The organism is Psychrobacter sp. SHUES1, assembly GCF_001652315.1.
GTDB lineage: Bacteria > Pseudomonadota > Gammaproteobacteria > Pseudomonadales > Moraxellaceae > Psychrobacter > Psychrobacter faecalis.
This window is the reverse complement of sequence record NZ_LXWA01000030.1, coordinates 1-49,402: the sequence shown is the minus strand read 5'-3', so window position 1 is coordinate 49,402 and position 49,402 is coordinate 1. Positions and strand designations below refer to the sequence as shown.

The window sequence follows — 49,402 nt, the reverse complement described above, 5'->3', positions numbered from 1 at the left end:
TGCTGTTCATCAGTCGGATATAGCCTGATTTTATGGGCTTTTAGGATCTGCTTTGGCATGAGATATTTATTGTTAGTTGGTTGCATAATTATTATACAACAGGTTGTAGGAGTAGTTACTAACAACGCATTCATCTCCCCACCTTAGAGGTGGGAGAATTCTGCGCTAAGATGTTAAAAGCGACGGTTAGGACAAATTCATTAAATAGTAAAAATGGCAGTGGCAAATCATAATACGAGTTAAAAATGGCAGAAAACCAATAATCATAACCATAAGTTTTAGCAGAAGGAATCACTCGTAACATTAGGTAAATTCACTTACCAACTGGCAATTTTAGGTCAGTTTAGCGTATAATCCTAGGTAAATTTGTATTTGTATGATAAAACCTAATCGTCTGCTACCTATTGACGATTGCAATCAGCATAAGGTAAATATGAGCTTTGTATTGGCAGTCAAATTAATGCTGAGCTTATCAAGTAATTGAGTTTACCCTGTAATCATAGGTCATTAACCAGCACTTAGATAGCTTTCACAAAGACAGCTTTCGCAAAGTATGAACAAATCACTGATGCCTCATTTATATTCACTCAAATGAACAGCGCTGCTTAAATTGCAACAACCCTATGATTTCTGATACGACAAATTTTAAGATTTTAATAAATCGTATGGTAGAACTGTCTTTTATCTACTGTCCTCCTCGTTGAGGATACTGTTAGATTTGAGAGTTTTACGATACACCTTGGTAGCCAGTCGTCACTTTGGTCATTCGAATAAGACATTAACGTGTTGTTAAGGAGTCTAAGGTCAGCGTTAATACTCTTACTTGTAGTTATGATGATGTGTCATGTCTAGAGTACTTTTTCACGCCCTTTTTTGGGTTTGCTAAAGCACTTTATTAATGACGCTGTTAGTCATGCTGCCGATATACCAAACAGGACGTCTGGTATCGTTTTAGACTATGGACTAAGTTTTCGCTTATGATTACCATCAAAAAAGGTTTGGATTTACCCATCACTGGTGAACCCTCCCGCGAGATATCTGAGCACAGACCCGCCTATGTAGCACTTGTTGGCTATGATTATGTGGGCATGAAGCCCACGATGAATGTCAAAGAAGGCGACATCGTAGCTAAAGGTCAGCCCGTTTTTGAAGACAAAAAACGGGTCGGCGTTATCTATACTGCTCCTGCTGCTGGTAAGGTCATCGCCGTCAATCGCGGTGAGCGTCGTGTTTTTGAAAGTCTTGTGATTGCGGTCGACCCAAACGGTGAAGAAGTAGAATTTCAGCGCTACGACTCCCAGCAACTTGCTGACCTAGATTCTGAAGTCGTTGAAACCCAACTGCTTGCCTCTGGCGAATGGACCGCATTTCGTACGCGTCCTTATAGCCGCTCTCCTGATATCGGTGCCCGTCCGCACGCTATCTTTGTCACCGCTATGGATACCAATCCACTAGCGTTCGACCCGATGTTGCTGATTAATGAGCAGCTTCAAGCGTTCAATGACGGACTTGCTGTATTATCAACCCTCAGCCCCAAGACCTTTGTCTGCCATCACGGCGATGCCCAGTTGACGCCAGTTGCCAAAACGGCGGTTAATAATGTCACTGAGTATCATAGCTTTGCTGGCAAACATCCTGCTGGTCTGGCTGGCACGCACATCCACTTTTTGCATCCTATCATGCGCGGCGTGACCGTGTGGACGATTGGTTACCAAGACGTGATTGCCATTGGTAAGCTGTTTACTACTGGTCGTTTATATACGCGCCGTATGCTTAGCCTCGCTGGCCCTGCGGTTAAAAACCCGCATTTGGTGGTCACCGAGCGCGGTGCAGATATCGCAGCATTGACCAAAGGTGAGCTTACAGCTGGCGAGAACCGTATCATCTCGGGTTCTGTGCTTTCAGGTCGCAAAGTGTTTGGCAATACCAATTATCTTGGTCGCTTTCATAATCAAATCAGTGCGCTAACCGAAGGTCGTGAACGTCCAGCGTTTCACTTCTTTACCGCTGGTGCCAATCGATTCTCTAAATTGCCTATCTATATCTCGCAGTTTTTTGGTGGTAAAAAATATGACTTTACCACTTCGAGCAATGGCTCACCGCGGGCGATGGTGCCAATTGGCGTCTATGAAGAAGTCATGCCTCAAGACTATCTGCCAACGCAGCTACTGCGCGCTTTGATTGTCGAAGACATCGTTAGCGCTGTCGATTTGGGCGTACTTGAATTGGACGAAGAAGATTTGGCATTATGCACCTTTGTATCTCCTGGCAAATATGAATTCGGCGATATTTTGCGTGACAACTTAACGCGCATTGAGCTGGAGGGCTAACCACGATGAAATTTTTACACAATATGTTCGATCGTATGGAGCCGTCTTTCACCAAGGGTGGCAAACACGAAAAGTACTACGCTATCTTTGAGATGTTTGATACGTTTTTACGTCAACCAGGCTCAACGACATACGCATCCTCACACGTGCGCGACGGTATCGACCTTAAGCGTATTATGATTACCGTTTGGTTATGTACCTTCCCTGCGATGTTTTGGGGTATGTATAACATCGGTCATCAAGCATTAACAGCGATTGCGCAGCTTGGCTTACAGCCTGAAGGCTGGCGTACCGTTATCACCAGTATGGCGGGCTACAATCCAGACAGTATCTGGGCAAGCTTTGTCTACGGGGCCATGCAGTTCTTACCGATTTATATCGTCACCTTTGCGGTCGGTATTCTCTGTGAGATTATCTTTGCTGTCGTGCGCGGCCATGAAGTTAACGAAGGTTTCTTTGTGACTTCTGTGCTATTTGCGCTCTGTCTTCCACCAGATATTCCTTTATGGCAAGTAGCCTTAGGTATCATCTTTGGTGTGGTTGTGGCAAAAGAAGTCTTTGGCGGTACGGGTAAAAACTTCTTGAACCCTGCTCTATCAGGTCGTGCGTTCTTATACTTTGCCTATCCAGCTTATATGTCAGGCGACTCAGTATGGACGGCGGTTGATGGTTTCTCAGGAGCCACGCCACTTGGACTTGCTGCGCTTGGCGTCGTCCCAGAAGACTTCGTTGATGTTTATGGCAATGCCATCACGTGGACGGATGCTTTCTTAGGTAATATGCAAGGCAGTATCGGTGAAGTATCGACGCTGGCTATCTTGCTAGGTGCAGTGGTTCTACTTTGGACGCGCATTGCCTCATGGCGCATCATGGCAGGTTGTGTGGTGGGTCTAATCGCCACGTCGCTAGTCTTTAACATGGTTGGTTCTGAAGACAATATGATGATGAGCTTGCCGTTTTATTGGCATTTAGTCATCGGCGGTTTTGCCTTTGGTGCGGTGTTTATGGCAACCGATCCTGTATCAGCTGCGCACACCAATAAAGGCCGCTGGGCGTATGGTATTTTGATTGGTTTTATGACCGTACTTATTCGCGTCGTCAACCCAGCCTTCCCAGAAGGCATCATGCTTGCCATTTTATTCGCCAACTTATTTGCGCCACTATTTGATTACTTTGTGACGCAAGCCAATATCAAGCGCCAAACAGCACGGAGGGTTCGTTATGTCCAAGCCCAAAAGTAATAATGCAAAAACCATCAGCGTGGCGTTGACGCTATGCTTGGTGTGTTCTGTATTGGTCTCAGCGGCGGCTGTTGGTTTAAAACCAGCGCAAGTTGAAAACGCGCGCTTAGACCGTAACAAAAATATCTTAGTTGCCGCCGGTATGTTTGACCCGGCGTCTGATACCAATGAAGATGTGGCCGAGCGTTTTAAAGACTTTGAGGTAAAGATCGTTGACCTTAATAAAGGCGATTACCTCGATGACGACGCGCTAAAAGCCGCTGGCATTCCCGATCGCAATGCGTACGATGCCAGTCAAGCGACCAAAAATCAGGCGCTAAGCGAAGATTTGGGCGGTAATGACCCTGCTGGTATCGGCCGTGTTCCTAAATATGCCAAAGTCTATGTCAAAAGTGATGACGCTGGACAACCTGAAATGGTGGTGCTGCCTATTCAAGGCTATGGTCTATGGGGTACGATTTATGGTTTCTTAACGCTTGAGAGCGATATGAATACCATCAAAGGTATCAGTTTTTATGAGCATAAAGAAACCCCAGGTCTAGGTGCTCGTATCGAAGAGCCTGAGTGGCGCGCCATGTGGAGCGGCATTCATTCTTATGACGAAAACGGCGCAGTAGCAACGGGTGTGACCAAAGCCGGTAATCCAAAAGACAACTGGGTAGATGGTATCAGTGGTGCTACTTTGACCAGTCGCGGCGTCAGTAACATGATTCAGTTTTGGCTCGGTGAGCAAGGTTATAAACCTTATCTAGATCATCTGCGTGAAGAGAGCGGTAAAACATTGGCGGATGCAGAAGTCAAAGCCAATCAAAGTCCGTATAAAAAACTGGGTCAGAACTTACATCAACAGCAGACGCATCCCGCAACCGAACTGGTCGCAGTAGTGCCAGCAGCACACGGCAAGGAGGCATAACATGGCTGATACAAAAACGATTTTAACCTCGCCTATCTTTGACAATAACCCGATTGCCCTGCAAATCTTAGGTATTTGTTCGGCGTTGGCGGTTACTACCAGTGTGGCGAATGCGCTGGTGATGAGTGTGGCGTTGACCTTGGTCACCGCATTCTCAAGCTTTTTTATCTCTATTATCCGTAAGCAAATCCCTTCAAGCATTCGTATTATTGTGCAGATGACGATTATTGCGTCATTGGTTATTGTGGTTGACCAGATTTTAAAAGCGGTCGCTTATGACGTCAGTAAAGGTTTGTCGGTATTCGTTGGTTTGATTATTACCAACTGTATCGTGATGGGCCGTGCCGAAGCATTTGCCATGAGCAATCCACCAGTACCAAGCTTTTTAGACGGTATTGGTAACGGTCTTGGTTACTCGGCAGTACTGTTATTTGTCGCGAGTGTGCGTGAGATTTTGGGCGCAGGCAGCTGGTTCGGTATTACCATTTTGCAAACCGCTAACGATGGTGGTTGGTACGTACCAAATGGTCTATTACTATTGCCACCGTCAGCGTTCTTTATTATCGCTCTGTTCATTGTGATTATCCGTACTTGGAAACCTGAACAGGTCGAAGAAGCTGAATTTGTAATGAAGCCGCAATCTAAAGGCATGGCACAAGGAGGCGGTCACTAATGGGACACTATGTCAGTTTATTTATAACCTCGGTCTTTATCGAGAATATGGCGCTGGCCTACTTCTTAGGCATGTGTACCTTTTTGGCGGTATCAAAAAAGGTCTCCACCGCGATTGGTCTTGGGGTCGCTGTGGTCGTCGTGATGGCGATTACCGTACCGCTAAATAACCTTTTGTTTCAGTTCATCTTAAAAAATGGTGCGCTGGCATGGGCAGGTTTCCCTGATATCGACTTAAGCTTTTTGGGTCTACTCAGTTATATCGGTTTGATTGCCGCTGTGGTACAGATTTTAGAGATGTTCTTAGATAAGTTCGTCCCAAGTCTGTATAACGCCCTTGGGGTGTTTTTGCCACTGATTACCGTCAACTGTGCCATCTTAGGTGGCGTACTGTTTATGGTTGAGCGTGATTATAACTTCGGTGAATCGATGGTATACGGCGTCGGCGCAGGCTTCGGTTGGGCATTGGCGATTACCGCCTTGGCGGGTATCCGTGAAAAGCTAAAATACTCAGACATTCCAGCACCGCTGCGTGGTCTTGGTATTACTTTTATCACGGTTGGTCTGATGTCACTTGGCTTTATGTCTTTCGGCGGTATGTCAATTTAAACCGCTAAGCTTAAACCCTATTTAGCACTTTGACCTATTTAATTCATTTATTCGGTAGGGGTTCAAAAAACGCAAAGACGTTTTTTCGCTCCCCTACTCCATAGATTAAGGATACCTACCATGGATTACGCTACGGCGATTGGTGGCGTTGCTATGTTTACCGTGATCATCATGGGTCTCGTTGCCATTATTTTGGCGGCGCGCTCAAGATTGGTCAGTTCAGGCGATGTTACTATCCATATCAACGATAATCCCGATAATGACGTCGTGACACCCGCGGGCGGAAAACTGCTACAAACATTGGCAAGCGAAGGTATTTTCTTATCTTCAGCCTGTGGTGGCGGTGGTACGTGCGCGCAGTGTCGTTGCCGCGTTATCGAAGGGGGCGGCTCTATTTTGCCCACCGAAACTGGGTATTTTACCCAAGGCGAAATCCGTAACCACATGCGCCTTGCCTGTCAGGTTGCGGTAAAGCAAGACATGAAAATCGAGATTGACCCTGAGTTTTTTGATGTACAAAAGTGGGAATGTGAAGTTGTCTCGAATGATAACGTTGCCACCTTTATTAAAGAGTTGGTGCTTAAAATTCCAGAAGGCGAGGAAGTTAATTTCCGCGCCGGGGGTTATGTACAGTTAGAAGCGCCGCCGCATGAAGTGCATTATAAAGACTTTGTGATTGACGAAGAATACCGCGAAGATTGGGAAAAGTTCGATATTTTCAAATATGTGTCGAAAGTTGATGAGCCAGTGATTCGTGCTTACTCAATGGCCAACTATCCAGACGAGAAAGGCATTATTAAGTTTAATATCCGTATCGCCAGTCCACCGCCTCGCGGCCCTGATGGTATACCACCGGGCAAAATGTCCTCTTGGGTATTTAGCCTCGTCCCTGGCGATAAAGTGACGGTTTCTGGTCCTTATGGCGAATTCTTTGCCAAAGACACCGAAGCTGAAATGATTTTCGTTGGTGGTGGTGCAGGTATGGCGCCGATGCGCTCGCATATTTTCGATCAGCTCAAACGCTTAAATACCAAGCGTAAGATTAGCTTTTGGTATGGCGCGCGCTCGATTCGTGAGATGTTCTACGTTGAAGATTATGACCAACTAGAAGAAGAGTTTGATAACTTCGAGTGGCATGTGGCCTTGTCTGACCCTCTCCCTGAGGACAATTGGGAAGGTCCAACCGGCTTTATCCATAACGTGCTGCTTGAAAACTATCTTAAAGACCATCCAAACCCAGAAGACTGTGAATACTACATGTGCGGGCCACCGATGATGAACGCGGCGGTTATCGACATGCTACACAGCTTGGGCGTGGAAGATGAAAACATAATGCTTGATGATTTTGGTGGTTAAGCAGATTATTTAAATCAGTTGATAACACCTATTTATTCAACAAGTATCGTTAAGCTAAAAATATATGATAAATTAAGAGTCTCATTGGAGGCTCTTTTTTTATGCGCTAAATCAACCATTTTTTAATCAGAAAGGATTCTTATGAAAACCAAAGTGAAAGATTTGACCATTTGGATTACCGGCGCGTCTAGCGGTATCGGCGAAGCATTATCAATTGCCTTTGCCAAACGCGGTGCCAGCATTATTTTAAGTGGCCGTGACAAGGATAAATTAGAAGCGGTTAAAAGTCGCTGTAAAAACAGCAAAAAACATATCGTTGTCTCCTTTGATATCGCCGATGCTAAGCAAGCAAAAGAAGCCTATGAAACAATCAAAGCCCAAACTGGAAAAGTGGATTGGCTGATTAATAATGCCGGTATCAGTCAACGGGCGCTTATTATGGAAACGACTGAGGAAATTGAGCGTAAGCTGATGGAGATAGATTATTTCGCGCAAACGCGGCTGACCAGATTGGTATTGCCCGATATGATTGCGCAAGGTGGCGGCAAAATTGTCATGGTATCGAGCGTGGCAGGGTTACTTGGTACTCAGTACCGCGGCGCTTACGGAGCTGCCAAAGCGGCTATCCATATGTGGGCAAACAGCTTGCGTGCAGAATTGCATGACCAAGGTATCGAGGTGGCGACCATATTCCCAGGATTTATTCAAACCAATATCTCTATCAATGCTTTAACTGGTGATGGTAGCGCGCAGGGGACGATGGATGACGCCACCAATAAAGGACTGACGGCGACCGCCTTTGCCAAACAGGTCGTCAAAGCCCTGACTAAGGGTGAAGAATATATCATCGTTGCTGGCAATAAAGAAAAACTTGCCACTAGAGTCAATCGTTTATCGCCGCCCAAGCTGTATAAGCTTATTCGGGAGTCACAGGTTAAATAAAAACAGGCAGGTTCAATCGTATCTTCTCGAGTCGTAGTTATTCAAGTCGTACGTTAGTCGTAAATTGGCCTTATCGGTAACAAGGGGTGTAAAATAGGCGACGCTTAGTTTATTACCTGCAAACTAACGTCCCCACTCACCCCTTCGCTTTATCAAGCTGTGATGACTTATATGACAAATTTAACCACCTTTCTTACTCCTAACAAACCCCTAAAATCCGCCTCTTTAACCATTATTGCTATCAGCTCTGTACTCATGCTTAGCGCCTGCCAGCAAAAGCCCGATTACGACAATCTTAGCGGCGAGACCATGGGCACCAGCTACCACATCAGTTATCAATTACCCAAAGGCGCTGATGAAGCTGCCATACAAGCAGCAATTGATAAGCGCTTGCAAGATATAAACGACAGCATGTCGACCTATCAAGCCGACTCTACTATTTCTAAATTTAACCAATTAGGCAAAGATACGCCGATTGCTATCGACGCCGATTTTAGCCATGTGTTGCAAGCCTCAAGGCAAGTTTATGAGCTATCGGGCGGCGCTTTTGACCCAACGGTAATGCCTTTGATAGAAACTTGGGGCTTTGGCAGTACCATGACGGTTGAGCGCTTACAAAGTCCGCCAACGGCGCTTGAGATTGCGCAAGCGAAAGCCTTGGTCGATTTTGACAGTGTCATTCAAAAAGATGACAGCATTTATAAAACCAAAGACGGCGTTGGCCTTGATTTTTCGGCGGTGGCTAAAGGTTATGGCGTCGACGTCATTGCCGATGTGCTTAAGAACACTTATCAAATTCGCAACTATATGGTTGAGATTGGCGGCGAAGTGGCGACTTCAGGCGTTAGCGCCCAGCAGCAGCCGTGGCAAATCGCTATTGATGCACCCATTGAGGGCAGTACGGTAAGTACTCGGCAAGCAATGGCAGTGATTCGTCAGCCTATCAATAATGGCGCTAGCATGGCGCTTGCTACTTCTGGCAACTATCGCAACTCCGTCGTTTTCGATGGTAAGCACTATAGCCATACCATTGACCCAACCACAGGTCAGCCAATCGTAGGTGGCGCGCCATCAGTAACGGTCGCTGCAGAAACGGTGGGACTGGCAGATGCGTGGGCAACGGCTTTGACCGCCATGCCTTATGAAAAAGCGCTGGCTACGGCAAAAGAGCATGATATCGCAGCTTTATTTGTCATTTTGGCAAAAGGTGTTGCAGCAGACACGGCGACCGATAGCGTTGATGATTGGCAAGTGGTCGAAACGCCGGCGATGAAAACCTTGCGCGCCGATAAAAAGTCTTAGTATCAAACGTCTAGACTGTAATAACCTGCTAAGCACAAACGGGCGAGGCGAATTTTTGCTATACTATAAGTAAGTCATTGCTTAGATGGCTGCTTCATATTTTAAACGAGAGGTTATCTCTATGCTTAACCAATTGCTTCCCATGCTTGCTGTTACCTTTACCGTCTTTATGCTGTTTTTTATCTTTATGGGCATCGGTTACATGGTCAAAAAAAAGCCGCTTAGAGGCTCGTGCGGTGGTGTGGCAAAATTGATGGGTGACGAGTTTTGCTCATTTTGTGGTAACGACCCCAATAAATGCGAATCGCTGGTTGACCAGCAGCAAGAAACCGCGCTAAAGGCTGCGCAATTAGGCAAGTCGGTATAAACCTGCTATTTGTTACCATACGTTGGTAGTATTTAGCCGCCCTCTATTCTTATAATAGCGTCGAGTCCTTTGCAATTAACCTTGCAAACTAACGGTGACTGACGCTATTTTTGCTTTAGCGTTTATATAAAAGCCTTTTTATCATAAGCGCTATCAGCAAAGCCAAAACTTCACTATTCATATACTAACTTTACCCTGATAAATGGGGTAGCAAGTTCATATGACTTGCTTTCTGCAAGTGTTTTTATACTCTATATTCTAATATGTGGTCTTGAGCGCCGTCTTATCGACGGGCCTTGGGGTTATTTATAAGTGCTGCTGAGTCAGTGCTTATAAATGACGTGTCCTTTTTTTATTTTAATAGTCGTGCTGCTATGTCTACCTCTCCTAATTTGCAATCTGATATACCGTCCCAGTCTCAACCAGATGCGCCAGCAAACCTAAAGCTGCCCTCATCGCGCTTTATTTTTTGGCTGGTGCTATGTGCTATGGTTTTATTGGCGTCCAATATGCGCGCGCCGATTGTGGCGCTGGGTTCTATTGCGCCGGTAGTGCAAGGGGCGCTTGATATCTCCGAAACCCAAATTGGTTGGCTTGGTGCAGTGCCGATGCTGACCTTTGCGCTTGGGGCTTTTATTTCCCCTACGATTGGGAAGCGTTTTGGCCTTGAAAATACGCTGATCACGATGATTGCGTTATTAACCGCAGGTATGGTTATTCGTAGCGTCATTCCGACTTGGATTGGCTTTTTAAGCGGCACGTTATTGCTAACATTGGCAATTGGCTTTGCCAATACCCTTGCTGCCCCTGTCATCAAACAGCGCACACCGAACCATATTCCTCTGATTACAGGTTTATTTAGTCTCACCATGACAGTGTCGGCTGGGATTGTCGCTGGCGTGGTATTGCCATTATCTGAGAAGGTTGGTTGGCAATGGGCACTTGGTGGCTGGTCGATTTTAGGCTTGTTTGCCTTAATCATTTGGGTAGTGCTACGGCTGCGTTTGGGTTCTTCGAACCATCAGCCCATCAAACCTCTTGCCGCAGGCGAGAAAGCGCCATCGCACATTTCGATGTGGCGCACGCCGTTTGCTTGGCAAATTGCGGTATTTATGGGCTTACAGTCCTTGCTTTTTTATACCGTTGCCAGTTTCTTACCGTCGATATGGCTAAGTAAAGGGTTGTCAGCGGTGAGCGCGGGACAAATGGCTTCCGTCTTTCAATTTATGGCACCGGTTGCTATTTTAAGCTTAACGTGGCTCGTCAACCGCGGGCGTCCTATACAAGCGCTGGCCATCTTTGCTGCGTCACTAAACGTGCTCGGCGTCTTGGGTCTCACTTATCTGTCTGCCGATTATGCTTGGCTATGGTCAGGACTAATGGGCATGGGCTGCTCGGCGATTTTCACTTTAAGTATGATGCTGTTTTCGATGCGTACTTATACCGCCAATCAATCAAGCGAGCTGTCGGGCATGGCGCAAGCCATTGGTTATCTGATTGCGTTTTTTGGTCCACTTGGCACCGGTTGGTTGCATGAAGCAACGGACAACTGGGATTTACCGTTATTCATTATGCTGGTACTGATGATTATCAACGTGGGGTTTGCTTGGCTGGTTAGCCGCCCGCTAATGGTCGATGGTAAAAAGATTTAATTTTTATCTTCAATCAATTAACCTTCGGCGTCAATCAATTAACTTTTGTACCATATTGCGGCTTATCTGATTCTGCTAGACTGAATTTATTGTATTTAGGACAGCAGAATCATGATAAACACACCCTCTCGCCTACCGCAGCGTTTGCTTACGGGCGCCGCCTTGAGCCTCGCAATCGCTATGAGCGGTTGTCAACAGCAGCCTGACGCCAATACGGCTGACAACACTCAAAATAATAATCCAGCCGTTAATACGACAATGGCTGAACCTCAAACGCCAGAATCTACTCCATCTAAGCATTCATCTGAGCAACAAGCACCTTTAACCATCTTGGCACTGGGTGATTCGTTGACCGAAGGGCTTGGCGTTGATAATGATGCCAATTATCCCGCGCAGCTAGAAGCTCGCTTAAAAGAGATGGGCTACAAGGATGTCAAAGTAATCAATTCAGGATTAAGCGGTGAAACCAGTACCGGGCTTGTCAATCGACTCGATTGGGTATTGCAAACCAAACCTGATATCACCATTTTGACCATCGGTGCCAATGATGCCATCCGCGGCATTGATGTGGCAACGGTCGAAGCCAATATTCGCACCGCTATTAAACGCCTTCAAGATGGCGGTAGCGAAGTCATTTTGGGTGGTATGCAGATTTATGACAATCTTGGCGCTGACTACGTCGAATCGTTTGCTGCGATATATCCAAGGGTGGCGAAAGATATGAATGTGACGCTGATTCCATTCTTTTTAGACGGTGTGGGCGGTGATGCAAAATTAAACCAAGCCGATGCCATTCATCCAACCCGCGAGGGCTATAGCATTATCGTCAACGACAATATTTTGCCAGTTCTGCAACCTGAAATCGAAAAGCTAGAAGCAGCCCATACCGATACGGCAACGAAACCTAGCACGCCTACTGAGACTAGCCAATGACTGCTACAGCCCATAACAAAGCGCTACTTACCGCCTCCAAGCTGAATAAAACCGTCCAAGTCGGTGAGCAATCATTATCCATCATTAAAGACGTCGATATCCATGTCGATGCGGGCGAGTTTGTGGTCATCATGGGTAAATCCGGCTCGGGCAAATCGACTTTGCTCGGACTACTGGCAGCGTTAGATTATCCTGATAGTGGAAGCGTTGAATTGGCAGGGCAAATGTTAAGCAGCCTTGATGAAGATGCGCTGGCGGTCATTCGTCAACGCGAGATGGGATTTGTTTTTCAGTCATTTCATCTATTACCGACATTAACCGTCGCTGAAAATATTGCCTTTCCGCTTGATATCGCCCGCCGTCCGAATAAAGCACGCGTCAATGAGTTGATTGCGGCGGTTGATTTAGGGCATCGGCGTGATAGCTTGCCCAACCAATTATCAGGCGGTGAGCAGCAGCGTACTGCCGTTGCCCGCGCCTTGGTATCGCAGCCAAAAATCGTCTTTGCCGATGAACCAACCGGTAACTTAGATGAGCAAAATGCCAGTCAAGTGATGCAGCTGTTATTAGATTTACGCCAGCAAGTTGGCTCTGCATTGGTGGTCGTCACCCACGATGCCGCACTAGCGGAGATGGCAGATCGTGTCATTACCATGCATGACGGTATGATAGATGGATCAAAAATTAATGGATAACATGGATAATGAGTCGAATGTTTCGCGTGGCAGAATAAGCCAACTATTTAATCGTCTGTTAATTTCAAAAAACTTGGGCGCACAAGCCTTAAGTCGTAGCTGGTGGCAGCGCTGGATATACCCCGTCTTATTCTTAATCACGCTAGTTCTCTCGCTTGCCACTTACCTTACTTTAGATTCTATCCAGCAATCGGTTGATACTTATATCAATGATAATCAGCGCGCACTCGTTGGCGGGGATTTGATTTTAAACAGCAAGCAAGATTGGCCAAGCGAGGTATTAGCACAAGTAGAGACGGTCGCTGATACGCAAATAGTATATGACTATCAGTTTAGCGCGATGGTGGTGACTGATGAACAAACCTTACTTGCCAGCGTTAAAGCGGTCTCGCCAGCTTATCCGTTATATGGAGACGCTGAGCTTGCCTCAGGGCAGCCTCTTTGGACACAATTAAGCGCTGCTAATGTCGTCGTCGCGCCAGAAGTATTAAACAGCTTAAACGCTATTGTCGGTGACCAAATCACCATTGGTGATGCTGAGTTTACCATTAGTGATGTGCTGACCAAAGAGCCTGACCGTCCACTGACTGCCTTTGGTTTTGGCGGACGCGTTTTGATGCATGAGGATGCGCTCGCGGCGACCAACTTATTAGGACAGCGTAGCCGCATTAATTATCGTATTGAGCTGGCAGGCAACCCTGAGTTAATGGCAGCACAGCGAGATAAGCTGACGCAAATACTCAATAATTATCCTGATATTGAGCTCTCTGATGCCGAGTCAGCAGATACTTCTGTCTCGCGTATCTCTGACAACGTTTTGATGTTTTTAAAGCTGCTCGTCATTGCCGTACTGTTATTATCCGCCGTTGCCATGTATGGCGTGATTACCGCTTTTGCGACCAAGCAGCAGTCTAGTAATGCCATTCGCTTGGCATTAGGTGAGCCGCTTAAATCCTTGAAACGCAGCTACTATCAGCTATTGATTGTTACTACTATCATTGCTTGTGTGGCCGCGGTTATCGTCAGTTTTGGCTTACTGAAAGTCGGCCAGCCGTATCTGATTGCTATCTTACCAGCGGATGTTGGTTTAGCGATCAATCCGATTAGCGCCATTAAAACCGTTATTATCGCGCTAGTGCTGACCCTACTGATTGCTCAGCGTGGTTTAAGCACGTTAAGTAGCACCAAGCCTGCTACTTTACTCAATCAAGGAGCAAGCACAAACTCACAAAACCTGCCTTGGTATCGACGTCTGCCGTTACTTTGGTATGGGCTGATGCTAGTTGGTCTCTATGTGTTTTTTGCTTATGAAGTCAATTCTCTGATACTAGGTGCGCAGTTGTTAATAGGCTTAACTGCTTTTGTCGCGATATTTTGGCTATTGGCACGTGGTTGGTTATGGCTGCTGACTAAGTTTGCCAAGCATTCTAATATCAGCTGGATGCAGCGTATTGCTATCCATAACCTTGCCCGTAAAGGCAATCAGTCGGCATTGTTCTTTGTCACTTTATCACTGTCAGTGGCGGTCTTAACTTTGATTACTACACTTAATCATAGTATCAATGCCCAGTTTATTAATGCCTATCCTGAAGATGCGCCCAATTTATTTTTGCTCGATATTCAAAGCGACCAGCATGATGCGATTAATAATATCATTGCTGCGCCTGTAAGCTACTATCCTGTCATTCGTGCGCGTGTCGTCACGGCAAACGATGTACCCGTACAAGATATCGAGCCTGCGGACGGCTTTGATGACCCGACGCGGGTTTTTAATTTAAGCTATGCTGATACGGTAATGGATACCGAATTCATTACTGATGCTGTAGCAGACGACAAGCTTTATGCACCTATTGAGACTGCGGATAACGACCCAGCACAAACCGTCGCGCCGTTATCGATTTTGGATACGGCAGCCAGCTTGCTAAATGTTGGTATGGGTGATCAGGTTCGCTTTAATATCCAAGGGATTGAGATTGTCGGGCAAATCACCAGTATTCGCTCGCGCTATGAGAAAGGACCCAGTCCTTATTTTTACTTCTTATTTGAGCCAGCGGTTCTATCTGCTGCGCCGCAAATCCAATTTGCCACCGCTCATGTCGCAGCAGAGGATATTTCAAAGCTCCAAGGTCAGTTAGTACGCGAGTTTCCTGCGGTAACGACAATCGACGGCACAGCAATTGCGCAGCAAGTCCAAGAGCTGGTCGTGCAAATGAGCCGTTTGGTTTATGTCTTCACCTTACTGGCATTATTGACGGGTATTATGGTACTAATTAGCTCGCTACTCTCTACCTCGCAAGACCGCATGAAAGACAGCGCCTCATTCAGGCTGCTTGGCATGCAAAAGCGCGACCTCTATATGCTCAACATCTTAGAGCTTGGCATACTTGGCATTAGTGCCGCCTTATTTGCGGTTATTATCGCTAATATCGGTGCTTGGGCTGCTATTACCCAATGGTTTAATTTGCGCTTTAGCGTGCCGTGGGCAAGTTTGGCTATTGGTGGCGTAGCGTTAGTCGGTTTGCTGTTTGCCATTGCTATTATTTATGTGAGATTGGTGATTGGGCGTGGGATTATGGCGCGGGTACGGGCGATGATTTGAGTAGCCAATTTGTAAGCTATTTTAATTTCCCAGCTCATTATCTATCCTATAAATTAACTACAATTGGTGATCTATATCTAAAATTATATTTTATTCCCTTAATTAGTTCGTCGTCATTTTCAGTCAATATTTTGTAAGTATGATTTGCAATATTATCATTCAGTTCTTGAGTACCAACATTCATTCCTAGGCTTATTATTTCTTTAGGTGTAGCAAACATATATAAATCAGAGTCTTCGCCCATTATATCTTTAAATAATTTTTCTTGCTTTTCTGTTAAATCAACTTCGACAATGTCAGCTAATAAAACTTCGTAATGATTAAATGGGCTTTTTGAAATTTCTGTTATATGTCTACCACAATATCTATAAGACAAAGCACCAAATTTTTCTTTTTTCAGAATACGAGATTCGAAAACCTCTTCTATAAACTCTCTTGATAAATTGTCGATGTTCTCTCTATTTTTAGTTTTATCGAATCTTCTCAGAAAGTCTTTTAAGTTTTTATTTTTGACTAGTAGTCTATAATCCATTTTCGTAACCTCATTAACTGGAATACAATCATCACTCTCAGCTGGAATATGTTTACTTAAATAAATAGCTTCCTTTTTATCAAATTTATAGGCACCTCCTACTGGCTGATACTTTCTAGTTCTTGAATTAGCAACTAAAAAATACTTGTTATCAACTTTAATTCTAAAAAGGTAAGCAAACGATATTCTAATTTTTGTGTCCTTTTGTAATTTACCTTTTCTCATAAGCTGTCTTTGAGATCGCTTCCAAGCACTTTCACCAAATATTTTTTTTGTATGATCAAGAAGCTCAGCAGCTTTATCTCTATAGATTACTCCCATAGGCACAATAAAAAGCAGTGTCCAATACCAATCTTCAGTTTTCTTAATTAAAGTAATAATTATTATAATTACAAACACTTGAAAGAGCAGTGATAAAAGAATTTTCAAATTTTGATCCCTTATTCTTGACCAATTGGAACGTCTACACGACCAATCGCAACACAGATACCATTCTTTATCAGATAACACTCAATATAATGTGTGCCTTTAAACGAAGTTGGCTCAATTATTTCATGTGTTCTTTCTTTGATTTGACCACGAATACAGTCCTTATTTTCTGCTACCTCTCCAACATTTCTTACCTTCCAAAGAACCTTGTCATAGGCAGGACAATCAGTATTACCTACTTTACACTTAACTTTAAAATTAAAAGGAATAAACCGACTGAAGCCTCGGAGGTGTTTTTCTAAGTATTTATAAAGAGATATCTCCCTAAATCCATCTTGTGACACCCTACAATCAATACCTACACTATATCTCTCCAACACGGGGTAAAGCTCATCTATAAATTCCTCAGTGTCTTTATAGCTCCTTGACTCTAAAGATTCAGATATTTTAACTGTTGATTTACCTAATCCAGACCAGTAATCATGATTAAAAAATTCTCCCCAAGCAGATATAGCATCTTGATATGTGCAATCACTTTCAAATAGTATATCTAGCTTTTCTAATTGCGTAGACAATTTATCTTTCCATCTACGCATTTTATCAAGATCAACCTGTCTAGTTGTTATCGATCTAGCATTATCGATATTATTTGGTGCATTGACTTGTAGATTCCATTCTAGCCTGCTCTGAATAGACTTTAAGGTATGGTAAAATTTTTCATCTATACGAGAATGAATGGAGTCGAAATTTTCGGAGCATAAAATAGTTTGAATCAATCCACTTGGCAGAGAACCCCAAGTATCTCTCGACTTACAAAACATCTTAGATAGTCTTACTACTTTCCTTAAATCATCAGTTTTCGCTTTTATTTCATCAATAAACCAATCGTCTAAAGCTTTAATGTCTCTAGCAGACCATACATCTCCAGCATATTCATAATTATACTCATCCTGCCACTCAAAATATTTTGATCTTTTAAATATGGCAAAATCAATGTGATAGCCAGTTGTATAACGTACCCTAACACATCCTGTCTTTACTTCTGGTTCTTCTGAAAACTGATGCATCTCTCGCTTTAACGCATCGGCTATCATATTTCTTGTCGCCAAAGGTCCCAAACTACCTAGGTTGTCTGATTCAAAAACTATAGCCACATCTATGTCATAGTCCTTTCTATCATTTTGGACTATGGTATGCATTGCCATAGAGCCTTGCGTCCTAGATTCGGCAATCTTATAACTAGTATTATTTTCATTATTATATTTTTCTAAACCATTTTTCAATCTCTTTATATTCTTATCTCTTTTATCTCTCAATATGTTTTTTTCTTGCTCGGACAGTTTTACATGATTATTGTAAAATTTTTTAAATTCTTTAGAACAATCGAACATAGCTGTATTTCCCTAATAACAAAGTAAATTCCTGTACTTATAATTCTAAGTATTAAACTTTTCTAAGTGTTTTAAAAATAACTTCATATTTTTTATTATGAACATGTCGGTGCTGGCAAGCAAGAATATGTATATCTAATACGTCACCTGTTGTCGTACGTATTCAACTTAACCTAAATGCTTTCTACTCACCTAGAAGGCGTTTTTTTGCTTCACAACCTATATAGACATATAAGTCAGTATCAACCATGCACTGTGCTTATTTTATCGCAACCATTTGCTATACTAGCCCAACTTTATCGATTAAATAACAGCTTATAAACTCTCAAAAACAGCATGGTAGTCTTATGAAATTCTCAAAGTTCGGTCAAAAATTTACCCAGCCAACTGGCATCTCACAATTGATGGATGATTTGGGCGATGCGCTAAAAAGCGATCAGCCTATTAATATGCTGGGCGGTGGAAACCCTGCTAAGATTGATGCGGTTAATGAGCTGTTTTTAGAGACTTATAAAGCGCTAGGTAATGATAACGATACCGGTGAGGCGAATAGTAGCGCGATTATTAGTATGGCAAATTACTCCAATCCGCAGGGTGATGCGGGTTTTATCGATGCCTTGGTTGGCTTCTTTAATCGTCATTATGATTGGAATCTAACCGCAGAAAATATCGCTTTGACCAATGGTTCGCAGAATGCTTTTTTCTATTTGTTTAATTTATTTGGCGGTGCGTTCATTGATGACAATAAAGAATCTATTGATAAATCAATTCTACTGCCATTGACGCCTGAATATATTGGCTATAGCGATGTGCATGTCGAAGGTCAGCATTTTGCCGCCGTGTTGCCGCATATCGATGAAGTAACCCACAATGGCGAAGCAGGTTTCTTTAAATATCGCGTCAATTTTGAAGCGTTAGAGAACCTGCCAGCATTGACGGAAGGTCGCATTGGCGCGATTTGCTGCTCACGTCCGACCAATCCAACGGGCAATGTGTTGACCGATGAGGAAATGGCGCATTTATCCGAGCTTGCCAAACGTTATGATATACCGCTAATCATCGATAATGCCTACGGTATGCCCTTCCCGAATATCATCTACTCTGACGCGCATTTGAACTGGGATAATAATACGATTTTGTGCTTTAGCCTGTCTAAAATTGGCTTGCCCGGTATGCGTACCGGCATTATCGTTGCCGATGCAAAAGTCATCGAAGCGGTCAGCGCGATGAATGCGGTGGTCAATCTAGCGCCGACACGTTTTGGTGCGGCAATTGCGACGCCACTGGTGAACGATGACCGTATCAAGCAGTTGGCGGATAATGAGATTAAACCCTTTTATCAACAGCAAGCGACATTAGCGGTCAAGCTATTAAAAGAAGCGCTGGGTGATTATCCATTAATGATTCATAAGCCGGAGGGCGCGATATTTTTATGGTTATGGTTTAAAGACTTGCCGATTAGCACCACTGAGCTGTATGAGATTCTCAAAGACAAAGGCACGATTATTGTACCAAGTGAATATTTCTTCCCCGGTGTCGATGTCAGCGATTATAAACATGCCCATGAGTGTATTCGTATGAGTATCGCTGCCGATGAGCAAACGCTGATTGATGGTATTCGAGTGATTGGTGAAGTGGTGCGTGGTATTTATGATGAAAGATAGGCTGACTTGGTAATATGACTTCGCGTGAGGTTTCTATGCGTTACGAATTTGAAAATGTAAAAATCAGTAGAGAAAAAAGATACTCGCTCGGTAAAGAAACCACTACCAATAAATATTACTTATCTTTTCCAGTTAGTCCGCCAAATCAGAGGTATGTTGAGTTTGAAGAATATTATGAAATCTCTTCTGAACAGCTTGATGAATTTTTAGAAAACGAAGATGTATTAATAGAATTTTTGGATAAATGTAGAACAAGAAAAATGGATCATTTATTTATCTTTTATCCTATAGCTCCTGTTCGGGGTTATCCAACTTAGATTACCTTCTTAAAGTAAAAAACGGACTTATAAATAGTCCGTTTTTTTTGTGCTATGGCTGAATCCAAACGGTTTAGCGCAGCGCTTTTAACAAAGCTTCAGTACTCATTTTACCAAAGTCATTAGCCGCCAAGGGTCCATCGCCTGAGATCAGCTTTCTGTCTTGATGGGTATGTCCTGTCGCCAGTTTATTGGTAATCGTAACGCCCAAATCTTCTAGCTTTTCGCCAAAGTACCAAGGCATCGTACCGGGCAAATAACCAATTTTTGGCATTTGCTTGTCCATAGCTGTCGGGAACGCTACCATTTTATAACCTTTAAAAATAAAGTCGCGTTTGGCGTTATCGTCTTTATCGGCGCTATTAGTATTGTCAGCGCTATCAGGTTTATCAGAGCTATCAGGACTTTCTAAATTGGCCGCCAATAAAGCCGCCGGTCCATGACAAATGGCTAAGGTAAATAAATCCTTGTCATAACCCCAACGTAGCAACTCGCCAAGGTTATAATCTTCAGGCAAACCCAGCATTGCCCCATGCCCACCGGGGATAAAGATTGCTGCGTAATCCTCGCTATTTGCCATGTCATTTTTGACAAAATCCGCGATACTTTTTGGACTTTTAAGCTTAGACTCATATTCCGCGTAGATTTTTTTGACGTCGTCATCGTCCTCTGGCATTGCCCACTGCTCGACTTTGACAGCCTCCCCGGTTGGGGTAAAAACATCTACCGTAAACCCTGCTTTTTTAAAATGCAGCAACGGCACCATCATCTCAACCGGATGATTGCCAGTCTTAAACTTCTTATCATTTGCCATGGTCATGTACTGCTGCTCGGTGCAGACCATCAGGATTTTTTTGTTGCCCGTATATGGCGCTTCGTACTCGCTATGATCGTAGTTGGTTTTGTTAGGCGCTGCCAATTTAAGCGAAGCTTTAGAAGGGGTATAAGCGCCATCTTCGGTTTCTTGCGGCTCTAAACCTAAGGTGTCTTTGGCTTTGTCTACTATGTCACTGATATTAAGGTCTGAGATATTCATAACTTTTCCTATTTTATTATTGCTTATGTTGGATTGATAGTTAGGAAAGATAGAATAATTGCCTGTCGCTACCTTTCTGATTGTAAGGTAGCAAACTCATAACGCATTAAATAGACCAGAGTTTTTTGACTTTCGTAAGCTTTGTAAATGGTGAGTTGCTTAAATTTGGCATTTTAAAAAAGCATCAGAGTAAAAAGCCTTAAAGTAAAAAGCGCAAAGCAATGAGCTTATAAACAATAAAAAACGGACTTAGCAATAGTCCGTTTTTTTCTGCCGTTTAATCATAGGTTTGACGGTATTGATTGATTGAAATGTCTTTGTCCATACGGTAAGGCCGTAGATAATATAAGAAAGCAGACAGGTATTCACGATATCATGGATACTGGCCTTGATTTCTGCTGCTTTTAACCCTACCACACCAAGTTCGGTAAGCGTCTGGCGATTGTCCAAATATTCACCCAATAGAGCGATGGCGGTCACCAAAATCAAAGCGACAAAGGCTCTAACGCTGTATTTTTTAAAAATTGGACGTAGAAAAAGTAAACTTAATAGGTAGACGCCAATGCCCACATAGATATGTAAGGCGTCTTTGTCTAAGCCAGTAGCATCAACGACACCGTTTTTAAAGAGATAAAAATCCACGATTTTATTCCGTGTAAAAGAGGTAAAAAGTAACTGAGTATAAATGAAAAACAGCCAATTATACATTGAGAATAAAAAAGGTAGATTAAGCATTTGCTAATCTACCTTCTTATTGAAGAAATATTATTATTGAAGAAATATTTAAAGTATAGTTATTAAATATCCCAATCGACAAAGTTCTTTAACAGCTGTAAGCCCGCGGTGTGGCTTTTTTCTGGATGGAATTGGGTGGCAAATAAATTGTCTTGCAGAATACTGGCACAAAACGGCTGACCATAATCACAAATGGCCGCCACTTGTGCATTGTCGCTAGGCGCGCAGTAATAGCTATGTACAAAGTAAAAATGCGCGTTGTCCTCGATACCATTCCACAGCGGATGAGCAAAATCCATACCGTTAATAGTATTCCAGCCCATGTGCGGCACCTTAATGGTAACCCCCTGCTCATCTTTCCAAGTAGGGTCAAACGCTTCTACGCTGCCATCTAGGATGCCCAAGCACTTTGTACCACCATTCTCAGCGGACTGCTTAAACAACGCCTGCATGCCCACACAGATGGCCATGACAGGCTTATTAAATATCGCCTGACGTATGACCTCGTCAATACCTGCATCCTGCATGCCAGCGATACAATCGCGCATCGCACCGACACCTGGGAAGAAAATTTTATCAGCCGCCGCGACCACTTTTGGGTCATTGGTAATAGAAACCTCTGCCCCGACCGCTGCTAACGCCTTGCTGGCCGAGTGCAAATTCCCCATGCCATAATCTAATAATGCAATTTTTGTGGTTCGACTCATCTAAAAAGCCTCTTTGGTCGATGGCAAGGTATTCAGCGCACGCTCATCATATTCGCAAGCCATACGCAGCGCACGGGCAAACGCCTTAAAGGTAGATTCAATTTGGTGATGGCTGTTTTTACCTTTGAGGTTGTCTAAATGCACCGTCATCCATGAATGATTGACGAAGCCGTAAAAAAATTCACTAAACAAATCGACATCGAAGTTACCAACGTGCGAGCGGGTAAACGGAATGTCCATATGAAGTCCTGGACGGCCTGACAAATCAACCACCGCGCGCGTCAATGACTCATCGAGTGGCGCATAAAAATGCCCATAGCGACGGATGCCTTTTTTATCACCCAATGCTTTATTGAACGCTTGTCCAAGCGTGATGCCAGTATCTTCAACACTGTGGTGATCATCGATAAAGGTGTCGCCGGTACATTTGATATCTAAGTCAAACAAACCATGACGCTTAATTTGGTCAATCATATGGTCTAGAAACGGCACGCCAGTATCGACAGTGCCTTGACCGGTACCATCAAGGTTTACCGTACAAGTGACTTGCGTTTCAGCAGTATTACGCGTAACGGTCGCCGTACGTGCGGCATGACCGAAAAGATTTTGAGCAGAATTTTGATTTTGTTCGGTAGAATTGGCTGTCATGGCTACTCTCTATAAATGAAAAGCGGTCAATAAAATAGGGCGAAAAAGCGCCCAAAGCATTCTTACTAGCATTTAAAACAATGAATAAAAATATAGAAGATTAAGCTAAAAATAGGTTCAATATTTGCTTAAAAAAATTATTTAAAAAGGTATAAATATTAGGTTTTTGGTGTATAAACCCTTGTCTATCTTCATCATAGCAAACCCTAGCATTTACTGCCACGACCAAGCAGTAATCCACGCACAAAATCGCCCTATTCTGCTAAAATAGTGCGTTCAGTATTATCAATCATCACCCGCGCTGACTTTCTAACCCTACATTCGATGCTACGACGCGGTAAACAATTATAGGAACCGATTATGCCTTTAGAAGCGATCGCCATCAATAGCTTAGATGCGCCCCTAATTAAAAACCCTGCGCGTGAGAACGAGTTATCAGAGCGGCTGCATGCCCTATATGACAGCGATGACAATCAGCCAAGTGGTGCAGAGGTATTAAACCTCGTTGAGCAAGGCTTTAAGCGTGGTCAAACTTTGTATGTCGGCATGTTTAATGATAAGCCTATCGCCGCGGTTGCTTGCTTTGATGACGGGCAAACCGATGCCAAACGTCTTCAATATCTTACGGTACACAGCCAAAATCGTGGTCGCGCTATCGATGCGAAGTTTATCAAACTGGTTTATGATGCTGAAGTGAAAAAAGGCGTACGCCAGTTTGTCCCTGTTGACGCTGATATTCATCGTATTATGAGCGAGTATGAGCTCCTACGCGCTAAGGATTAAATACGAGGTTAAAAGCTTAATTTTGGCTTATATTCGATTATTTATAGGCTTTTCTCACTTATTATGCAAAAACCACTTGACAGTAACGCCTATATTTAGTTTAATAGCGCCTCAACGAAGACGGCTCGATAGCTCAGTCGGTAGAGCAACGGATTGAAAATCCGTGTGTCGGCAGTTCGAACCTGCCTCGAGCCACCATTCGTTTAAGCATTCCAAAAAGCCCCAGACATTACTGTTTGGGGCTTTTTTTATGCTTAAAATTTAATGGAAATTACAAGGATAGCTATCCACTACAACTGATAGTCGCACTAATTCATAACACTTTTAGGCTGTTTTTAAAGGGTAAACTCTCTCTATACTAAAACGATTGATGCAAAGTAAAAGGGTAAAACCATGAGAGAGTTTGATTATGATTTGGATTATAAAAACCTAGATTTGCGCGCACAGCCCGAGCTTTATCGCGTCGGTCGCGGTGAGCAGGGGGTGTTATTGGTCGAACCTTATAAGTCGGAGATATTGCCGCATTGGCGCTTTGCGACACCTGATATAGCAAAAGAAAGTAGCGAGACCATTTATCAGATGTTTTTAGATTATCTGGCTGCCGATGACTTTGTTGGTGCCGATATGGCGCGCAAATTTATTCAAATGGGCTATACCCGCGCCCGCCGCTACGCCAACTACAAAGGTGGCAAGAAATACAAAGGACCCGTCCCTGACGATAAAAAAGGCCAAAGCGGCGCTCATGGCCGTGAAGAATTACCACGGCAGGTTAAAGACCCCATCAAAGCAGAATCAGCGCGTATTTTTAAGCAAACTTGGGATAAATGCCGCGAAAATGACGTGTATCTCAAAATGAAAGCAGAACATCGCGCACGCTATAAAGACGTCAAATAATCGGTTATAAAAATGACAACCATGAATCACAATGACCTCAGGCGCTTTATTGTGCTACGCTTTATCTGAACTTAATAATAAGAGCTTTTATGATGTCCAACAACTCTGCCCCAGCGCCCATTACAGCGCAACTTACTTCACAACAAAAACCACTTCTCATTTTTGATTTTGATGGCACGCTGATTGACAGCGTACCTGATTTGGCGGATGCCACCAATCTGATGCTTGAGCAACTAGGTCGATCTCCCTTCCCACTTGATACCATTAAAGGCTGGATTGGTAATGGCGCGCGTGTATTGGTTGAGCGGGCGCTATTAGGTCAGGTGATTGTTGATGACAGCCTAGACAACGAGGCGGTAGAGGAAGCGCTTCGTATTTTTTTTGCCGCTTATGGCGCCCTTGATTGTCAAAAAACCACAGCTTATCCTGATGTGAGCGCAGGTTTGCATCAGCTTAAAAACGCAGGCTATACCTTGGCACTGGTGACCAATAAGCCGATTCGTTTTGTCCCTAAAATACTAGATCATATGGGCTGGACGCCGCTGTTTAGCGAAGTGATTGGCGGCGATAGCTTACCGACTAAAAAGCCAGATCCTGCGCCGTTATTATATGTTTGCGAGTCGCTTGGGTTTGCGCCTATTGACGCTTTTATGATTGGTGATTCGATTAATGATATTTTAGCGGGGAAAAATGCGGGCGTGGATACCATTGGGCTCTCATATGGTTATAACTATGGTGTCGATATTCGTGATAGTAAGCCAAACTTTGCGTTTGATGAGTTTTCTGGCTTATTAGAACTGTTGGGCGTATAACGTTTTTGATAGGGATTTGATATTGTAGTTAAAGTGACGCTGTAATTCTCGTCATCGACAGTGATAAATAGACTAATATGATAATTAACACTTTATCTAAGCGCCTACTTATCCTGCATTAATTGTCGTTGCCGTTTCACTTTTTTCTCCACCTTGTTTAACCATATTAACCAGAAAAACAGTCCTATAAAAGCAAAGCTCCAACAGCAGACCGCTAAAAAAATACTTTGAGAATATCCTAACCAAGTGGGATTAAGCCTCAATAATGCGGCAGCGGTTATCAATAACGCTAAGACAAAGACAAAAGGCTTGGCGTTCGTGTCACGCAATACTCGGTGTGATCGAGTTCGCGACATCACTGTGAAGGTGAGCGTTCCAAGTGCCCCTATAGTAATCGCGTGCAAAGCCTTGGTAATCGGAAAATTGGCCGTTATCAAGCTTAAGGCGATACCTACCCAGCCCACGATAATCCAGCTATATCCCAAAAGCATAGCCAATAGATCAGCACGCCCATAGCTCCACCACGGTCGCCAGCGCAGCACTCGAACCACACAAAGCAGCGCACTGAGCAGTAAAAGAGCTGCTATAGTGAATTTTACCCAAGCAAAAGGCAGTAGATTTAACACCAATACTGAAAACAGCAGAATTAAAACACTGCCTTCAAACCTGGGCTGCACACGGTCTTTTAAGAACCGGTTTTGACTCTGAAAATGCCCTGCCAACGCTGACGCTATTATTCGGCCCCCCATATAAAACATTAAGATACTTAACAATAATACCGTTTCTAATAACAACCTCAGACGCCAGTCATCGGGTTGATTGCTTTGCATAGCCAAATGAAAACCAACCGCAGCAATACCTAAGCCTACTAGCACAAACCCCGCGGATTTGTTTCGCCATTTCTTAGCCGTTCGCAGAAAAATAGGCGCAAACCAAAAACTCAACCTAGCCACTAGCCATAACCCAATCACAGTAAAGATATAAGCTTTTGGTTGCGGGCCAGCAAGGTAGCCTGCAATCACCAGTAAAGCAAAACCGAAAATCATTTCATGACCGTGACCCCAAGCGTACTGCAAGCCTGCAGGGACAGTAAACCAGCCGAGCTGACCACCCACTGATAAAGGTAGCGTTAAAGCGGAATACAACGCAACAAGCGGAAACCAATAAGTATGAGCAAAAGGCGGTTTGGCTTTCATTAATGGAAGAATCCTTTTATAAAACGTCAGGGACGTCTAAGCGAGCATTAAAGGTATGCTTGGGGTTAAGTATAGTAAAGTGTCGAGAGTTATGGGCGAATAATCCAGTGTAAGTGTTGGAGTACTAGGTTTTTATAACCGCTTTAGCGTATGATTAAGCGGTACTTAAGCTTAAATAAGCCAATAAACCGTACGCTATTGGAGACAGAGAATGATTAAAAAAGATGACAGCAACAGAAAATACTCCGCTATTTTGGTCGATGGCATCCAAAAAGCTCCTGCTCGTTCTATGCTGCGTGCTGTCGGTTTTACCGATGAGGATTTTAAGCGCCCACAAGTTGGTATTGCCTCGACTTGGAGCCAAGTGACGCCCTGTAATATTCATATTAACGGCTTAGCGGATGAAGTGGCCAAAGGCGTTTATTTGGCCTATGCCAAACCGATTATCTTTAATACTATTACCATCTCTGACGGTATTGCTAACGGTTACCAAGGTATGAAGTACTCCTTAGTATCGCGTGAAGTGATTGCCGACTCTATTGAAACCGTGTCGGGCTGCCAAGGTCACGATGCGATCATTGCTATCGGTGGCTGCGATAAAAATATGCCGGGTTGTATTATGGCCATGGCGCGCTTAAACCGTCCTTCGCTGTTTATTTATGGCGGTACCATTCAGCCGGGTAAAAACCACACCGACATCGTTTCTGTCTTCGAAGCCGTCGGTGCCAATGCCCGTGGCGATATGACAGCAGAGGAAGTCTTAGAAGTTGAAAGAACGGCTATCCCAGGCCCTGGCTCTTGTGGTGGCATGTATACCGCCAACACCATGGCATCAGCGATTGAAGCGCTTGGCATGAGCTTACCCGGTAGCTCGGCGCAAGAAGCTATCTCTCCGGAAAAACGTGAAGACTGCCGAAAAGCCGGTGAAGCGATCCAATGGCTCCTTGATAATGATATCAAGCCTAGCGATATTATGACGCGCAAGGCCTTTGAAAATGCCATTACCATGGTGATTGTATTGGGCGGCTCAACCAACGCGGTTCTGCACTTACTGGCTATGGCCGATGCCATTGGTGTCGAGCTAAATATTGATGACTTTACCGAAATAGGAAAGCGCGTTCCTGTGTTGGCCGACTTACGCCCATCAGGCCGTTACCTCATGTCAGAGCTCATCGAGATTGGTGGCATCGCCCCATTAATGAAGCGCTTATTGGCAAAAGGGTTACTACACGGTGATTGCTTAACCGTTAATGGCAACACCATCGCTCAAAATCTAGCTAACGTAAAAGATTACCCGGAAGGCCAAGACATTATCCGTCCGTTCGACAATCCCATTAAAGCTGACAGCCATTTGCGTATATTACGCGGCAACGTTGCACCAACCGGTGCGGTAGCAAAAATCAGTGGTCAAGAAGGCACTCAATTTACGGGCACAGCACGGGTGTTTGACTCAGAAGAAAATGCCATGAGCGCCATTTTAGATGGCACCGTGGTGGCGGGTGACGTGGTTGTTATTCGTTACGAAGGCCCAAAAGGTGGCCCCGGAATGCGTGAAATGCTGTCGCCGACCTCTGCTATTATGGGGCGCGGTTTGGGCAATGATGTTGCCTTAATTACCGATGGCCGCTTCTCTGGTGGTAGTCATGGTTTTGTCGTTGGCCACATCACCCCTGAAGCCATGGTTGGCGGCCCGATTGCCATTATTGAAAACGGCGACACCATCACCATTGATGCCGATAATAATGAAATCAATTTAAATATCAGCGAAGTAGACATTGAGAAGCGTTTAAGCAGGTGGATCGCTCCAGAGCCAAATATAAAGCGCGGCGTACTGGCTAAATACGCCAAAACCGTTGGCAGTGCCTCAGAAGGTGCCATTACCGATAGGTTTTAAGCGCTAAATCACTTGCTACGATAGCTTAGCGCCTCAGAGACATGGGCGCTGGTGATGCATTCGCTATCTGCCAAATCAGCAATGGTGCGCGCAACGCGTAATACCCGATGGTAGCCGCGCGCCGATAGATTTAGACGCTGCTGTGCAAGCTGTAATAACTGTTGCTCGGCCTCGCCCAAATGAATATATTTATCTATCTCATTGGGGCTAAGCTCATTATTTACCTTTTTCTGCCGTTTTAACTGCCGCTCATGCGCGGCAGCGACTCGTGTGCGGACTTGCTCAGAGGTTTCGCCAGCCTGCGCATTTTGTAAATCAGCAATCGGTAGCGCTGGCACAGTAATATGCAAATCAATCCGATCAAGTAATGGCCCTGATAGCTTATCCTGATAGCGTTTAATCTGCTCAGGTCGGCAGCGGCTGACAACTACAAATTTAACTGATAATATCAAGGAGTTCCACAGTCGAATACTACAAAAATAGTTGATAATCTCATGACAGTCACCGAATCTACAATATTAAATGATAATTCTCCAGCAAGAATTATTCCTCGAAATCATAGAACTCTGACAGGATTCATTCACGGTAGTAACGATGGATTGTACTCAGGGTTCGAATCAAGTCTAGAACGTGATGCTCTTATACTGATTGAATTTAATACATCTATAATAAGATATCTATCTCAACCAAGAAGCTTTAACTATTTTCATGACAAAAAAGATAGGAAGTATACTCCTGATATCTTCATTGAGTATGACAATGGAAGGAAGCTTTACATTGAGGTTAAGTATCGGGAAGATATCAAGAAAGATTGGAGTATTTTGAAACCTAAATTTAAAGCAGCTATCGAAGAATTAGCTACTGAAGAGAATACACGGTTTAAGATTTGGTCAGAAAAAGAGATAAGAACACCGCTTTTAAAGAACGCTACATTCCTACTCCCTTATAGACATAGAAGCTTCGAGAACTATCAACTTGAAATGATTAAGAAGGTCGTTTCAAGATTTAGTGAAACAACTCCTGAAGACGTTATCAGGATTTGTTCTAGGAACTTAGAGACTCGTGCTGAATTCTTAAATACTTTATGGTATGCCTTGTCTAGTCAGATAATAAAGGCTGATTTAACTCGTCCTTTAACAATGAAATCACCTATATGGATGTAGTCAAATGAAAGCAGTCAAGTTAAATATAGGCGAAGAAGTGTTCAACGGTAACTCTCGCTATAGAATAACAGCTATTTTAGATATGGAACACGTCTGTGTTCGTAGTAGCTTTACTGGTAAAACTGATAAATTTCATATTTCTGAGCTGTCTTCAAGCCCTGTTGATGAAGATAGCTTGGATATAATACCATCTATCGAATTGATGAATATTCCAGACGATGAATGGATTGAAATACATAATAAAGCTGGGCTTTTTAATAATATCCTTCAATCAGATTATGAGGATAGACGTGATGAGATCAAACAAGCTGCTGAAAAACTAGAGATATCTGAACCCACTTTGTATAGGCAATTGCAGAAGTACAAAGCAAGCAATGGTGATCCTACAAGCTTATTAAGAAAAAAGCGTGTGGATAAAGGACGATTCGAGCCTGAAGTTGAGAAGATTATTCAGTCGTGTATAACACAGTACCTATCAACAGATAAATTAAAAGTTTCAGACATTTTTAGAAACTTGGAGATTCAAATTTATCAGTACAATAAACTGAACGGTACTTCATTAGTTACTCCACATATTAATACTCTAAGATACAGAATATCTCAGCTTACAGCGGCTGAAATAGGATCTACAAGACTTGGCAAGAACGGTAAAGAGTCTTATCGACCTATCATAGGTAAATTTCCAGAAGTTATAAAGCCGTTGGAAATCGTACAGATTGATCATACCCCTCTTGATGTCATGGTTGTTGACGACGTTAACCGTCTTGCTATAGGCAGACCGACAATTACACTAGCGATTGATGTTTTTAGCAGGATGGTAACTGGATTCTATATTTCGTTAGAAAAGCCAAATACCTTGCTCACAGGCTGTTGTATTACTCATTCTGTCTTGGATAAGAAGAAATGGCTAGCTGATCACAAGATAGACGCTCAGTGGCCTGTATATGGTCTTATAGATACTATCCATACTGATAACGGTAAAGAGTTTCATGCTAAGGCTTTAAAAAGAGCTTGTGAAAAATACCACATCAATCTAACTAAAAGACCAGTAGGAACGCCAAGATATGGCGGTCACATTGAAAGGCTGTTCAAAACCTTCAATGATACTGGTATACATACCCTACCAGGAACCACAAAATCTAATATCGTAGACAAAGGTGAATACGATTCCGAGAAGAAAGCAGTACTGACGCTATTTGAGTTAGAGACTTGGTTCACTGAGCTTGTAGTGAATGTTTATCATCATACTGTTCACTCTGAGCTTGGAATAACACCCTTCGAGAAATACAAAGAAGGGATATTAGGTAACGAAACCACCTTAGGAAGAGGTTTACCCCCCAAAATAGAGAATGAGTTGCAACTCAAAATTGATTTCTTGCCTCATGAAGAACGAAGTGTGCAGAAGTATGGCATACAGCTTTTTGGCATACTTTATTATCACGACCTGTTAAGAAAATGGATACGCCAACCTGACAAAACACGTAAGAACTCAAAAAAATTCATCGTTAAATACGATCCAAGAGATTTGAGTTCAGTATTCTTCTATGATCCTGATATGAATGCTTATATCACTGTACCCTACAGAAATTCTAGTAGACCAGCCATATCTTTATGGGAGTTAAGAGAAATCAAGAGAAAACTGGCAGATTCTGATTCATTAAAGCAAGCTAATGAAGATGATATCTTTGAAGCTAGAATTAAAATGGCAAGAATAGTTGAAAATGCATCAAAGGAGACTAAGAAAGCGAGGCGATTAAAGCAGAAGGAATCTGTCAGAGCAAGAGAGTCTATTCCACAGATGGCTGAAACGAATAAAAATGTTGAAGATATGTACTTTACTGAATCCGATGACATGGATTTCGACATCAAACCATTTGAAGACGTAGAGGAATAAAAAATGGAACACCTATCTGAGAAAGCTCGCAGCTTAATAGATGCACCAAATGATCAGAAAATCCTTTATGCTAATACAGATAGATGGATTGGCTATCCGAGAGCCAAAGAGATACTTGAATCCTTAGAAGACCTAATGTGCTATCCAAAAACTGATAGAATGCCTAATTTGTTGATTATTGGTGATTCTAACAACGGTAAGACCAAAATACTAAAGCATTTTATGAAGCGCTATCAGGTCGATATTGATGAAGATACAGCATTGATACTAGAACCTGTCGTCATGGTTTCAGCACCTTCAAAGCCTGATGAAAACAGCTTCTACATTCGTCTACTACAAGAGCTTTGCACTCCATATGTAAAAAATGAGAGTGCTAGCGTTAAAAGAGAAAGAGTTATTAGAGTGCTAAAGAAGCGAAAGACAAGAATGCTAATTATTGATGAAATTCAGCATGTCATTGCAGGCTCATATAACGCTCAAAGAAACTTTCTTAACGCTATAAAGGATCTGAGCAATACGCTTCAAATTCCTATTGTTGGCGCTGGTATCGAAGATGCTTTTCACGCTATACAAGTAGATACTCAATTGGCTAATCGATTTCAAGTAGAAGTACTGCAACGCTGGAAAATAAATACATCTGACGATAAGAAAAACTTTGCTCGACTCATTGCATCCATCGAACAAAGCTTAGTACTACCAGAAGCTTCTTACCTCTATAAAAAGCCATACCTTGATCAAATCCATTATTTAAGTGAAGGTCTGATTGGTGAAGCGTTCCAAGTGTTAAGGCAGTTAGCTATATTTTCTATCAAGAATGACCAACCTTGTATTAATCAAGAGACATTTGAATCATTAAAGCTACTGCCACCTTCAAGCAGACGTAACTTGCTTAACCAACTAAGATGAAAACAAAGTATCAGGGTCTAGAGCTATCCTATCAATTGCAATTGCTTCCAATGTACAAGAATGAGCTTATAAGGTCTTGGTTGGTTCGTAATGCATTATATTTCAACATGAAGCCATCACAGCTATCCACTATCATTTTTCAAAATACTGATATTTGGAAGTCAGATATCGATGTTCAGCTTTCGCAGAAAAGTATTCAATCACTTCTGAATACTGTTGAAATGAAGGAAGAAAAATTACTCAAACACTTATTATCTTTAAAGTGCGAACACTTTTACCCTCATTTAAATGAGTCTAAACAGGTAAAATGGTTATTACAGATTGGCGTCCACCAAAGAGGGAAAAAGAACAGCTTACAGTACTGTCCAGCTTGTATTGCTTCAGACAAAGTACCTTACTTTAGAGCCTATTGGCGTTTAGGATTTCTTACTAGTTGCCACATTCATGACATATGCTTTTTAGATAACTGCCCTAACTGCAACTCACCAATAGACTTATTTCGCTACAAGAAGATTGATAGTATGTCCTTTGAGCCACTTGATTACTTGAAGTGTAATCAGTGTTCTTTTGATTTAAGAGAAGCCCCACGAATAAAGCCTAGTTATTATGAACTAGAAGCTAATAGAGAACACTTTAAATTATTAGTTGAAGGGCACGGTAGTATAGGTAACTTAACTTTCAACTACTCACACATATACTATGACGGTCTCAAACGGATCATGTCATTCATTCTATGCAGTAAAAAAGGAATAGATATGTTTGAATATATCGTCAACGAACATGGTTTCGATTCTGAATATATTGAAAGTAGAATAAAAGTAGCTCGTCACTCGGAGCCTGAACATCTACCTGTCAATATAAGAAAAATTGGCCTTATATTCTCATATTATATCATGAAAGACTGGCCTATAAGCTTCATTAGAGTATGCAAGAGGTTTGGAGTCACTAAACGGTTTGTATACTCTCCACATCTCGACTATCCCTTTTGGCTTCAAAAGACATTGGACTTAGAGTTGAACTAATAAGCAAATCTTCTATTTGATAAGTGTCTTATGGTTGGGATAATTACCGACTGTCTATATGCCATTTATTCTCAGTTTTTAGCCACTGGCAAAAACTTGTTTAATAGCTCTTCAGCAACATTTAAACCTTGAATATGTAGTCCAAGCTCGTGGTATTCTCCTCCTTTTTCTTCAAGAGCGTTAGCAGATAACCAATTTAAGCTTGTCAATAAGATATCGTCATCATCCCATGCGATAAATTTAGCATGGCTTTTCGCTTTATGACTTCTCCCACTGATTTTTTTAAGTTGTATAGGATAATGTAGTGACGATAGGTCTCTAGCTTTCTGTTCTAATTCAGCATCGCTCATATGTCTAGTTTTTTTGTAATAACAAAATTTTTGTTTAATTTTAAGTGGTGCTAAGTTGTCAAAAATAGGTCGATGAGCGATGTCGCTGATAAAATCACTAACTACATATATTCTTTTGGTAGCAAGATTTTTAGCACTGCTTATATAATCATAATGTTCCTGCTTTTTTACTAATTTTATTGTTAGCTTATCTTCACCTTTTAGAACTTTAGTCCTTTCTATTTGCTCCATTACCATATTAGCAAGTGACTCCAGTTCCCTTGAGGTATCACTCATCATCACGCTTCTACCAGTACTAATACTCGACGCTATTCTTAATAGCTTAGAAGTAAACTGATTGTCGTAAATAACAGCAGAGGTTTCAAATGTATTAAAAGCAGTATAAAAGAAATTACATGAAGTAATCATGGAACAATAACCCTTAGTTGCATGATCAGATATAACAAACTTAGCGTGCGATTCAGTCCGAGTAAAACTGTTGAAATTGACCTGTTCAGTAATTCCTACCTCGTGTAATTTAGTATTAAATAACTTAAGTGTCCGCTCTATTCCTAAGTCTTCTGCTCGGGATTTTTCGAAGCCTGAATCATCTTCCTCACGTTCTGTTTTTCCCCATAAGATATAAACATCCACCCCTCTAAGTAGAGCTGTCTTTATAGATTTAAAGATATCAGTAAACTCTTTAGTCTTTTCGTTATAAACACATCCCGTTCTTATGAAGGTTGAGTGTATGACTAAAAAGGTACTTGATTCATCTATAAGCTCTAGTAGCTTAGTTTTATTATCCTGACCACCGTATACTAAATCGGCATTCTTACGATCGATAATATACTCAGGATTTTTCTGTTTAAATGCCTTCTTCGAATCAATTTCAATTACTTCTTGCTCAAAACTTACGTTTTCCACTTTATTTTTGAGCTTAGAACCAAGTTGTTGAGCAAGTACATTATCTATAATTTTATAACCATTTCTTTCTGTTAACTCCAGATCAACTATTAAATATTTAAATCCACTAAAATAGTTTGAATCTATTGCCGTATATCCCTCAATAATTTCACCCTCGTTCGTAGCTGCTTTGATCAGCGACTCAGCTTCAGCTTCAATAGTTACATATGAGTATTCATATTTTAGTTCAATAACTTGCTTATCGTTTCGATGTTTGTAATTCGAATAAGCAGCTTTAGGCATTAGTACATTATTTGTATTATAAAAGTTATGATAATTACCATTTATATCAAGAAAAATTTCTCTTTGAGATTTATAATTCGATTCAGTATATGGTAGCTCAAACTTGCTTTTAGTAGATTCATAAACCTCTTTTCCTCTATGAGAGATAGCAAAAATAAATTCATTGTTACCTTTTTCGATGCTAATCCAACCGACATCGCACATAGGGAGTAATACTTGTAATGTAATTCTTGGATTTAGGTTCAATAACTCATTTATCTCTTTATGCGTCAAAGTACGCTTGTTAAGCTCCTTAATAATTAAAAAGTCTAGAATAGACCAGCCACGTTTCTTTGTGATATCGAACAAAAATTTATTATATAAGAAAGGAATTGAAACCTGTATATACTTAGGAATACTATCTTCTTGAATTTTTTTCATATTACAATCCAACATACTTTTTAGCTGATACAAAATTAATATTTTTAAAATTTTTATCTGAGACGCTACAAGAATTGTCTAACATTGTTAAATAATCTGGATCAAGGAGTGCTACAAACTTATCTAAAAATTTGAAATTATCTTCTGATAAAACACCATGGCTCTTTTTTCTTTTATCTTTTTCATCATCGAGCCACGTTTTAAACAGACCAAAACATCCAACTATGATTAACTTATGCTTAGCACGACTTAGAAGAACATTCATACGTCTCATTTCAACCAAGAATCCAAGAGCCTGCCTTATTGTGGGATTGACGTTATGTCTAACTAAACTAATAATAACTACATCTGCTTCATTTCCTTGAAAGGAATCTACTGTATGGGCAATACCTTCTTTAATTTCATGATTTAGTTTTTTTACTTGTTTAGAGTAAGGAGAGAGTACCTTGAGAGAATACGCTTCTTCACCAACATGTCTTATAGCTTTTTCCAATTCATGAATAATTTCAACCTCTTTCATGTTTTGGTTCATATTTTCAAGAGGTCTTAGAGTGGAATGTGTTTTAATATCTGGAATATCTACCCAAATAACAGCATTTTCTTTATTTAGTCCCTCAAGTCTTATTTGTTGTTCATCAAATACGAAGTGGTTTTGTTTAGATTCATTGACTCTATCTGAATCTGTGATTAATTCATCATCATAGACAGTTTTCGAAATAATGTTACATATGTCAGGATGCATTCTATGCTGAATATTTAACATGCCTCCAAAATTATAATATTTCGACGCATCACGAGCATCTTCACATAGGCTTTTAAAAAGGGGAAAGTAACGTTGGAGGTTTCCAAGTAGCTCATTGGAATATTGTTGATTATCTGAATCATCGGCGTCTTTAGGATTCATACCTAGCTGATCAAGTTCATGATTATTGAGATTTGTATCATTGAGTTGATTCAAAATAATTTTTACATCTTCATAAAATGCATTTTGTAGAATTGATTCAATGACACCTTCTGAAAATGCCGGTAACTGTCTAGAGTCACCTATCATAACTCGCTTATTTGCAATCAGCATAGCTCCAACCATCTCTATTCCTGACGCTTTAGCACTTTCTTCCATAATTGACACATCAAAGCTTACTTCATTATTAACTAAAGATGCCATTAAGGCTGAATTAGAAGTGGTAAATACCAAATTAGCAGCCTTTATAATAGCGTTAAAAAATCCATATTCAGCGTTATTCGAAAAAACCTTAAGTCTGTCTGAAATTCCAGTTTCTTTATAATATTTTTTGAAAAGTGGACTTTTTTGAAAGTCATCTAAAAAAGGCTTAATGACTTCGTGCTTTTTGCTAATCTTTTCGCTATTTTCATCTAGAGTTTTAACACCTGTAATTTTGTTAGTTTTTTTGATCTGCAACTCATTTTCGTCTTTAAAATCTGAAATAATCACCATATCTTTAAGTAAATCAAGCTTTTGTAATGCTTTCAAAGTATTTTTATGAAGTAGATCCACAGTTGCATGGGCTTGTGCAGATAATAAAATCTTAGCACTATCCTCCTGAGAAACTATATGATTTACATAATTTGTTATTAAGAACGTTTTGCCGACCCCTGGAGGACCTTCAATAAAATAATTTGGATAAGTTGAAATTAAAGGCTTGAATATTTGTTTTTTAGACTCATCAAATAAACTAATAATGTAATCTATATCATATGTTCGTGATGTAACGTGCAATGAATCAGATGGGCGAGAAAGACTTTTCGTTAGTGGCATATTTTTTAGCAAGTTTCTAAATACTTGTATTCGTCTTTCAATTTGAAAATCAGTACCTGTTATATCCGAAGGATACAACAAAAAAATTTGATTTTCATATATCTGATGTTTATTCTTGTTTTCTTCGGATTCAGCAAATATGTATTGTTTCCCTACTTTTGTATGAAATTGCAAACTTATAAAGTCATCAATAATATTATTTTTAACATTTTGGTCAAGCATAGCAATCCAGTTGTCACCGACATTGCCTTCTTCTTTAAACGACTTAATAAATCTATCAGAAGCCCTTCTATATCCAATTGCTTTTGATAGGTTGTTATTAATCTTGTTATCTGAATCTACTAAACTCACGAAAAAGTATAATTTATTAGTATCGTTAAAAAATTTATGGTTTTTTTTAATGAACGCTCTATCCACTTGATTTAATCGTACTCTGTATTTTTGAATACTCATCAGGCTTTGCTCAACCGCAATAGACATTAGCAAACCTTGTAAACATTCAAGCTCATAACTCTTATACACAATTTGTTTCTTTAGTTTCTCTAATACTTCATTCCATGAGTTTTCTTCGCTTCTATACTTAGGTTCTAAATTATACGGGCTATTGATGTACTTTAGACTTCTATACACTTTTTCACTGTTATTTTTAGCAAGTCTTGAAGCTAACCCTTCATGACTATTAACAATATCCTCTAAAACCATCATACTTTTAAACGGGTATTTATCATCTTTAAACTCTCTAATCTTATATGTAAATTGCCTACCTTGAAGCAAGTACACAATACGATTACTATCTGAATTATTTCTAGTATTGTTGTAGATTTTAAAGGGATAGATATCTAAATCTTCTTCTAGTATATTTTTAATTTCTTCAATTGAAGCCCTTGGAATACTTAATAAATCTCTAACACTCTCAAATACTTTCTCTGTAGATGATTTAGCGATAGATATGTGAAGTGGACTATCTCTTTTTTCTACAATTACTGAATGTGAATCTATACAACTTTCAATTAGTAGTTTTAGACTGCTAACTGACAAGACGCCTTTATGAACTTCTCTTTGTGAAACTCCTTTATGAAGCTCTCTAATAACCTTCTTTTCTTTGTTGGAAAGCTTTGAAGTACTAAGTTGAACATCTTCAACACCTAAAATTTCTAAAATAAAATTAGAAAGATCGTGCCAATCTTGATGGGTGGTGTAAATGACGTTCTTATCCTTGTCAATTTCAACCCATTTAGGTTTGTTAAAGTCTAGTGATTTTTCAAAGCCAGCTAGTATAAATTTTTCATCATTTTCATAATCATCACTTCCGTCGTATATGATGCTATGCATATTTATATTTCTATGGATAATTCCATGATTATGTAGAATTTCAAGACCGTTGACTAATCTTAATATATTTTTCCAAAAGTACACTCTATTAACTGGTTTCGACAGATTATCCGTATGTAGCCAATGCTTATTAGAATTTAAAAACGATAGCCTAACTTTTGTTTTTATAACTTCATGTAGACTTTTATAAGAATGGTTACTCTTATAAACTAAATAAAAACTGCCGTCTTTAACAAAATAATCATGTATGATTTCAATATATTTACTGGCATTGTTGGCAGTTTTAAGTTTGTTTAGTTGACGAGCTTCATTCAGCCAAAGAGCTTTTACAAAATCATGATTACTAGATGTATTTGGCGTCCATATCTTCACTTTATAACACTCATCCTCTTCATCATAAAACTGAATGTCTAAAGTATAGTTAGCTTCTTCTGTATGTTGTGGTAATACGTCTATAGAGTTTAGTTCCACTTTAAGCTTTTCCTTTCATGCTTTATTCATATTCGAGTAAATACATGTCCATTGTTAACCGAATTGAGTTGAACAAGTTAAGAGGGGTTCTTATAGATTATAGGCTATACAAAGACTTAATCTTAATTCATGACTCGTTTAATGAACCATTTTAAAGTTAACATGCCTAGTAGTATCAAGTACCCAAACCACCAGTAACTTTGTATTGTATTTATAACTATTATAGGCGCTTGCTCTATAGCTCCAATGCTACTGTTCACATTAGAGATATGTCTTCTTGCTATGAGACCAAGTACAAAGTATCCGACTAAAGCGGCAACAGTAAATGTAGTTACCGCCATTAGAAATTTTTCGTCAATTTTTCGCATTGTTATTTACCGAAGTGCTTCGCAAGCTACACCATCTTTGTCACGATCCAAGCGTTTGTATCCTGCTTTTTTCGCATCGAAATAAGCTTGAGCTTCAGCTTGGCTACCAAAATCGGCGCATACTACGCCACCTGCATATGCAGGAGAGGCTGCAATTAATATGGCAATAGATACTGAATAACTAATAATTTTTTTCATAACTCACTTCTCCGTAACTAACTGCTTTTTAAACATTAATATGAATCCAAAACCAAATACTAAGCACCCTAAACCCGCTACTAATTGTTCAGTAATTGTCGTTTGATGATCCCAATCGTATAGCATAATTATTATCAACATGCTTACAATCCAAGCTACGGCAGCATATAGGATTAACAATATTCGATTGCTTGGCAACCAATTGGTAGACTGCAACCACTTAGGTTTGAAGCAAAGCCATAGTGTTGCAATCGGGATCATTAGCATAGGGAATATGAAAAATAAAGCGATGTAGTTACTCATTATTCATACTCATGGACAATTGTAAATTTATTATAAATTATTAGAAGCTGTTAGTCATGCCATATATTTTACTAACGATCCTATCTTTGATGGATTCGTTTACGCTAGTATGATTCAATCTCTCGACAACTTCGAATTTGGATTTTAAAATTTTTCCGATACCTTTACCTTTGTTCTTACTTATTTTGTCGATAATTTCTTCTAATTCAGTCTCACTTATGCTTAATGCATACTTAGGTCTAGCAAATAAGTATAAACCATATGTTCTGTCTTCCTTGGGTTCAATATCCAAGCAATATACAGGAAAATTATCTACTTCATCTGTAAGAGCTTCTGTGTCATCTATGACTTCTATTTTCAATAATAACCCTTTTCTGTTCCTAGAAGAGATCATAGACCATTTGGTTGCTTTAAAAGAGAATTCACCATAGGGTTCAGCAGAGTTTATTCTATTTGTAGGCAATGCTTCAATTCGCCAGTCGTCCCGTTCTAGCTCAATTTCATAGAATGTCTTAGAAATGTCAGTGAACGACTTAATTTCAGTTTCATCCCTGTTAAGCTCAAGCTGAACAGGATTAGTTGTATTGTTTTGTCTATAGTTCTCTTCTCCTAAAGACCCTTGACTTGTATCATAAGCTTCTTGAATCTGTTCTAGTTGTTTAATACCAACAGCGTTATAGATCAACTCTTCATTATTTCCTTTCTCTCGTTTCTTCTCTACTGGTAACTCATCGAGAAACGGAAAGCGTCCTTCTTGATGAACGTCAATTTTTAATTCAATCTCTTCTGCGTTAGGAGGACTATCAATCATCAACTCTATGCCCTCTTGCTCAACTGAACTTTGTTCTTTTGGTATTCTGATCTCATATTCTTCCCTATCACGATCTGGGAAAGTCTCTGCACTAATAATCTCTAACTTATTAAATGGCCAAGAATGATGACAGGTTTGTATTTTTCGAATTAAGAAATATTTATCAACACTATCTTCTTTGCTTACATAGTGACCTATGACTTCGAGCTTTGTTCCATCAGAAAAAGGTAGGTTCGTTGTTAAAGGTAGTTCAGTAATACCATCATAGTATCCATCGACTTTTGACTTCTTTAAATACCTATAAGCGTGACTATGAACTTCTCGTATTGCACTCATAGCATCATCGTCCAGTAAAGCTCTTGCTAAGAATGGAACATCACTATCAAGAAAATGCCTACTATTTAGTTTTATTGAACATACATCCTTATTGTCTTCTACACTTCCTACCAATGTGGCTAATTCAGCAATTAAGTCTTCACTGAATAAACGACGAATAAAGTATTTAGAAGCTGCAAAGTAATGTCTAACGATTTCAGAATGTGGGATTAGGACTGTAACAGGCCTGTCTCTAAAAGTAGAGTCAGGTATGCACAGTAAAGATAAATTAAGGTTATTTTTAAGAAATTTAAATTGTGAAGCATCTCCCAACTTATCTATCATTTTTCTATAGCTGATATCTTCTCTTTCACTACCTAGCTCAATAGTTTCAGCTTTCTTAGGTTCAAAAACCTTCTTGATCGTTCTTGAACTGGTAGCCTTCCAGATAGAGCCTGATGATAAGATATATAGATGTTCAATTTCTATATCTAAAATAATTGATCTTGCGGAGAGGTCATAACCCATAAAGTCAAAATAAGTATCATAATCTTTTTTCTTAGATAATTTCTTAAATTCACTTAACTGACGACCATCTTGTAATTGTATAAAATTAACTGTAAGGAACTTGAACAATTCGTCTTTGAGAATTTTTCTAATTGTTTCCAGCCTATAAAGGCTACCTGTTTCAAAATGACTATCCTTGAATGTTAGCTTCACATTGAGTCCTTATTCTCTTCTTTAGAGGACTCTAGATATTATCATTTATATTTGGTTTTATCACTTATATTTATAGTTATCGATTATTTTTGTAGTTGTCAGCGGCATCGCCCTGAGCCGTCACCATCATAGCCACACGGGCAAGGATTCATCGCTGCTACCAGTTGAAAGTTTGCGGGGAAAGTAAGCTGCGAGTTGGCACGGCTAATGGTTATTTGCTTGGCCTCTAACGGCTGACGCAATACTTCTAACACCGTACGATCGAACTCTGGTAATTCATCTAAAAATAAAATTCCCTTGTTAGCAAGGGTGATCTCGCCAGGTTTGGGACGAGAACCACCACCAACCAACGCCACTGCAGATATGGTGTGATGAACTTGCCTGAATGGCCGCGTACCATAATCATAGTCGCTATCTGCCACTGAATAGGTGCTGGCAACTTCTAATGCGTCTTCATCACTCAAGTCTGGCAAGATAGTGGGTAGCCGTGATGCCATCAACGTCTTGCCAGAACCCGGCGGTCCGGTAAACAGTATCGAATGGCCACCAGCGGCGGCGATTTCTAACGCCCGCCTAGCATGATGCTGACCTTTAACATCCGCCAAATCAACTTTATAAGCAACTTTACTCTGCGCAGCGGTTGCTTGCACGACTTCTAAGCGCTCATCTATAAGGCTAGAATCTGTGAGCGACTGCAAATGATTACAGACTGCCTTTAAGTTTTGCGCCGCTAATATCGTCACCCCCTCGACACGGCTGGCTTCCGCGCCATTATCAATCGGTACTATTAATTGCCGTAACTGGCGCGATTCTTGTTCATCAGATTTTGTAGAAGGTTTGGTAGAATTTACCACTAACGACTCTGCTTTCATCGCTCGAGCAACCGCCAAGCTACCACTCACTTGCCGCAACTCGCCATTGAGTGCAAGCTCGCCGATAAACTCAAACCCTGATAACGTTTCTGGCTCAAGCTGTCCACTGGCGGCCAAAATACCGATGGCTATTGGCAAATCCAATCTTGCACCATCTTTTGGCAAGTCTGCCGGTGCTAGATTAATCGTCAAACGCCGATTAGGGAATTGAAAGCCCGAATTCAAAATCGCCGAGCGCACCCTGTCTTTACTTTCGCGCACAGCAGCGGCAGGCAAGCCGACAATGGTCAGCGCTGGCAAGCCTTGTGATAAATGCACCTCGATAATGACCTGCGGCGCGTGCAGTCCGACGACTGAACGCGTATAGACTTGGGCGAACGACATCAGCGTTTCCTACTATAAAGATTAATCGATAATAGAGCATTATCAATCAGCGCGCAAATGTCGTGTTCTATTTTTATCAATCCGTTTAAACCTTATTATTTCTAGCCTATTTTTTAATAGATAAAACTCATTTCTGACTACTACTAAGCAAAATATCAGCGCCTAAATTCTGCGATTTATTCGCTAGCATAGATATTTAAAAGTGTTATATGATTGATAAATGTTTTTAATTTTTCTTATTTATTATTTCATTCAAAAAAATAGAAAATAAGACAGATAAAAGCATGGCAATAAAAGGATTTTATTGACATATAAAGCTTGGCGGTGATTTTCGTTAGCGCTTTATAAAATCGTAATTAACCATGGATGGGTAAGCTTATGAGCATTAATGTGCTTAATCGGCGTGTACGCACACTCACGCTATTGACGATGGCAGTCTCTCTGGGACTGTTTGGCTGTTCGGATAACGACAATTTTAACGGCAATATAGACGACGGCACTGGTGATAGTACTTATGCGGCGGATATCCAGCGCACTGAGTTTGGTATCCCGCACATCACTGCTAAAAATTATAAAGGTCTGGGTTATGGCGTCGGGTATGCTTTTGCCGAAGACAATATCTGCTCCTTAGCACGTGAAATCGTAATCGCTAAGGGTGAGAGTATGCGCTATCTGGGTGCTGAGGGTAATGAGAATAGCGATGTTTTCTACACTTGGTATAACTCTCCTGAACGACGATCGGGTTTTCTAGGGGCTCAAGACCCTGAAGTGATTGATGCGGTCAAAGGCTATGCCGCTGGCTACAATCGCTATTTGCATGACAAAGGGGTCAAAAATATTGAAGACCCTGCCTGTGCAGGCGCTGAATGGGTTCGCGAAATCAATATTGACGATATGTTGGCTCTATATGGCAAAGCCAATTTACGCGGTGGACTCTCTAACTTCGTCAAACAAATCGCACAAGTAGCTCCTCCAGCGTCAGGTATCGTCATGGGAAGCTCTAGAATGAGTAGCCCTGAACCTATAGCAGAGTCGGATGAAAAATTCGATATGACAACTATCAACGTATTAGATGGCGGTAGTAATGCTTATGCCTTTGGTAGTAAGGTAACAGGTACTGATAGTGGCGTAATGTATGGAAATCCACATGAACCATGGGAAGGCGTTCAGCGTTTTTATGAATTTCATACAACAATACCAGGTAAGCTTGATGTGATGGGTTCCGCTCAGCAAGGTCAACCTTTTATCAACATCGGCTTTAATAAAGACGTGGCTTGGAGCCATACGGTATCGACTGCTAAGCGCTTTACCCTTTATCAGCTTAGTCTAGTCAACGGTAGTCCTTTTAAATACAATTATGTCAACAGCGACGGTAAGGTTGAACAACGTGATATTGAAACGGTTCCAGTCATTGTTAAGATGCCAAACAATCAAACAATAACTCGGAACATCTATGTTTCACATTATGGGCCAATACTCAATGCAAAACTGCTTGATCCTCGCTTACCAGCATGGGGTGATGCTAATAACGTTGTTTATACTATCCGTGATGCTGCCTCTGAGAACCCAAGAGCCCTCAATCAGTGGCGCAGTATGAATATGGCCACTAGCGTTGGAGATCTCGTCGATAGAATGCAAAAAATTCTAGGCCTAGGGTTTGTCAATACCATTGCTACTGACCGTAACGGTAAAGCGCTTTACGCCGATATCTCAACGGTACCTAATGTCACTAGAGAAAAGTTAGTAGCTTGTAGTGCTGACGCTGGAGCTGCTCTTCCTCTTTTGATTGCCGCAGACTTACCTGCACTTAATGGTAGTACGGCTGCCTGTGAGTGGGATACGGACGCCGATTCTCCTCAAGCGGGTATCTTTGGCGGCTCAAAATTACCGTTTTTAATTCGTGATGATTATGTCCTAAATTCAAACGATAGTTATTGGCTCAGTAATGCAGAACAACCATTAACTGGATTCTCCCCATTATTAAGACGTGATTTGTTACCGCTTTCTGAAGACGCGGCACCGCTATCTTTACGTACCAGAATGGCATTTACCCAAGTATTAGATAGACTGAGCAATAAAGATGGACTTGGTGGCCATAATTTTGATTTAGATAAGCTACAACAAGTCGTCTATGGCAACCGCAGTTATGCAGCCGAATTAGTGCTCGATGATGTCTTAGCAGATTGTACCGCTAACCCTCTATTGCCTTTAAAAGACGGTGGCAGCATTGACGCAACCCAAGCTTGTAACGTACTAAGCAATTGGGATCGCCGCGATAATCTCGATAGTAAAGGCGCTCATGTCTTTAGAAAGTTTTGGACCAATCTTGGTGTGAGTGATTATGCAGGTTTTGGTGTTCCATTTAATAAGGCAGATCCCATTAACACCCCTCGTGACTTAATCATCAATGATAAGACACGTACTGCGCTTGGCGACTCAATCAAATATTTTAATGATAGAACTATTGCGCTTGATGCGCCATTAGGAAGCTTGCAGTTCGTTATTGATGCAGGCAAGAACAATGAAAAGATTCCTATGCATGGTGGTTTTGGTGGTGAAGGCGTCTTCAATGTCGCAAGCTCAAGTCAAAACAGCGATGGCACTTATGGTCCAGTGACCAATGGCCCAACCTATATGCAGTCAGTGACCTTTGATAGTAAAGGTCCTGTTGTAGAGGCGCTGCTTGCCTACTCACAAGCAGGAGATACGACGCGCCCTTATCATCGTGATCAGACGCGCCGTTATTCAGATAAAGAGTGGATTCGTCTGCCATTTAGTAAGAGCGAAATATCCAAACAAGCGGTTGGTGAAGTGATTAAATTGAGAGAATAGTTCTAGCTAAATTATTGATTATAATAAAAAAGACTTTAGGGTAATCCTGAAGTCTTTTTTTATTGTAGATAGCAATACAACTTTATGGGTATATACGAAAACTTACCGTCCATGCCACTATGACTATTGATTTGTTATACTACTTATTACTTAAGTGGCGATTTATACAGTTAAACCGAGGAATCTCGCATGTCAGAACCAGCCGATATCAATAGCGACCAAAGATCTTTCGCTCATGCCGACGAGCAGCCTACGACTGCACGCCCTGTGGTTGAGATGCCCAATCCCTATGCCAGTACCCGTGGCAGCATTACCAGCAAACAGCTACCAGCATTCGATGAAGAGATTATCAATAAATACAATCGATCTGGGCCGCGTTATACCTCCTACCCGACCGCGTTAGAATTTTCACCGATGCCTGAGGGGCTGGAGACTAAGATTTTGCAAGAGCGCGAAGCCGATGCGCCCTTATCGCTGTATTTCCATATTCCGTTTTGTCGTCACCTTTGCTACTACTGTGCTTGTAATAAAATAATCACCAAAAAGAACAGCGACGCTGGCGATTATTTAGAATATTTAATGGCGGAAATCAAGCACAAACGTAGCCTATTAAAAACGCCAGCCGATCGTAAAAATCCACTGGTCAAGCAGCTGCATTTCGGTGGCGGTACGCCAACCTTTCTACAAGATAATGAGTTGATAAAACTTTGGGAATTTTTGCAGACCCAGTTTGAATTTTTGCCAGAAGACCAAGGCGATTACTCTATTGAAATCGATCCGCGTGAGCTTGGCGACGAGACACTAACGGTACTGCGTAACCTTGGTTTTAACCGTGTCAGTCTAGGCGTACAAGACTTAGACGAAAAAGTACAAATCGCCGTCAACCGTATCAACTCTGCTGAACTGATTGAGAATGTGCTTGCTGAAGCGCGTAGATTGGGCTTCCATTCTACCAACGTCGATTTGATTTACGGCTTACCGCATCAAACGCCAACGACTCTAGACAAGACCGTACGCCGTGTTATTGAGATGTCACCCGATCGTTTATCGGTATTCAATTACGCTCATTTGCCTGAGCGCTTTAAATCGCAACGCCAAATCAGAGAGGCAGATTTACCGACGCCAGCTGAGAAGCTTACCATGCTCGGTAATACCATCAATACCTTGAGCGAGGCCGGTTATCAATATATCGGTATCGACCATTTTGCCAAACCTGACGATGAGCTTGCTATCGCCCAGCGCGAAGGCAAATTACATCGTAATTTTCAGGGTTATACCATCATGGGCGATTGCGATTTATTAGGCTTTGGCGTGTCGTCAATCAGCCAAATCTCTAACGCCAATAGCAGCTATATTTTGCAAAACCATACGGATTTGCAGGTATATAAAGAAAATATCGATGCGGCGCGTGATAATCCAGCGATCATGCCAGCGGTCAATGTGATTAAAACCTCGATTAAAGATCGTCTGCGTGAATACGTGATTATGAATTTACTTTGTCACGACTATATCGACTTTAGAGACGTTAATCAGAAATTTGGTATCGATGCTATTACTTACTTTATCGATGAAATTCAGCAATTGGGCGCGATGCAAGAGGACCGCTTGATTGACATGGATGCCGCTGGTATTCGCGTCCTGCCAAAAGGTCGTCTATTAGGGCGTAATGTCGCTATGGTGTTCGATGAGTATCTTGAGAAAAAACATAAAAACCGCTTCTCTAAAGTAATTTAAAACTTTTTTATACGTTATTAATAAAAAAGACTTCGCTAATGCGAGGTCTTTTTATTGGCTGTAATACGATAAGTATTGATAAAAAAACCAATCTACTCTATTCAGTCGGCATAACAATATATAAGCGATTGGCATCTTCAATGGTTTTTTCTTTATCGAGATACTTTTGCTCGACGCTACTTTTTGGATTGATTATATCGGTATCTGTCATCGCAAAATCATCATCATTGAGTAGACCCAATGAACCATCTTGTCTTAACCATAAGCCCTCAAGCTTATCATGTGGGTAATCTAAGCTCGCCAGCACATCGACGACCAAGGTTTTTTTAACAGGCGTGATGTTTAAGTTTTCAAGGGTCTGCCAGTTTTCTTCGTCTTCTGCAATCAGCTGCTCAAGCGTTTGCCCATTCACTGTCAAACCCAGTCTATCATTCTGTTTAACACTTTTATCATTTGCAATGGTTGCAATATCTGTTGCTTGCGCGATATTAATTTTATAAATGAGTTTTTGTGCTGACTTATCTTGGAGCGGGAATTTGCGATCATGCTCAATGAGATAAAACTCATGGTCATTAAGCGCCACAATGCCAGAGGTCACATGCGCTGCGTTATCCAATCGATATAAATACTGCGCTATTTGTCCTGAAACTAAGTTAATCGTTACCATACGTACCAAACTAGAGAGTCGCCCTGACTTATCGGGATTGTCCATAGAGGACTCCATGATACCGACCAGCGTCGTTTGGTCAGGCGTAATGGTTAACGCCTCCATGCCACGATTGGCACGACGTTTGCTAAATTCCGTCGGTAACAAGATTGGCTTAGCATCAACCATCACATTATTACGCTCATCATTGGCAAACGCATTGATACGCGCAATCTCTACGCCATTGGCATCGTAATGCACAAGGTGCGGACCGTACTCATCGCTGACCCAAAAGCTGCCATCTTGCAGCGCTGCGAGTCCTTCAGGGTCTAAACCATTGATATCAGTTTTGATCGGATTACTTACCGCATCAAAAGGCAATTGCGGGTTGACTGTCATCGGTTGACCATTGACATCATAAGGTACTTCATTGGTGCCGCCAAAAGCCTTGGGGTTTGGTAGTCCTGAGATAGGATTGCCATTGCTATCTTTTAGAATTATTTCTTTTACTTTGATAATTTTGCTGTCAGCTTGCAATTCAAACAACCCAATAGACGGCGTATAATTTGGCACAAGAAACTGCTTACCTTTACCGGCAATTCCGTCAAAGTCGGCATTAGGACCACGGTCGGTCAGGGCATAAAATTGCTTGGCATTGGTTGGATGCGCCGCTGCATCTGAGCCGTAGCCGCCGCCTCGAATCTCTAATTTCTGCTCAGGATAAGCGGCATTGATATGCGACGCATCAAGCTCGCTATAAGGCAACGGGCTACCTTGCACAAATTCATTTATAGCCGTCATTTTATTATTGATATCTTCGTTAGCCATTATTATTTTCCTTGAATTATTATTGTTACTTAGATTAACACACCAAGTGCAACGCTAATTAATATTATAGAACGCCTGCATAGGCGTCTTAAACCCTAAGCGTTTTCTTGGTCTGTTGTTTAGTTTGTTCTCAATGTCCTGTATTTCATTATCAGAGACTTGTCTAAAGTCACAGCCTTTAGGCAGATACTCTCTGATCAAGCCGTTGGTATTTTCGTT

The 49,402-nt window shown here is 41.4% G+C and carries 38 protein-coding genes, 1 tRNA gene and 2 pseudogenes; 26 read left to right on the top strand and 15 right to left on the bottom strand.

All coding sequences use genetic code 11. The annotated features are described in order from the left end of the window. Positions 1-977: 977 nt before the first annotated feature. From A7325_RS02680 to A7325_RS02620, 13 genes are all read left to right on the top strand, one after another. Positions 978-2,330 (top strand): Na(+)-translocating NADH-quinone reductase subunit A, encoded by a 1,353-nt coding sequence (locus A7325_RS02680; protein ID WP_068404390.1) that lies wholly within the window; start codon positions 978-980, stop codon positions 2,328-2,330. A 5-nt stretch (positions 2,331-2,335) separates the two neighbouring features. Then, on the top strand, positions 2,336-3,571 hold the full coding sequence (locus tag A7325_RS02675) for an NADH:ubiquinone reductase (Na(+)-transporting) subunit B (RefSeq protein ID WP_068404388.1): 1,236 nt from the start codon (positions 2,336-2,338) through the stop codon (positions 3,569-3,571). Then, complete coding sequence (locus A7325_RS02670; protein ID WP_068404386.1) at positions 3,552-4,484, top strand: Na(+)-translocating NADH-quinone reductase subunit C; 933 nt, start codon at positions 3,552-3,554, stop codon at positions 4,482-4,484. The genes A7325_RS02675 and A7325_RS02670 overlap by 20 nt, the downstream gene beginning before the upstream one ends. Before the next feature lies 1 nt (position 4,485). Further along, positions 4,486-5,157: an NADH:ubiquinone reductase (Na(+)-transporting) subunit D gene (locus A7325_RS02665; protein ID WP_068404384.1), complete on the top strand. Its 672-nt coding sequence runs from the start codon at positions 4,486-4,488 to the stop codon at positions 5,155-5,157. Then, entirely contained in the window at positions 5,157-5,765 is a 609-nt protein-coding gene (nqrE, locus tag A7325_RS02660) for an NADH:ubiquinone reductase (Na(+)-transporting) subunit E (protein WP_068404382.1), read from the top strand. The genes A7325_RS02665 and nqrE overlap by 1 nt, the downstream gene beginning before the upstream one ends. 120 nt (positions 5,766-5,885) lie before the next feature. Continuing rightward, entirely contained in the window at positions 5,886-7,121 is a 1,236-nt protein-coding gene (nqrF, locus tag A7325_RS02655; RefSeq protein ID WP_068404380.1) for an NADH:ubiquinone reductase (Na(+)-transporting) subunit F, read from the top strand. A gap of 141 nt (positions 7,122-7,262) precedes the next feature. Continuing rightward, complete coding sequence (locus A7325_RS02650) at positions 7,263-8,063, top strand: SDR family NAD(P)-dependent oxidoreductase (protein ID WP_068404378.1); 801 nt, start codon at positions 7,263-7,265, stop codon at positions 8,061-8,063. Between the two features lie 171 nt (positions 8,064-8,234). Beyond that, on the top strand, positions 8,235-9,365 hold the full coding sequence (locus A7325_RS02645) for an FAD:protein FMN transferase (protein WP_197488860.1): 1,131 nt from the start codon (positions 8,235-8,237) through the stop codon (positions 9,363-9,365). A 121-nt stretch (positions 9,366-9,486) separates the two neighbouring features. After that, the gene (gene nqrM / locus A7325_RS02640; RefSeq protein WP_068404374.1) at positions 9,487-9,732 is read left to right on the top strand and encodes a (Na+)-NQR maturation NqrM; all 246 of its coding nucleotides are present in this window, start codon (positions 9,487-9,489) and stop codon (positions 9,730-9,732) included. 374 nt (positions 9,733-10,106) lie between these two features. After that, complete coding sequence (locus A7325_RS02635) at positions 10,107-11,384, top strand: CynX/NimT family MFS transporter (protein ID WP_068404397.1); 1,278 nt, start codon at positions 10,107-10,109, stop codon at positions 11,382-11,384. 111 nt (positions 11,385-11,495) lie between these two features. Further along, on the top strand, positions 11,496-12,317 hold the full coding sequence (locus A7325_RS02630) for an arylesterase (protein WP_068404372.1): 822 nt from the start codon (positions 11,496-11,498) through the stop codon (positions 12,315-12,317). Then, a complete protein-coding gene (locus tag A7325_RS02625) occupies positions 12,314-13,012 on the top strand; it encodes an ABC transporter ATP-binding protein (protein WP_068404370.1) in 699 nt (232 codons plus the stop codon). Before A7325_RS02630 ends, A7325_RS02625 begins: the two co-directional genes overlap by 4 nt. Next, positions 12,990-15,611: an ABC transporter permease gene (locus A7325_RS02620; RefSeq protein WP_068404368.1), complete on the top strand. Its 2,622-nt coding sequence runs from the start codon at positions 12,990-12,992 to the stop codon at positions 15,609-15,611. The genes A7325_RS02625 and A7325_RS02620 overlap by 23 nt, the downstream gene beginning before the upstream one ends. A 46-nt stretch (positions 15,612-15,657) precedes the next feature. Here A7325_RS02620 and A7325_RS02615 read toward each other — a convergent pair whose 3' ends face one another. After that, on the bottom strand, positions 15,658-16,572 hold the full coding sequence (locus A7325_RS02615) for an HU-CCDC81 and SPOR domain-containing protein (RefSeq protein ID WP_068404366.1): 915 nt from the start codon (positions 16,570-16,572) through the stop codon (positions 15,658-15,660). An 11-nt stretch (positions 16,573-16,583) separates the two neighbouring features. Beyond that, entirely contained in the window at positions 16,584-17,963 is a 1,380-nt protein-coding gene (locus A7325_RS02610; protein ID WP_068404364.1) for a nucleotide-binding domain-containing protein, read from the bottom strand. A gap of 347 nt (positions 17,964-18,310) precedes the next feature. On the opposite strand from A7325_RS02610, the gene A7325_RS02605 reads away from it, so the two are divergent. Beyond that, complete coding sequence (locus A7325_RS02605) at positions 18,311-19,627, top strand: valine--pyruvate transaminase (protein ID WP_068404362.1); 1,317 nt, start codon at positions 18,311-18,313, stop codon at positions 19,625-19,627. A 14-nt stretch (positions 19,628-19,641) separates the two neighbouring features. Beyond that, complete coding sequence (locus A7325_RS02600; RefSeq protein ID WP_227514925.1) at positions 19,642-19,944, top strand: hypothetical protein; 303 nt, start codon at positions 19,642-19,644, stop codon at positions 19,942-19,944. 73 nt (positions 19,945-20,017) lie between these two features. On the opposite strand, the gene A7325_RS02595 is transcribed toward A7325_RS02600, so the two are convergent. The 4 genes from A7325_RS02595 to hisB form a co-directional block, all read right to left on the bottom strand. Then, entirely contained in the window at positions 20,018-20,980 is a 963-nt protein-coding gene (locus A7325_RS02595) for a DJ-1/PfpI family protein (RefSeq protein WP_068404359.1), read from the bottom strand. Between the two features lie 249 nt (positions 20,981-21,229). Beyond that, positions 21,230-21,622: a hypothetical protein gene (locus A7325_RS02590; RefSeq protein WP_068404395.1), complete on the bottom strand. Its 393-nt coding sequence runs from the start codon at positions 21,620-21,622 to the stop codon at positions 21,230-21,232. A 155-nt stretch (positions 21,623-21,777) separates the two neighbouring features. Next, positions 21,778-22,422 carry an imidazole glycerol phosphate synthase subunit HisH gene (hisH, locus tag A7325_RS02585; RefSeq protein WP_068404357.1) on the bottom strand — a complete coding sequence of 215 codons (645 nt, stop codon included), beginning with the start codon at positions 22,420-22,422 and terminating at the stop codon, positions 21,778-21,780. Continuing rightward, the gene (hisB, locus tag A7325_RS02580) at positions 22,423-23,070 is read right to left on the bottom strand and encodes an imidazoleglycerol-phosphate dehydratase HisB (protein ID WP_068404355.1); all 648 of its coding nucleotides are present in this window, start codon (positions 23,068-23,070) and stop codon (positions 22,423-22,425) included. A gap of 360 nt (positions 23,071-23,430) precedes the next feature. Here hisB and A7325_RS02575 point away from each other — a divergent pair, with 360 nt between their 5' ends. The 4 genes from A7325_RS02575 to A7325_RS02560 all read left to right on the top strand — a co-directional run bounded on the left by A7325_RS02575 (position 23,431) and on the right by A7325_RS02560 (position 25,559). Next, positions 23,431-23,853, top strand: coding sequence for a hypothetical protein (locus A7325_RS02575; protein WP_068404352.1), 423 nt, complete (start codon positions 23,431-23,433; stop codon positions 23,851-23,853). Between the two features lie 122 nt (positions 23,854-23,975). Continuing rightward, positions 23,976-24,051 (top strand) — tRNA-Phe (locus A7325_RS02570). A gap of 195 nt (positions 24,052-24,246) precedes the next feature. Then, positions 24,247-24,747 (top strand): DUF4385 domain-containing protein, encoded by a 501-nt coding sequence (locus A7325_RS02565; RefSeq protein WP_068404350.1) that lies wholly within the window; start codon positions 24,247-24,249, stop codon positions 24,745-24,747. 92 nt (positions 24,748-24,839) lie between these two features. Further along, positions 24,840-25,559 carry a phosphoglycolate phosphatase gene (locus A7325_RS02560; RefSeq protein WP_068404348.1) on the top strand — a complete coding sequence of 240 codons (720 nt, stop codon included), beginning with the start codon at positions 24,840-24,842 and terminating at the stop codon, positions 25,557-25,559. 104 nt (positions 25,560-25,663) lie between these two features. On the opposite strand, the gene A7325_RS02555 is transcribed toward A7325_RS02560, so the two are convergent. Next, complete coding sequence (locus A7325_RS02555) at positions 25,664-26,755, bottom strand: NnrS family protein (RefSeq protein ID WP_068404346.1); 1,092 nt, start codon at positions 26,753-26,755, stop codon at positions 25,664-25,666. Between the two features lie 211 nt (positions 26,756-26,966). Here A7325_RS02555 and ilvD point away from each other — a divergent pair, with 211 nt between their 5' ends. Then, on the top strand, positions 26,967-28,649 hold the full coding sequence (gene ilvD, locus A7325_RS02550) for a dihydroxy-acid dehydratase (protein WP_068404344.1): 1,683 nt from the start codon (positions 26,967-26,969) through the stop codon (positions 28,647-28,649). A gap of 8 nt (positions 28,650-28,657) precedes the next feature. Here ilvD and A7325_RS02545 read toward each other — a convergent pair. Then, positions 28,658-29,068: pseudogene (locus tag A7325_RS02545) on the bottom strand (ATP-binding protein); the annotation flags it as partial. Positions 29,069-29,143: 75 nt separating this feature from the next. On the opposite strand from A7325_RS02545, the gene A7325_RS02540 reads away from it, so the two are divergent. The 4 genes from A7325_RS02540 to A7325_RS14210 are packed head-to-tail and all read left to right on the top strand — an operon-like array spanning position 29,144 to position 33,634. Continuing rightward, entirely contained in the window at positions 29,144-29,812 is a 669-nt protein-coding gene (locus A7325_RS02540; RefSeq protein WP_068404341.1) for a heteromeric transposase endonuclease subunit TnsA, read from the top strand. Positions 29,813-29,816: 4 nt separating this feature from the next. Beyond that, on the top strand, positions 29,817-31,706 hold the full coding sequence (locus tag A7325_RS02535) for a Mu transposase C-terminal domain-containing protein (protein WP_082894259.1): 1,890 nt from the start codon (positions 29,817-29,819) through the stop codon (positions 31,704-31,706). 3 nt (positions 31,707-31,709) lie between these two features. Further along, positions 31,710-32,612 carry a TniB family NTP-binding protein gene (locus A7325_RS02530; RefSeq protein WP_068404339.1) on the top strand — a complete coding sequence of 301 codons (903 nt, stop codon included), beginning with the start codon at positions 31,710-31,712 and terminating at the stop codon, positions 32,610-32,612. Then, entirely contained in the window at positions 32,609-33,634 is a 1,026-nt protein-coding gene (locus A7325_RS14210; protein ID WP_068404337.1) for a TniQ family protein, read from the top strand. Before A7325_RS02530 ends, A7325_RS14210 begins: the two co-directional genes overlap by 4 nt. A gap of 71 nt (positions 33,635-33,705) precedes the next feature. On the opposite strand, the gene A7325_RS02520 is transcribed toward A7325_RS14210, so the two are convergent. The 5 genes and pseudogenes from A7325_RS02520 to A7325_RS02490 all read right to left on the bottom strand — a co-directional run. Continuing rightward, positions 33,706-35,592 (bottom strand): phospholipase D-like domain-containing protein, encoded by a 1,887-nt coding sequence (locus tag A7325_RS02520; RefSeq protein WP_197488859.1) that lies wholly within the window; start codon positions 35,590-35,592, stop codon positions 33,706-33,708. Between the two features lies 1 nt (position 35,593). Beyond that, complete coding sequence (locus A7325_RS02515) at positions 35,594-39,172, bottom strand: AAA domain-containing protein (RefSeq protein ID WP_068404333.1); 3,579 nt, start codon at positions 39,170-39,172, stop codon at positions 35,594-35,596. Between the two features lie 374 nt (positions 39,173-39,546). Then, positions 39,547-39,738, bottom strand: coding sequence for an excalibur calcium-binding domain-containing protein (locus tag A7325_RS02505; protein ID WP_068404329.1), 192 nt, complete (start codon positions 39,736-39,738; stop codon positions 39,547-39,549). A 343-nt stretch (positions 39,739-40,081) separates the two neighbouring features. After that, the gene (locus tag A7325_RS02495) at positions 40,082-41,887 is read right to left on the bottom strand and encodes a hypothetical protein (protein WP_068404325.1); all 1,806 of its coding nucleotides are present in this window, start codon (positions 41,885-41,887) and stop codon (positions 40,082-40,084) included. Positions 41,888-41,988: 101 nt separating this feature from the next. After that, positions 41,989-43,143, bottom strand: a pseudogene (locus tag A7325_RS02490) (YifB family Mg chelatase-like AAA ATPase); the annotation flags it as partial. Positions 43,144-43,521: 378 nt separating this feature from the next. On the opposite strand from A7325_RS02490, the gene A7325_RS02485 reads away from it, so the two are divergent. Together A7325_RS02485 and hemN are read left to right on the top strand one after the other, a co-directional pair. After that, positions 43,522-45,975 carry a penicillin acylase family protein gene (locus A7325_RS02485; RefSeq protein ID WP_068404392.1) on the top strand — a complete coding sequence of 818 codons (2,454 nt, stop codon included), beginning with the start codon at positions 43,522-43,524 and terminating at the stop codon, positions 45,973-45,975. A gap of 189 nt (positions 45,976-46,164) precedes the next feature. After that, a complete protein-coding gene (gene hemN, locus A7325_RS02480; RefSeq protein WP_068404324.1) occupies positions 46,165-47,709 on the top strand; it encodes an oxygen-independent coproporphyrinogen III oxidase in 1,545 nt (514 codons plus the stop codon). A 97-nt stretch (positions 47,710-47,806) separates the two neighbouring features. On the opposite strand, the gene A7325_RS02475 is transcribed toward hemN, so the two are convergent. After that, the gene (locus A7325_RS02475; RefSeq protein WP_068404322.1) at positions 47,807-49,183 is read right to left on the bottom strand and encodes an esterase-like activity of phytase family protein; all 1,377 of its coding nucleotides are present in this window, start codon (positions 49,181-49,183) and stop codon (positions 47,807-47,809) included. A 54-nt stretch (positions 49,184-49,237) separates the two neighbouring features. Next, a partial coding sequence (locus A7325_RS13905) for a transposase (protein ID WP_413771789.1) occupies positions 49,238-49,402 on the bottom strand: 165 nt, incomplete at its 5' end.

What these genes read in the sequence shown, in the direction of transcription:
- A7325_RS02610 (WP_068404364.1), bottom strand. Translation starts at nt 17,963, where the DNA reads ATGTTCGATTGTTCTAAAGAATTTAAAAAATTTTACAATAATCATGTA.
- ilvD (WP_068404344.1), top strand. Translation starts at nt 26,967, where the DNA reads ATGATTAAAAAAGATGACAGCAACAGAAAATACTCCGCTATTTTGGTC.
- A7325_RS02625 (WP_068404370.1), top strand. Translation starts at nt 12,314, where the DNA reads ATGACTGCTACAGCCCATAACAAAGCGCTACTTACCGCCTCCAAGCTG.
- A7325_RS02670 (WP_068404386.1), top strand. Translation starts at nt 3,552, where the DNA reads ATGTCCAAGCCCAAAAGTAATAATGCAAAAACCATCAGCGTGGCGTTG.
- A7325_RS02620 (WP_068404368.1), top strand. Translation starts at nt 12,990, where the DNA reads ATGGATCAAAAATTAATGGATAACATGGATAATGAGTCGAATGTTTCG.
- hemN (WP_068404324.1), top strand. Translation starts at nt 46,165, where the DNA reads ATGTCAGAACCAGCCGATATCAATAGCGACCAAAGATCTTTCGCTCAT.
- A7325_RS02520 (WP_197488859.1), bottom strand. Translation starts at nt 35,592, where the DNA reads ATGAAAAAAATTCAAGAAGATAGTATTCCTAAGTATATACAGGTTTCA.
- A7325_RS02595 (WP_068404359.1), bottom strand. Translation starts at nt 20,980, where the DNA reads ATGAATATCTCAGACCTTAATATCAGTGACATAGTAGACAAAGCCAAA.
- nqrF (WP_068404380.1), top strand. Translation starts at nt 5,886, where the DNA reads ATGGATTACGCTACGGCGATTGGTGGCGTTGCTATGTTTACCGTGATC.
- A7325_RS02665 (WP_068404384.1), top strand. Translation starts at nt 4,486, where the DNA reads ATGGCTGATACAAAAACGATTTTAACCTCGCCTATCTTTGACAATAAC.
- A7325_RS02650 (WP_068404378.1), top strand. Translation starts at nt 7,263, where the DNA reads ATGAAAACCAAAGTGAAAGATTTGACCATTTGGATTACCGGCGCGTCT.
- A7325_RS02560 (WP_068404348.1), top strand. Translation starts at nt 24,840, where the DNA reads ATGTCCAACAACTCTGCCCCAGCGCCCATTACAGCGCAACTTACTTCA.
- A7325_RS02565 (WP_068404350.1), top strand. Translation starts at nt 24,247, where the DNA reads ATGAGAGAGTTTGATTATGATTTGGATTATAAAAACCTAGATTTGCGC.
- A7325_RS02630 (WP_068404372.1), top strand. Translation starts at nt 11,496, where the DNA reads ATGATAAACACACCCTCTCGCCTACCGCAGCGTTTGCTTACGGGCGCC.
- A7325_RS02555 (WP_068404346.1), bottom strand. Translation starts at nt 26,755, where the DNA reads ATGAAAGCCAAACCGCCTTTTGCTCATACTTATTGGTTTCCGCTTGTT.
- A7325_RS02475 (WP_068404322.1), bottom strand. Translation starts at nt 49,183, where the DNA reads ATGGCTAACGAAGATATCAATAATAAAATGACGGCTATAAATGAATTT.
- A7325_RS02605 (WP_068404362.1), top strand. Translation starts at nt 18,311, where the DNA reads ATGAAATTCTCAAAGTTCGGTCAAAAATTTACCCAGCCAACTGGCATC.
- A7325_RS02680 (WP_068404390.1), top strand. Translation starts at nt 978, where the DNA reads ATGATTACCATCAAAAAAGGTTTGGATTTACCCATCACTGGTGAACCC.
- A7325_RS02575 (WP_068404352.1), top strand. Translation starts at nt 23,431, where the DNA reads ATGCCTTTAGAAGCGATCGCCATCAATAGCTTAGATGCGCCCCTAATT.
- hisB (WP_068404355.1), bottom strand. Translation starts at nt 23,070, where the DNA reads ATGACAGCCAATTCTACCGAACAAAATCAAAATTCTGCTCAAAATCTT.
- nqrM (WP_068404374.1), top strand. Translation starts at nt 9,487, where the DNA reads ATGCTTAACCAATTGCTTCCCATGCTTGCTGTTACCTTTACCGTCTTT.
- A7325_RS02600 (WP_227514925.1), top strand. Translation starts at nt 19,642, where the DNA reads ATGACTTCGCGTGAGGTTTCTATGCGTTACGAATTTGAAAATGTAAAA.
- A7325_RS14210 (WP_068404337.1), top strand. Translation starts at nt 32,609, where the DNA reads ATGAAAACAAAGTATCAGGGTCTAGAGCTATCCTATCAATTGCAATTG.
- A7325_RS02645 (WP_197488860.1), top strand. Translation starts at nt 8,235, where the DNA reads ATGACAAATTTAACCACCTTTCTTACTCCTAACAAACCCCTAAAATCC.
- A7325_RS02535 (WP_082894259.1), top strand. Translation starts at nt 29,817, where the DNA reads ATGAAAGCAGTCAAGTTAAATATAGGCGAAGAAGTGTTCAACGGTAAC.
- nqrE (WP_068404382.1), top strand. Translation starts at nt 5,157, where the DNA reads ATGGGACACTATGTCAGTTTATTTATAACCTCGGTCTTTATCGAGAAT.
- hisH (WP_068404357.1), bottom strand. Translation starts at nt 22,422, where the DNA reads ATGAGTCGAACCACAAAAATTGCATTATTAGATTATGGCATGGGGAAT.
- A7325_RS02675 (WP_068404388.1), top strand. Translation starts at nt 2,336, where the DNA reads ATGAAATTTTTACACAATATGTTCGATCGTATGGAGCCGTCTTTCACC.
- A7325_RS02530 (WP_068404339.1), top strand. Translation starts at nt 31,710, where the DNA reads ATGGAACACCTATCTGAGAAAGCTCGCAGCTTAATAGATGCACCAAAT.
- A7325_RS02505 (WP_068404329.1), bottom strand. Translation starts at nt 39,738, where the DNA reads ATGAAAAAAATTATTAGTTATTCAGTATCTATTGCCATATTAATTGCA.
- A7325_RS02635 (WP_068404397.1), top strand. Translation starts at nt 10,107, where the DNA reads ATGTCTACCTCTCCTAATTTGCAATCTGATATACCGTCCCAGTCTCAA.
- A7325_RS02485 (WP_068404392.1), top strand. Translation starts at nt 43,522, where the DNA reads ATGAGCATTAATGTGCTTAATCGGCGTGTACGCACACTCACGCTATTG.
- A7325_RS02540 (WP_068404341.1), top strand. Translation starts at nt 29,144, where the DNA reads ATGACAGTCACCGAATCTACAATATTAAATGATAATTCTCCAGCAAGA.